Annotated in this window: 54 protein-coding genes, 1 tRNA gene and 1 pseudogene (2 of these 56 running past the window's edge); 36 read left to right on the top strand and 20 right to left on the bottom strand. The window is 71.3% G+C overall.

The genetic code is table 11. The annotated features are described in order from the left end of the window. The 4 genes from ACIBF7_RS36975 to ACIBF7_RS36960 all read right to left on the bottom strand — a co-directional run. On the bottom strand, positions 1 to 239 hold the start of the coding sequence (locus ACIBF7_RS36975) for a sulfite exporter TauE/SafE family protein (protein WP_148029123.1). Its footprint begins 643 nt before the window's first position; only the first 239 of its 882 coding nucleotides appear in the window; it begins with the start codon at positions 237 to 239; its stop codon lies beyond the left edge, outside the window. Beyond that, positions 236 to 1444, bottom strand: coding sequence for an adenylyl-sulfate kinase (gene cysC / locus ACIBF7_RS36970; RefSeq protein ID WP_397199212.1), 1209 nt, complete (start codon positions 1442 to 1444; stop codon positions 236 to 238). Before cysC ends, ACIBF7_RS36975 begins: the two co-directional genes overlap by 4 nt. A 66-nt stretch (positions 1445 to 1510) precedes the next feature. Further along, positions 1511 to 2227 carry a class I SAM-dependent methyltransferase gene (locus ACIBF7_RS36965; protein WP_364234555.1) on the bottom strand — a complete coding sequence of 239 codons (717 nt, stop codon included), beginning with the start codon at positions 2225 to 2227 and terminating at the stop codon, positions 1511 to 1513. Between the two features lie 62 nt (positions 2228 to 2289). Next, positions 2290 to 2832, bottom strand: a complete 543-nt coding sequence (locus ACIBF7_RS36960) for a TIGR03086 family metal-binding protein (RefSeq protein ID WP_364234558.1) — start codon at positions 2830 to 2832, stop codon at positions 2290 to 2292. On the opposite strand from ACIBF7_RS36960, the gene ACIBF7_RS36955 reads away from it, so the two are divergent. The 19 genes from ACIBF7_RS36955 to ACIBF7_RS36865 all read left to right on the top strand — a co-directional run bounded on the left by ACIBF7_RS36955 (position 2831) and on the right by ACIBF7_RS36865 (position 21036). Beyond that, entirely contained in the window at positions 2831 to 3658 is an 828-nt protein-coding gene (locus ACIBF7_RS36955) for a DUF6597 domain-containing transcriptional factor (protein ID WP_397199211.1), read from the top strand. The genes ACIBF7_RS36960 and ACIBF7_RS36955 overlap by 2 nt on opposite strands. Positions 3659 to 4025: 367 nt before the next feature. Beyond that, entirely contained in the window at positions 4026 to 4922 is an 897-nt protein-coding gene (locus ACIBF7_RS36950; protein WP_397199210.1) for an aminoglycoside phosphotransferase family protein, read from the top strand. 76 nt (positions 4923 to 4998) lie between these two features. Next, positions 4999 to 5355, top strand: a complete 357-nt coding sequence (locus ACIBF7_RS36945; RefSeq protein WP_397199209.1) for a signal peptidase I — start codon at positions 4999 to 5001, stop codon at positions 5353 to 5355. 228 nt (positions 5356 to 5583) lie between these two features. Then, complete coding sequence (gene mfd / locus ACIBF7_RS36940) at positions 5584 to 9072, top strand: transcription-repair coupling factor (protein ID WP_148029128.1); 3489 nt, start codon at positions 5584 to 5586, stop codon at positions 9070 to 9072. A 28-nt stretch (positions 9073 to 9100) separates the two neighbouring features. Then, entirely contained in the window at positions 9101 to 9697 is a 597-nt protein-coding gene (locus ACIBF7_RS36935; RefSeq protein ID WP_148029129.1) for a SurA N-terminal domain-containing protein, read from the top strand. Position 9698: 1 nt separating this feature from the next. Beyond that, on the top strand, positions 9699 to 10634 hold the full coding sequence (locus ACIBF7_RS36930; protein WP_397199208.1) for a MazG family protein: 936 nt from the start codon (positions 9699 to 9701) through the stop codon (positions 10632 to 10634). A gap of 57 nt (positions 10635 to 10691) precedes the next feature. Further along, the gene (gene eno, locus ACIBF7_RS36925) at positions 10692 to 11969 is read left to right on the top strand and encodes a phosphopyruvate hydratase (RefSeq protein ID WP_148029131.1); all 1278 of its coding nucleotides are present in this window, start codon (positions 10692 to 10694) and stop codon (positions 11967 to 11969) included. Between the two features lie 69 nt (positions 11970 to 12038). Continuing rightward, positions 12039 to 12560, top strand: a complete 522-nt coding sequence (locus ACIBF7_RS36920; protein ID WP_397199207.1) for a septum formation initiator family protein — start codon at positions 12039 to 12041, stop codon at positions 12558 to 12560. After that, positions 12550 to 13038: a DUF501 domain-containing protein gene (locus tag ACIBF7_RS36915; RefSeq protein ID WP_148029133.1), complete on the top strand. Its 489-nt coding sequence runs from the start codon at positions 12550 to 12552 to the stop codon at positions 13036 to 13038. The genes ACIBF7_RS36920 and ACIBF7_RS36915 overlap by 11 nt, the downstream gene beginning before the upstream one ends. Continuing rightward, on the top strand, positions 13029 to 13976 hold the full coding sequence (locus ACIBF7_RS36910) for an exopolyphosphatase (protein WP_397199206.1): 948 nt from the start codon (positions 13029 to 13031) through the stop codon (positions 13974 to 13976). Before ACIBF7_RS36915 ends, ACIBF7_RS36910 begins: the two co-directional genes overlap by 10 nt. Positions 13977 to 14150: 174 nt before the next feature. Further along, the gene (locus tag ACIBF7_RS36905; protein ID WP_271278595.1) at positions 14151 to 15584 is read left to right on the top strand and encodes a hypothetical protein; all 1434 of its coding nucleotides are present in this window, start codon (positions 14151 to 14153) and stop codon (positions 15582 to 15584) included. Between the two features lie 100 nt (positions 15585 to 15684). Next, positions 15685 to 16479 carry a uracil-DNA glycosylase gene (locus ACIBF7_RS36900; protein WP_148029136.1) on the top strand — a complete coding sequence of 265 codons (795 nt, stop codon included), beginning with the start codon at positions 15685 to 15687 and terminating at the stop codon, positions 16477 to 16479. 94 nt (positions 16480 to 16573) lie between these two features. Next, a complete protein-coding gene (locus ACIBF7_RS36895; protein ID WP_148029137.1) occupies positions 16574 to 17890 on the top strand; it encodes an NAD(P)/FAD-dependent oxidoreductase in 1317 nt (438 codons plus the stop codon). A gap of 75 nt (positions 17891 to 17965) precedes the next feature. After that, positions 17966 to 18478, top strand: coding sequence for a glycine cleavage system protein R (locus ACIBF7_RS36890; RefSeq protein WP_148029138.1), 513 nt, complete (start codon positions 17966 to 17968; stop codon positions 18476 to 18478). Between the two features lie 35 nt (positions 18479 to 18513). Further along, positions 18514 to 19026 (top strand): peptide deformylase, encoded by a 513-nt coding sequence (locus ACIBF7_RS36885; RefSeq protein ID WP_148029139.1) that lies wholly within the window; start codon positions 18514 to 18516, stop codon positions 19024 to 19026. A 49-nt stretch (positions 19027 to 19075) separates the two neighbouring features. Then, a tRNA-Leu gene (locus tag ACIBF7_RS36880) sits at positions 19076 to 19148 on the top strand. Between the two features lie 168 nt (positions 19149 to 19316). Continuing rightward, positions 19317 to 20105 carry a Bax inhibitor-1/YccA family protein gene (locus tag ACIBF7_RS36875; RefSeq protein ID WP_148029140.1) on the top strand — a complete coding sequence of 263 codons (789 nt, stop codon included), beginning with the start codon at positions 19317 to 19319 and terminating at the stop codon, positions 20103 to 20105. Between the two features lie 158 nt (positions 20106 to 20263). Further along, entirely contained in the window at positions 20264 to 20497 is a 234-nt protein-coding gene (locus tag ACIBF7_RS36870; RefSeq protein ID WP_148029141.1) for a DUF4287 domain-containing protein, read from the top strand. A 128-nt stretch (positions 20498 to 20625) separates the two neighbouring features. Then, the gene (locus ACIBF7_RS36865; protein WP_148029142.1) at positions 20626 to 21036 is read left to right on the top strand and encodes a PPOX class F420-dependent oxidoreductase; all 411 of its coding nucleotides are present in this window, start codon (positions 20626 to 20628) and stop codon (positions 21034 to 21036) included. 22 nt (positions 21037 to 21058) lie between these two features. On the opposite strand, the gene ACIBF7_RS36860 is transcribed toward ACIBF7_RS36865, so the two are convergent. From ACIBF7_RS36860 to ACIBF7_RS36850, 3 genes are all read right to left on the bottom strand, one after another. Then, the gene (locus ACIBF7_RS36860; protein WP_219544070.1) at positions 21059 to 22276 is read right to left on the bottom strand and encodes an acetyl-CoA C-acetyltransferase; all 1218 of its coding nucleotides are present in this window, start codon (positions 22274 to 22276) and stop codon (positions 21059 to 21061) included. 107 nt (positions 22277 to 22383) lie between these two features. After that, on the bottom strand, positions 22384 to 23718 hold the full coding sequence (locus ACIBF7_RS36855; protein WP_261808293.1) for a PQQ-like beta-propeller repeat protein: 1335 nt from the start codon (positions 23716 to 23718) through the stop codon (positions 22384 to 22386). Between the two features lie 58 nt (positions 23719 to 23776). Further along, entirely contained in the window at positions 23777 to 24763 is a 987-nt protein-coding gene (locus tag ACIBF7_RS36850; RefSeq protein WP_148029145.1) for an SGNH/GDSL hydrolase family protein, read from the bottom strand. Positions 24764 to 24891: 128 nt separating this feature from the next. Here ACIBF7_RS36850 and ACIBF7_RS36845 point away from each other — a divergent pair, with 128 nt between their 5' ends. Then, entirely contained in the window at positions 24892 to 26262 is a 1371-nt protein-coding gene (locus ACIBF7_RS36845; protein ID WP_271278596.1) for a cystathionine beta-synthase, read from the top strand. Between the two features lie 39 nt (positions 26263 to 26301). Here the strand turns inward: ACIBF7_RS36845 and ACIBF7_RS36840 are convergent, their stop codons facing one another. Beyond that, a complete protein-coding gene (locus ACIBF7_RS36840) occupies positions 26302 to 27162 on the bottom strand; it encodes an NAD(P)-dependent oxidoreductase (RefSeq protein WP_397199205.1) in 861 nt (286 codons plus the stop codon). 65 nt (positions 27163 to 27227) lie between these two features. On the opposite strand from ACIBF7_RS36840, the gene ACIBF7_RS36835 reads away from it, so the two are divergent. Next, entirely contained in the window at positions 27228 to 30272 is a 3045-nt protein-coding gene (locus ACIBF7_RS36835) for an AfsR/SARP family transcriptional regulator (RefSeq protein ID WP_397199204.1), read from the top strand. Here ACIBF7_RS36835 and ACIBF7_RS36830 read toward each other — a convergent pair. Then, complete coding sequence (locus ACIBF7_RS36830; RefSeq protein ID WP_397199203.1) at positions 30261 to 31418, bottom strand: sensor histidine kinase; 1158 nt, start codon at positions 31416 to 31418, stop codon at positions 30261 to 30263. The two genes, ACIBF7_RS36835 and ACIBF7_RS36830, sit on opposite strands and share 12 nt — an antisense overlap. Positions 31419 to 31557: 139 nt before the next feature. Between ACIBF7_RS36830 and ACIBF7_RS36825 the strand changes: the two genes are divergently transcribed. Beyond that, positions 31558 to 31755 (top strand): hypothetical protein, encoded by a 198-nt coding sequence (locus ACIBF7_RS36825; RefSeq protein WP_397199202.1) that lies wholly within the window; start codon positions 31558 to 31560, stop codon positions 31753 to 31755. 123 nt (positions 31756 to 31878) lie between these two features. After that, positions 31879 to 33018, top strand: coding sequence for a cystathionine gamma-synthase (locus ACIBF7_RS36820; RefSeq protein WP_345482904.1), 1140 nt, complete (start codon positions 31879 to 31881; stop codon positions 33016 to 33018). Here ACIBF7_RS36820 and ACIBF7_RS36815 read toward each other — a convergent pair whose 3' ends face one another. Both ACIBF7_RS36815 and ACIBF7_RS36810 read right to left on the bottom strand, forming a co-directional pair. Beyond that, on the bottom strand, positions 33019 to 33450 hold the full coding sequence (locus tag ACIBF7_RS36815; protein ID WP_148029152.1) for a hypothetical protein: 432 nt from the start codon (positions 33448 to 33450) through the stop codon (positions 33019 to 33021). It abuts the gene before it with no gap. Positions 33451 to 33460: 10 nt separating this feature from the next. Further along, a complete protein-coding gene (locus tag ACIBF7_RS36810) occupies positions 33461 to 33586 on the bottom strand; it encodes a hypothetical protein (protein WP_261808294.1) in 126 nt (41 codons plus the stop codon). Positions 33587 to 33726: 140 nt separating this feature from the next. Here ACIBF7_RS36810 and ACIBF7_RS36805 point away from each other — a divergent pair, with 140 nt between their 5' ends. Then, on the top strand, positions 33727 to 34173 hold the full coding sequence (locus ACIBF7_RS36805) for a DUF6292 family protein (RefSeq protein ID WP_261808295.1): 447 nt from the start codon (positions 33727 to 33729) through the stop codon (positions 34171 to 34173). Here the strand turns inward: ACIBF7_RS36805 and ACIBF7_RS36800 are convergent. Both ACIBF7_RS36800 and ACIBF7_RS36795 read right to left on the bottom strand, forming a co-directional pair. Next, positions 34133 to 36100, bottom strand: a complete 1968-nt coding sequence (locus ACIBF7_RS36800; RefSeq protein WP_397199261.1) for a VWA domain-containing protein — start codon at positions 36098 to 36100, stop codon at positions 34133 to 34135. The two genes, ACIBF7_RS36805 and ACIBF7_RS36800, sit on opposite strands and share 41 nt — an antisense overlap. A gap of 34 nt (positions 36101 to 36134) precedes the next feature. Next, complete coding sequence (locus ACIBF7_RS36795; protein WP_219544060.1) at positions 36135 to 37526, bottom strand: sigma 54-interacting transcriptional regulator; 1392 nt, start codon at positions 37524 to 37526, stop codon at positions 36135 to 36137. Positions 37527 to 37698: 172 nt separating this feature from the next. On the opposite strand from ACIBF7_RS36795, the gene ACIBF7_RS36790 reads away from it, so the two are divergent. The 3 genes from ACIBF7_RS36790 to ACIBF7_RS36780 are packed head-to-tail and all read left to right on the top strand — an operon-like array spanning position 37699 to position 40415. Continuing rightward, a complete protein-coding gene (locus ACIBF7_RS36790) occupies positions 37699 to 38871 on the top strand; it encodes an FIST N-terminal domain-containing protein (protein ID WP_148034262.1) in 1173 nt (390 codons plus the stop codon). After that, on the top strand, positions 38868 to 39806 hold the full coding sequence (locus ACIBF7_RS36785) for an ROK family protein (protein ID WP_271275796.1): 939 nt from the start codon (positions 38868 to 38870) through the stop codon (positions 39804 to 39806). Before ACIBF7_RS36790 ends, ACIBF7_RS36785 begins: the two co-directional genes overlap by 4 nt. Positions 39807 to 39860: 54 nt before the next feature. Further along, positions 39861 to 40415 carry a zeta toxin family protein gene (locus ACIBF7_RS36780; protein WP_397199201.1) on the top strand — a complete coding sequence of 185 codons (555 nt, stop codon included), beginning with the start codon at positions 39861 to 39863 and terminating at the stop codon, positions 40413 to 40415. 157 nt (positions 40416 to 40572) lie between these two features. Here ACIBF7_RS36780 and ACIBF7_RS36775 read toward each other — a convergent pair whose 3' ends face one another. Both ACIBF7_RS36775 and hppD read right to left on the bottom strand, forming a co-directional pair. Next, on the bottom strand, positions 40573 to 42003 hold the full coding sequence (locus tag ACIBF7_RS36775; protein ID WP_397199200.1) for a M1 family metallopeptidase: 1431 nt from the start codon (positions 42001 to 42003) through the stop codon (positions 40573 to 40575). 93 nt (positions 42004 to 42096) lie between these two features. Further along, positions 42097 to 43206 (bottom strand): 4-hydroxyphenylpyruvate dioxygenase, encoded by a 1110-nt coding sequence (gene hppD, locus ACIBF7_RS36770; protein WP_397199199.1) that lies wholly within the window; start codon positions 43204 to 43206, stop codon positions 42097 to 42099. A gap of 103 nt (positions 43207 to 43309) precedes the next feature. On the opposite strand from hppD, the gene ACIBF7_RS36765 reads away from it, so the two are divergent. Together ACIBF7_RS36765 and ACIBF7_RS36760 are read left to right on the top strand one after the other, a co-directional pair. Further along, a complete protein-coding gene (locus tag ACIBF7_RS36765; RefSeq protein WP_148029157.1) occupies positions 43310 to 43795 on the top strand; it encodes an Lrp/AsnC family transcriptional regulator in 486 nt (161 codons plus the stop codon). Between the two features lie 101 nt (positions 43796 to 43896). Continuing rightward, on the top strand, positions 43897 to 46014 hold the full coding sequence (locus ACIBF7_RS36760) for a transglycosylase domain-containing protein (protein WP_271275799.1): 2118 nt from the start codon (positions 43897 to 43899) through the stop codon (positions 46012 to 46014). A gap of 9 nt (positions 46015 to 46023) precedes the next feature. On the opposite strand, the gene ACIBF7_RS36755 is transcribed toward ACIBF7_RS36760, so the two are convergent. From ACIBF7_RS36755 to ACIBF7_RS36740, 4 genes are all read right to left on the bottom strand, one after another. Continuing rightward, positions 46024 to 47976, bottom strand: a complete 1953-nt coding sequence (locus tag ACIBF7_RS36755; protein WP_271275800.1) for a thioredoxin domain-containing protein — start codon at positions 47974 to 47976, stop codon at positions 46024 to 46026. A gap of 35 nt (positions 47977 to 48011) precedes the next feature. Next, complete coding sequence (locus tag ACIBF7_RS36750; RefSeq protein ID WP_219544052.1) at positions 48012 to 49271, bottom strand: C40 family peptidase; 1260 nt, start codon at positions 49269 to 49271, stop codon at positions 48012 to 48014. After that, positions 49271 to 49771 carry a transcription elongation factor GreA gene (gene greA / locus ACIBF7_RS36745; protein ID WP_148029161.1) on the bottom strand — a complete coding sequence of 167 codons (501 nt, stop codon included), beginning with the start codon at positions 49769 to 49771 and terminating at the stop codon, positions 49271 to 49273. Before greA ends, ACIBF7_RS36750 begins: the two co-directional genes overlap by 1 nt. A 108-nt stretch (positions 49772 to 49879) precedes the next feature. Beyond that, positions 49880 to 50299, bottom strand: a complete 420-nt coding sequence (locus ACIBF7_RS36740; RefSeq protein WP_148029162.1) for a DUF4307 domain-containing protein — start codon at positions 50297 to 50299, stop codon at positions 49880 to 49882. A 138-nt stretch (positions 50300 to 50437) separates the two neighbouring features. On the opposite strand from ACIBF7_RS36740, the gene mca reads away from it, so the two are divergent. Genes mca through ACIBF7_RS36725 form a run of 3 tightly spaced genes read left to right on the top strand, consistent with a single transcriptional unit; the run spans position 50438 to position 51841 of the window. After that, on the top strand, positions 50438 to 51322 hold the full coding sequence (gene mca / locus ACIBF7_RS36735) for a mycothiol conjugate amidase Mca (protein ID WP_148029163.1): 885 nt from the start codon (positions 50438 to 50440) through the stop codon (positions 51320 to 51322). A gap of 42 nt (positions 51323 to 51364) precedes the next feature. Next, positions 51365 to 51547 (top strand): hypothetical protein, encoded by a 183-nt coding sequence (locus ACIBF7_RS36730; protein WP_261808297.1) that lies wholly within the window; start codon positions 51365 to 51367, stop codon positions 51545 to 51547. After that, entirely contained in the window at positions 51548 to 51841 is a 294-nt protein-coding gene (locus tag ACIBF7_RS36725; protein WP_148029164.1) for a GNAT family N-acetyltransferase, read from the top strand. Here ACIBF7_RS36725 and ACIBF7_RS36720 read toward each other — a convergent pair. Continuing rightward, positions 51827 to 52978 carry a hypothetical protein gene (locus ACIBF7_RS36720; RefSeq protein WP_187280935.1) on the bottom strand — a complete coding sequence of 384 codons (1152 nt, stop codon included), beginning with the start codon at positions 52976 to 52978 and terminating at the stop codon, positions 51827 to 51829. The two genes, ACIBF7_RS36725 and ACIBF7_RS36720, sit on opposite strands and share 15 nt — an antisense overlap. 96 nt (positions 52979 to 53074) lie before the next feature. Here ACIBF7_RS36720 and ACIBF7_RS36715 point away from each other — a divergent pair, with 96 nt between their 5' ends. The 4 genes and pseudogenes from ACIBF7_RS36715 to ACIBF7_RS36700 all read left to right on the top strand — a co-directional run. Then, positions 53075 to 53608: a hypothetical protein gene (locus ACIBF7_RS36715; RefSeq protein WP_397199198.1), complete on the top strand. Its 534-nt coding sequence runs from the start codon at positions 53075 to 53077 to the stop codon at positions 53606 to 53608. Positions 53609 to 53822: 214 nt separating this feature from the next. Beyond that, a complete protein-coding gene (locus ACIBF7_RS36710; protein WP_397199197.1) occupies positions 53823 to 55688 on the top strand; it encodes a phosphoenolpyruvate carboxykinase (GTP) in 1866 nt (621 codons plus the stop codon). Positions 55689 to 55975: 287 nt separating this feature from the next. Next, positions 55976 to 56242 (top strand): annotated as a pseudogene (locus ACIBF7_RS36705) (TIGR04222 domain-containing membrane protein); the annotation flags it as partial. Between the two features lie 112 nt (positions 56243 to 56354). Further along, positions 56355 to 56402: the 5' portion of a hypothetical protein gene (locus ACIBF7_RS36700; RefSeq protein WP_397199263.1), read on the top strand. 330 nt of this gene lie beyond the right edge of the window; the window shows 48 of its 378 coding nt (coding positions 1-48); its start codon is at positions 56355 to 56357; its stop codon lies beyond the right edge, outside the window.

The following is a 56402-nucleotide window of genomic DNA, read 5'->3' as shown; positions in this document are numbered from 1 at the left end:
GACCCCGCGCACAGCCACCAGACCAGCCGCAGGTTGACGGTGCCGTGACGGAGGTGGACGAAGCTGCCCACCGGCTTCATCACGGCCGAGGCCACCAGGTCGCTGGAGACCGCGGCCAGCGGCGGCACGTTGAAGAACAGCATCATCATCGGCGTCATGAGCGCGCCGCCGCCCATGCCGGTGAGCCCCACCACGATCGCCACCAGGAAGGACCCGACGATCAGCGGAAAGTCGATCATCGCACCCACCCTCCGGCGCGCAGCGTGCCCAGCACCCGCTCGACCGCGGCCTCGACCGAGACGTGCGTGGTGTCGACCACCAGCTCGGCGTCGTCGGGTTCCTCGTAGGGATCGGAGATGCCGGTGAACTCGGGGATCAGCCCGGCCCGCGCCTTGGCGTACAGGCCCTTGCGGTCGCGCCGCTCGCACTCCTCCAGCGGCGTGGCCACGTGCACGAGCAGGAAGTCGGCGCCGACCGACTCCACCATCTCCCGCACCTCGGCCCGGGTCGCCGCGTACGGGGCGATCGGGGCGCAGATGGCCAGGCCGCCGTGGCGGGCGGCCTCGGCGGCCACGAACCCGATGCGGCGGATGTTGAGGTCGCGGTCCTCCTTGGAGAACGACAGCCCTTTCGACAGCAGCCGCCGCACCACGTCGCCGTCGAGGTAGGTGACGGTCCGGGTGCCCAGCTCCAGCAGGGCGTCGCGGAGCCCGCGGGCGATCGTCGACTTGCCCGACCCGGACAGGCCTGTGAAGAACACCACCAGCCCGCGCCGGTGCGGCGGGCCGGGGATGCGCACCGGCTCGGGCCCCGCCAGGTGCTCGGCCGCGCCGTAGGCGGACGCGACGTGCTCGCGCAGCTCCAGGTCGATCTCGGGCTCCTCGCGCGGCGCCAGCGGCACCGGGACGACGAGCGTGCCCGCCGGCAGCCGGTCCCTGGCCCGCAGCGCCGCCCTGACCACGCCGGGGCCGTCCTCACCGTACGAGAGAGGCAGCAGCACGATCACCGCGCCGAGCTCCTTGGCGGTGGCCGCCACCTCGTCCAGGTCGTCCAGCGGGCCGCGCATCGTGACGGCCAGTGCGGGGCGCCCGCCCAGCTCGTCGCGTACCTGGGCGGGGGTGCGGTGCAGGCGGGCGAACGGGCCGTGCTCGGGCGCGCCCAGCCCCTTGACCGGCCCCGCGGCCAGCCCGTCGGGCCCGTGCTCGGTCACGGTGAGCGTGGCCAGCGGGACGCCCTCGGGGTCGAGCAGCGTCACCTCGCCGCCCGCGTCCTCGGGCAGGTGGAGCGTCACCGGCGCGGGCCAGGGGGTGCCGTCGGCGAGGGTGCCGCGCTCGTGCACCGCGTGCACGTCGTCATGGCCCAGGAACCCGGTCAGCGGCTGGAACGCCCCCGACAGCAGCAGTTCGAGATCGGCCAGCTCGCGCGGCTCCGGAGTCCACTCCACGGTGATTGATCCCAACTATCCCGACTGCAATGGTAGGCAACCCTACCCGCTGGCGCCGGGGAGATACTAGATGAGACGGGCGAAGTGGTAGTGCGGCTTCCTGATCACCATGGTGATCTCGTCGTGACTGGCGGGATAGCGGCCGCGCGTGAGCTGCGCCGTCACCGCCACCGCCGCCGACCCCACCCGGCCCATCGCCGGCCCGCTCGTCGCCCGCTCCTCGTCGGTGACCATCAGGCCCCGGGCGAGACAGTACGCGTGCATCCCGTCGGCCGAAGCCAGCGTCCCGTACCTGGCCGGCAGCGGCCCCGGGGTGCCCTCCGCGACCAGCCGCCGCCACAGCAGCCGCCGCACCCACGACGGGGTCAGCCGGTCGAGCAGCCCGTAGGCCGACTCGCGGTCACGCATCCGCAGCAGCACCAGCCCGCCCGGCCGCAACGCGTGCAGCAGCCGGTCGAACACCAGCTCCGCGTGCTGGATCCGCTCCAGGAGGAACGACAACTGGATCACGTCGTACGAGCGCGGCGGCAACGGCGCCGACCGCAGATCGCCCAGCGACCACGTCACCAGGTCGGCCCGCTCCTCCACCACCCGCCGGATCTCCGGCAGGTCCTCGTCGATCCCGGACACCCGGGTCTCGATCCGGTCCAGCACCAGCGGCTCGTCGTGCGCGCACCCGGCGACCAGCACGTCCAGCCGCCGGCCGAGCTGCCCCGCCCACTGCTCGCGGATCCGCTGACTGAACAGACCCCCACCCCGGGCCACCGCCCGCACCTCAGACATGTGACCCACAGTAATCACAGGAACGCCAATAGTGGCGCATCTTCAGGAGTCAGAGGCGGGATCTAGGGGGTCCAGGCCGGATCCCTGCCGGTGACGCCGAGCAGGCGGTCGAGCGGCGAGGCGTCGTCCGGCACCGCCACCGCAGGCCCGAAGACGCCGCCCTGCCTGCCCTTCTCCGCCATCTGCTCGGTGAAGCTCAGCGCCCGCGCGACCGTCCCGGGGTCCGGGGCGTACTCCTGGCCGGTGGCCCTGGCCAGGTCCCAGCCGTGCGCCACCATGTCGACGAGATACATGTGGGCCAGCGTGGTCATCGGCATGCCCATGCCCTGGCTGACGCCCTCCCACGCCTCCGGCCGTGACCAGGCGGCGAGCGTGCGCTCCGCCCGCTCAGGGAAGTCGCCCGCGTACGGCCCCTGCTCGGCGGGCGCCTCATGGCGAGCCAGCGACGCGAACATCTCCGCCACCCATTCGAGGTGGTTGACCAGATCCTTCACGTCGTACTTCTCGCACGGGGTCGGGAGCCCGAGCTGCTCCTGCCGCACCGCCCGGACCAGTCTCGCGGTCTGTTCGGTAGCACGCGTCATCAGCGGCATCATGTCTTCCATGGCAGCGATGATGCCGGACCGGCCCGCCGCGGGGCTTGTAAAAACACGACTGCGAGGCTGGGTCGACCCGTACGCCGGGCTCGCCGCCTTCGACTTCGCCCGGCACGCGCCGTCCCCCGCGCTCGCTCCCTACGTCGACCACTTCTGGGTCGTCACCTGGACCGACCTCGCCGAACCGTACGAGCAGCGCATCGTCTCCCACCCGACCGTGAACATGACGATCACCCACGACTTCCACCGGATCGCCGGGGTGATCAGGGGCGGGTTCTCGTACACCATGCGGGGCAGCGGCCGCGTCCTCGGCATCCGCTTCGCCCCCGGCGGCTTCCGGCCGTTCCTCGGCGGTCCCGTGCACCGGCTGACCGGCCGCTTCCACGAGATCGGCGAGATGTACGGCGCCGCGGGCTCGACGATGGTGGAGCGCGTCCTGGCCGAACCTCGTATCCCGGCCGCCATCGCGATCGTCGAGACGTTCCTGCTGGGCCTGCGGCCGGAGCGGGACCCACTCGCCGAAGAGGTCGCGGCGCTGGTCGTGATGGCGGAGAACGACGTCACCGTGACCAGGGTCGACCAGTTGGCCGCCCGATCGGGGCGATCGGTGCGCTCGCTGCAGCGGCTGTTCAGGGACTACGTCGGCATCGGCCCCAAATGGGTGATCCGCCGCTTCCGGCTGCACGAAGCCGCGGAGCGCGTCTACCAGGGCCTCGACCTCGCCACCCTGGCCGTCGAACTCGGCTACACCGACCAGGCCCACCTGACCCGCGACTTCACCGCCGTGGTGGGCATGCCTCCAGCCGCCTACGCCCGACTCGGCCCGGCGCGCTGACGCGGTTCTCGCTCGAAGGCTTTCCGAACGCTTTGCAGGCGCCGGACGCTCACCCAACGGCATGGCCCTCGCAACCCAGGCGCTCCGCGCCGATCGTCTCGGACTGTGCTCAGCGGGGAGCCGAGCTCCCCGCCCCCCTCGCCGGGGGCCTCCCGGCCCCCTGGACCCCCGTGTGTGAGGTGGATTGTGTTTCCAGATGATCGTGAGGCTGTGCCGCCGGGGCGAGACCTGTGGGCCGTCGACCGCCTGCTCCGACCAACGCGGGCCTCGCAGGCGGGCTACGGTCTGTTCGCTCTCAAAGGTCCAGGTATCAATTCCTCGCCCTTGAGGAGATGGATCCGCCCACGGTGCGGACGGGTTGTCGATCATGAGGATGGCGGAGATGCGGCACTCGATCACGGTCCCGGAGTCGTTCCGGGCCTTGGGCCGTTGGCAGCTTGAGGGAGAAGCCGGGCGGCGATGGTTGTCCGCGCTTCCCCGTATCGTCGCCGAACACTGCGCCCGCTGGGGACTGGTGATCGATGGTCGTCCGATGCACGGGTACAACGGCCTGGCGGTGCCCGTTAGGCGCGGTGACGAACCGCTGGTGCTCAAGGTCGGGTGGCTTGACCGCTCGGTCGTGGAACAGGTCGAGGGCCTGCGGCTGTGGGATGGGCGGGGGACCGTACTGCTGGTCGACGCCGACCTGGACAGCGGCGCGCTCCTGCTGGAGCGGCTCGACTTCGGCAGGTCTCTGCGGGATGTGCCGCTGGAGGAGGCCGTTCCTCTCATCGGGCGGCTCCTGCGCCGGCTCGCCGTGCCCGCCTCCGGACGCTTCCGTTCCACCTGGGACGCCGCCGCCGAAGTCCATGACGGGTTGCGCGGCCGGTGGGAGGAGGCCGGGCGGCCCTTCCCCGTACGCGTGCTCGATGTCGCGGTCGGGCTGGCAGGGGAGATGGCGGCGGTGCGGTCTTCGGGCATGGTGAACCGGGACCTGTGCTACATGCATGTGCTGCGGGGACGCCGGGAGCCCTGGCTGACCGTGGACCCGCTGCCTCTGGAAGGCGCGATCGAGTATCAGGCGGGTCAGCTGCTCTGGACCCGCTACGACGAGATGGCCGATGGCCGGCGGCTTGATGCGCTGGTCGAGGCGGGAGGGATGGACCGGCGGGCAGCTTACGCCTGGGCCGTGCTGCGCTCGGTGGACTACTGGCTGTGGGGGCTGGGCGCCGGTCTCACCGAGGACCCGGTCCGCTGCGCACGCATCGTCGAGGAACCGGTGTGATCCCGGGCGTCGCCCGCGGGTGCTAGCGTCCCCGGGCGTGGTGGAAAGGGATGGGTCCCCAGCGGAGGATGACCGGGTGTACGTCGGCAATGCCGGCGTGGACGGGCCGCTGGACGGCGGGTGGCTGCTCGGTCATTTCAAGCCCCCGGGCGACGTGCGGCACAGCGAGGCCGTCGAGATCAAGTGGGGCCTGCACAAGCCCGGCGACGAGCGCGCCCGATGGGTCACCGGCGAGAACCGCACCGCCCTGCTCATCCTGATCAGCGGCCGGTTCCGGGTCGAGCTCCCGGGGCGCAGCGTGCTGCTGGCCGAGCGGGGCGACTACGTGGTGTGGGGCGAGGGCGTCGACCACTCGTGGCGGGCCGAGGAGGAGTCGGTGGTCCTCACCGTCAGATGGCCCAGCGTGCCCGGCCACAAGGTGCCTCAGGGGTAGCCGAGCCCAGCCTGGTGGGCGGGTGTGCCTCGCGTCTTCACCTGCGAAACCCCGTCTCACATACAGAGGCACCACGCAAGAGGAGCTCGGCTCCCCACTGGACACAGGCCCGTGGGGTTGGACGGGGCGCAGGCGCGAGCAGGGGGCGGGTGGGAAGTAGGCTGGATGTCATCACCCCCGCGCTCCGCTTGGCCGGGGGTAGTCGTGTTGCCATCGTGGGGCTAACTGATGAGTCTTTCCGGACTACTTGACCTTGTCGTCGCCGACCCCGAGCTGACCGCCGCCCTCGACAGGGGCGGTGACGTGGCGCTGGTGGCGCCCGCCGCGCTGCGGCCGTTCGGCGTGGCCGCGCTGGCCGGGCACGATCAGCGCACCGTGCTGGCCGTCACCGCGACGGGGCGGGAGGCGGAGGATCTGGCGGCGGCGCTGAGCAGCCTCATCGACCCCGGGTCCGTGGCGGTGTTCCCGGCGTGGGAGACGCTCCCGCACGAGCGGTTGTCGCCGCGGTCCGACACGGTGGGGCAGCGGCTGGCGGTGCTGCGGCGGCTGGCGCACCCGGTGAAGGGCGACAGCGCGGCGGGCCCGCTCAATGTGGTCGTGGCGCCCATCAGGGCGCTGCTGCAGCCGATCGTCAAAGGGCTGGGCGAGCTGGAGCCGATCCGGCTGAGGGCGGGCGACGACGCCGACCTGGACGAGGTGGTGACGCGCCTGGTGGAGAACGGCTACCACCGGGTCGACATGGTGGAGCGGCGCGGCGAGGTCGCGGTGCGCGGCGGGCTGCTGGACGTGTTCCCGCCGACGGAGGAGCACCCGCTGCGGCTGGAGTTCTGGGGCGACACGGTCGAGGAGATCCGCTGGTTCAAGGTGGCCGACCAGCGCTCGCTGGAGGCGGCGGAGGAGGGGCTGTTCGCGCCGCCGTGCCGGGAGCTGCTGCTGACCGCGGAGGTGCGGGAGCGGGCGCGGGAGCTGGCAGAGCGCTATCCGGCGCTGGCCGAGGTGCTCGACCAGCTCGCGGAGGGCACGCCGGTGGAGGGCATGGAGGCGTTCGCGCCCGCGCTCGCCGGTGAGATGGACCTGCTGGTCGACCATCTGCCGGTCAGGTCGGCGGTGTTCGTCTGCGATCCGGAGCGGATCAGGAGCCGGGCCGAGGAACTCGTGCGCACGTCGCAGGAGTTCCTGGAGGCGTCCTGGATCAACGCGGCGGCGGGGGGAGAGGCGCCGATAGACCTGGACGCGGCGGCGTTCCGCACCCTCGATGAGATCCGCGGCCACGCCGAGGCGCTGGGGCAGCCGTGGTGGACGATGGCGCCGTTCGGCGGCGGCGTGGAGCTGGCCGCGCACGACTCGGAGGCCTACCGCGGCGACACGCGCAAGGCGCTCGACGACATCAAGGGCTGGCTGGCCGAGGACAAGGCGGTCGTGCTCATCAGCGAGGGCCACGGGTCCGCCGAGCGCATGGTGGAGCTGCTCAAGGGCGTCGACGTGCCGGCCCGCCTGCAGCGGTTCGTCGACAAGGCGCCGGAGCCGAAGGTGGTGCACGTCACCACCGGGCTGCTGGAGCACGGGTTCGTCACGCCGGGCCTGGCCGTGCTCACCCATCTCGACCTGGTGGGCCAGAAGGCGTCCACGAAGGACATGCGCCGCCTGCCGTCGCGCCGTCGCAACATGGTCGACCCGCTGCAGCTCAAGGTGGGCGACCACGTGGTGCACGAGCAGCACGGCGTGGGCCGCTACATCGAGATGGTGCGCCGCACGGTCCAGGGCGCCACGCGCGAGTACTTGGTGATCGAGTACGCCAAGGGCGACCGGCTGTACGTGCCGACCGACCAGCTCGACGAGGTCACCCGCTACGTCGGCGGCGAGTCGCCGACGCTCAACCGGATGGGCGGCGCCGACTGGGCCAAGGCCAAGTCGCGGGCGAAGAAGGCGGTCAAGGAGATCGCCGGAGAGCTGATCCGGCTCTACTCGGCCCGCATGGCCTCGCCCGGCCACCCGTTCGCGCAGGACTCGCCGTGGCAGCGCGAGATGGAGGACGCGTTCCCGTACGCGGAGACCGCGGACCAGCTGGAGGCCATCGACGAGGTCAAGCGCGACATGGAGCGCGGCGTCCCGATGGACCGGCTGATCTGCGGCGACGTCGGCTACGGCAAGACCGAGATCGCGGTGCGCGCGGTGTTCAAGGCCGTGCAGGACGGCAAGCAGGTGGCGGTGCTGGTGCCGACGACGCTGCTGGTGCAGCAGCACATGTCGACGTTCACCGAGCGGTTCTCCAGCTTCCCCGTCACCATCAAGCCGATCTCCCGCTTCCAGAACGACGCCGAGGTCAAGGGCACGCTCGACGGGCTGCGCTCCGGCGCGGTCGACGTGGTGATCGGCACCCACCGGCTGCTCAGCCCGGAGGTCAGGTTCAAGGACCTCGGGCTGATCATCATCGACGAGGAGCAGCGGTTCGGCGTCGAGCACAAGGAGGCCATGAAGCACCTGCGCACACAGGTGGACGTGCTGGCCATGTCGGCGACGCCGATCCCGCGCACGCTGGAGATGGGCCTGACCGGCATCCGCGAGATGTCGACCATCCTCACCCCGCCGGAGGAACGCCACCCGATCCTCACGTTCGTGGGCCCGTACGAGGAGAAGCAGATCGGGGCGGCGATCCGGCGCGAGCTGATGCGCGACGGCCAGGTGTTCTTCGTGCACAACCGGGTGGCGTCGATCAACCGGGTGGCCGCCCGGCTGCGCGAGCTGGTGCCGGAGGCGCGGATCGCGGTGGCGCACGGGCAGATGAACGAGCACCAGCTTGAGAAGATCATGGTCGGGTTCTGGGAGCGCGAGTACGACCTGCTGGTCTCGACCACGATCGTGGAGTCCGGGCTGGACGTGCCCAACGCCAACACGCTCATCGTGGACCGGGCGGACAACTACGGCCTGTCGCAGCTCCACCAGTTGCGCGGGCGGGTCGGGCGGGGCAGGGAGCGCGGTTACGCCTACTTCCTCTACCCGCCGGAGAAGCCGCTGACCGAGACCGCCCACGAGCGGCTGGCCACGATCGCCCAGCACACCGAGATGGGCGCGGGCATGTACGTGGCGATGAAGGACCTGGAGATCCGCGGCGCCGGCAACGTGCTGGGCGCCGAGCAGTCGGGCTTCATCGCGGGCGTGGGCTTCGACCTGTACGTCCGGTTGATGGCCGAGGCTGTGCAGGAGCAGAAGGCCAAGCTCGAAGGCGTGGCGGCGGCCCCAGAGCAGCACGACGTCAAGGTCGAGCTGCCGATCAACGCGCACATCCCGCACGACTACGTCACCTCGGAGCGGCTGCGGCTGGAGGCCTACAAGCGGATCGCGGCCATCGCCGAGCCCGCGCACATCGACGAGGTGCGCGACGAGCTGACCGACCGCTACGGCAAGCCGCCGGTCGAGGTGGAGAACCTCCTGGAGGTCGCCGCGTTCCGGCTCAGGGCGCGCAAGGCCGGGCTGACGGACGTCACGCTGCAGGGGCAGTACATCAAGTTCGGCCCGGCGCGGCTGCGGGAGTCGCAGCAGATCCGGCTCGACCGGCTGTACAAGAAGTCGGTCTACAAGCAGGCCGCGGAGACGCTGCTGGTGCCGGTGCCCAAGACGAAGCCGCTGGGTGGGCAGCCGTTGCGCGACATGGATCTGCTCAAATGGTGCGGCGACCTGGTCGAGGCGATGTTCCTCGAACTCGCGCCGGTAAGCTGACTGGGGTTTTTGTCGGAAAGGGACACACGTGAAGTCGATACGAGTGGCTGTGGCCGCCGCGGCAGCCGGGGTGAGCTTCCTCGGCCTGGCCGCCTGCTCTACCCCTGTCGAGGCCGGAGCGGCGGCGATCGTCGGTGATCAGCGCATCTCCTCCAGCGACCTGAACGCGAACGTGAAGAGCTACCAGGCCGCGCTGGAGAGGGCGAACATCGGGCCCGACCAGCTCACGGCGCCCGTCGCGCAGTTCGTCCTCTTCAGCATGACCAACCAGCTCCGCTACCAGCAGCTGGCCGACAAGCACGGCGTCACGGTCAGCGAGACGGAGATCGACACCGCGCTCAAGGATCCGGGCGAGTTCCAGGACCCGCAGATGAACCTGCTGTCCAAGGGCGTCTCGCCGGCTGACGCGCGCGACTACGTCAAGGCCGAGGTGGGCATCCGCAAGGTCATGGACAAGTTCGGCGGCGCGGGCAACCAGCAGGCCGCCGCCAAGGTGCAGCAGGAGTTCAACTCGATCAAGACGGTCTTCAGCCCCCGTTACGGCACCCTCCAGCAGGGTCAGGGCTTCGTCGACCCGGGCCGCTTCGGCAAGCCGGCCCAGACCGCGCAGCAGCCGCAGGGCTGACATGCCGCTCGTCGTCGTCACCACCTCGCCGCGCGTCGCGCCTGGGCTGCTCAGCCACCAGGCGTGGCAGGCGTTCCGGTCCGGCCCGGTGCTGACGGGCTCGCCGGACCATCCGCAGCTGCCGTACCTCGCCGAGGCGGGGGTGGAGGTCGCGGTCGTCACCCCCGACCCGGCAGGGCTGGTCGCGCGGGCGGCGGGGGAGACGGTGGTGTGGCTCGCCGCCGATGGCGACGAGGACTTCATGCGCGCCCTCGGCCACGCCGCGATCGCGCTCGACGACCCGCCGCTGATCGAGGTGGTGCCCGGCTCGTACGACCTGCCGGGCGCGCGCGTGCTCGATCTCGTACGGGTGATGGACCGGCTGCGCACCGAGTGCCCGTGGGACCGCAAGCAGACGCACGAGTCGCTGGTGCCCTACCTGCTCGAAGAGGCTTACGAGGTGCTGGAGACGATCGAGGAGGGCGACCACGACGCGCTCCGCGAGGAGCTCGGCGACCTGCTGCTCCAGGTGGTCTTCCACGCCCGCGTGGCGGAGGGCTTCGACGTCGACGACGTGGCCGACGGCATCGTCGGCAAGCTGGTGCGGCGCCACCCCCACGTGTTCGGCTCGGTCAAGGCGGAGAGCGCCGACGAGGTGAACGACAACTGGGAGGCGATCAAGGCCACCGAGCGGGCTTCCCGGGGCGACGAGTCGCTGCTCGACGGGGTGCCGATGGGCCAGCCGGCGCTGTCGCTGGCGGCCCAGCTGCTGCGCCGCGCCGAGCGGTCGGGCGTGCCTGACGGCCTGTCCGCGGCGGTCGGCCAAGGGGTCGCCCGCGAGCTGTTCGACCTGGTGAAGCGGGCGCGCTCGGCGGGCGTCGACCCGGAGGCGGAGCTGCGGGCCGCGGCGCGGACGTATCGCGACCGGGTGCGCGCGTGGGAGTCGCGCCGGTCGTGATGCCCTCTACCGATAGGCTCTGAACGCATATTGCCTATCGATTCAGGAGCGCATCCCGTGGCTACCATCGAGGTCGTTTACGCTCGCGAGATCCTCGACTCCAGGGGCAACCCGACGGTCGAGGTCGACGTGGTCCTCGACGACGGCAGCACCGGCCGGGCGGCGGTGCCCAGCGGCGCGTCCACCGGCCAGTTCGAGGCCGTCGAGCTGCGTGACGGCGACGACCGCTACGGCGGCAAGGGCGTACGCAAGGCCGTGCTGGCCGTGACCGACGAGATCTTCGACGAGATCCACGGCATCGAGGCCGAGGACCAGCGCATCGTCGACCAGATCATGATCGATCTGGACCGTACGCCCAACAAGGCCAAGCTGGGCGCCAACGCGATCCTGGGCGTCTCGCTGGCCGTGGCCAAGGCCGCCGCCGACAGCGCCGAGCTGCCGCTCTTCCGCTACCTCGGCGGCCCCAACGCCCACGTGCTGCCGGTGCCGATGATGAACATCCTCAACGGCGGCGCGCACGCCGACACCAACGTCGACATCCAGGAGTTCATGATCGCGCCGATCGGCGCCGAGTCGTTCGGCGAGGCCGTGCGCATGGGCACCGAGGTCTACCACGCGCTCAAGAAGGTGCTGCAGGAGAAGGGCTACGCCACCGGTCTCGGCGACGAGGGCGGGTTCGCGCCCAACCTGCCGTCCAACCGCGACGCGCTCGACCTGATCCTGGTGGCCATCGAGCGGGCCGGCTTCACCCCCGGCGCCGACGTGGCGCTGGCGCTCGACGTGGCCGCCACCGAGTTCCACAAGGACGGCGTCTACACCATCGACGGCAAGGGCCTGTCCGCCCAGGAGCTGATCGCCTTCTACGCCGACCTGGTCGACAACTACCCGCTGGTGTCCATCGAGGACCCGCTCGACGAGGAGGACTGGGAGGGCTGGAAGGCCATCACCGAGGCACTCGGCGACCGGGTCCAGCTCGTCGGCGACGACCTGTTCGTGACCAACCCCGAGCGGCTGGCGCGCGGCATCGGGTCGGGCACCGCCAACGCCCTGCTGGTCAAGGTCAACCAGATCGGCACGCTGACCGAGACGTTCGACGCGGTCGACCTGGCCCACCGCAGCGGCTACCGGTGCATGATGAGCCACCGCTCCGGCGAGACCGAGGACACCACGATCGCCGACCTGGCGGTGGCGACCAACTGCGGCCAGATCAAGACGGGCGCCCCGGCCCGCTCCGACCGGGTGGCCAAGTACAACCAGCTGCTGCGCATCGAGGAGATCCTCGACGACGCCGCCCGTTACGCGGGTCGCGCGGCCTTTCCGCGTTTCCAGCAGTAATTTCGGGTAGCTGCCCGCGGCGGTCCGATGGCGCCGCGGGCGGTTCGTACGGGGAGGTGGATGCCGGAGGTGGCGAAGAAACCGCAGTTGACGGGGCGGGCCGCGATCCTCGCGGTGGTGGTCTGCGCGATCGCCATGAGCCTGGCGTACCCCGTCCGCACCTACATCGCCCAGCGGCGCGACATCGCCGAGCTCCGCGAGGAGAAGGCCAAGGTGGAGGCCGAGCGGCAGCGGCTGCTGGCCGAGAGCCGCCAGGTCGGCGACCCCAACTGGGTCAGGCGCACGGCCAAGGAGCGCCTCCACTACTGCGGCCAGGGCGAGAGGTGCTTCGTGGTGATGGACCCCGACCCGGGCAAGGGGCAGGCGGCGGCCCAGCGGCCGGCGCAGCAGCCGCCGTGGTACCAGACGCTGTGGGAGTCGGTCCAGGCGGCCGACGACGGCACGGGCCGGCGCGCGACCGAGCAGTCGCCCGGCCAATCGGCAGGGCAACCGACCGGACAGCCGGCAGAGCAGCCCACCGGGCAGCCCACCGAGCCCACCGGGCAGCCGGAGAAGCAGCCGGAGAAGCAGAAGGAGAGCGTTGGACAGTAAGGACGCCGAGGCCGTCGAGAAGCAGCTCGGGCGGCCGCCCCGGTCGCTGCGCCGGGTGGCGCACCGCTGCCCGTGCGGCAACCCCGACGTGGTGGAGACCGCGCCCAGGCTGGCCGACGGCAGCCCGTTCCCCACGCTCTACTACCTGACCTGCCCGAAGGCGGCCTCGGCCATCGGCACGCTGGAGGGCTCGGGGCTGATGCGCGAGATGCAGGACAGGCTGGCCGGCGACCCGGAGCTGGCGTCCGCCTACCAGGCCGCACACGACGCCTACCTGGCCAGGCGCGACGAGGTTGCCGCGGAGGAAGGGCTGGAGCCCCTGGCGCCCGGAATGCAGAGCGCCGGCGGCATGCCGCTGCGGGTCAAGTGCCTGCACGCGCTCGTCGCGCACGAGCTCGCGGCGCCGGGGAGCAACCCGTTCGGCAGGGAGGCGCTGGAGGCCCTCCCCGAGTGGTGGAGTGACGGACCATGCGTGTAGCCGCCATCGACTGCGGCACCAACTCGGTGCGCCTGCTCGTGGCCGACGCCGGCGAGGCCGCGCTGGCCGACGTCGAGCGGCGGATGGAGATCGTACGACTGGGCCAGGGCGTCGACCGGACCGGGCGGCTGGCGCCGGAGGCGCTGGAGCGCACGTTCGGCGCGATGCGCGCCTACCGCAAGCTGATCGACCAGCACGGCGCGGGCGCCACCCGCGTGGTCGCGACCAGCGCGACCCGCGACGCGGCGAACCGTCAGGAGTTCACCGACGGGGTGCGCGAGATCTTCGGCGTGGAGCCGGAGGTGATCTCGGGGTCCGAGGAGGCCGAGCTGTCGTTCACCGGCGCCACCAGGGGGCTGGTGCGGCTGTCGCCGGAGACCGAGGTGCCGCAGGGGCCGCTGCCGCCTTACCTGGTGGTCGACATCGGGGGCGGCTCGACGGAGTTCGTGGTGGGTTCGGAGCACGCCGAGTCGGCGATCTCGGTCGACATCGGCTGCGTGCGGCTGACCGAGCGCCACCTGCGCGACGCCGGTGACCCGCCGTCCGCGGCGGCGCTGGAGGCGGTGGTGGCCGACGTCGAGGCCGCGCTCGCCCGCGTCGAGGACGAGGTTCCGGTACGCGACGCGCGCACGCTCGTGGGGCTGGCCGGTTCGGTGACGACGGTGGCGGGCGTCGCGCTCGACCTGCCCGCCTACCTGCCGGAGCGGATCCACCACGCGCGTCTCTCCAGCGAGCAGGTGCACGACGTCACCCGGCGGCTGCTGGCGATGACCCACGACGAGCGGGCGGCGCTGCCGGTGATGCACCCGGGCCGGGTGGACGTCATCGTGGCGGGGGCGCTCATCCTCGACCGGATCGTCCGGAGGTTCGGATTCGAGCAGGTCGTCGTGAGCGAACACGACATCCTTGACGGAATTGCCTGGTCTCTCGTCCGTTAAGTCGCCAAATCTACACATATAACCGGCGTGTTCGTATTGAATGCGCAATGCCCTTGTGCTTTAGTGATCGTTGCAGTAACGGGGGCTTTGCCATATGGCCGGGCAGAGATGAATGTCGGCGTGGCAACCGTCTCCGTGTGCGTTCTTACTCTCACGGAATGGAGTCACTCTCCTATGAAGTCCTCTGCCTTAGTACGGAAGGTGGCCGCGATCGCGTCCACCGCCGTGCTGGCCGGTCTGGTCGCCGGTCTGGCTGCTTCCCCCGCGCAGGCTGCCGCCAAGCCGCGGGTCAAGCCGAAGGTGTCGGTCTCGACGCCGAAGGCCTCCGATCGCGACTACCAGGGGTCGTGCCCGGCGAACATCACGTTCTCGGCCACGGTCAAGGTCAAGCTCAACGGCAAGACCACGGTCGCCTACCGCTGGCTCCACGGCGACGGCTCCAAGAGCAAGGTCAAGACCGTCAAGGTCTCGGCCAAGGGCACCAAGTCGATCAAGCTCTCGGAGAAGGCCACCTTCAAGGGCGACGTCAAGGGCTGGCAGCGCCTCGAGGTCCTGAGCCCGCGCAAGGTCGTCTCCAAGAAGGGCTACTTCTCGGTCGACTGCGTGCAGGCCAAGGACGTCACGCGCACCCACCTCGACAAGCGGGTGTCGGCGAAGGCATGGGCGAGCCCGTCCACGTACGTGGGCTACTGCAACCCCGGCTCGAAGATCGACTTCGTCGGCCGGATCAGCGTGGAGCGCCCGTCCTGGGTCCGCTACCGCTGGGTGGTCAACGGCAAGACCGTCGACTACGGCAAGGTCAAGGTCCGGGACTCGCGTAAGGTCGGCGTCGGCTTCTCGCCGCGCCACAGCCACAGCGGCTCGGCGGTGCTCGAGGTCCTCAGCCCGGACCGTGCGGTCTCCAACCGTGCCTACTACAAGGTCCACTGCAAGGACTACACCCCGGCGCCCGCTCCGCGGGTGAAGGTCGACGCCTCCAACCTGGTGACGGCGACCAACCACGACGGGTGCAAGGTGAGCGCGCACGCCAGGGTCAGCGCCAGCGGCTCCGACCGCGTCCGCTGGGTGTGGTCGGTGAACGGCAGCACCGTCGACTCGGGCTCCACCACCTTCCACCGGGGCGGCGCGAAGACCGTCACCCTGTCCGACACCGCGCTCTCGGGTGCGGCGAAGAACGGCGGCACCGTCCGCCTGTCGGTGTTCGGCTCCAACGACCGCGACAGCATTTCGCAGTCGTACGCCGCCTGCCAGGCTCCGAAGCCCTCGGTCTCCGTCTCCAGCGTCTCGGTGGCCGGTCAGCGCAACGAGATGTGCGCCGACAACCGGGGCCCCGGGGTCGACTTCAAGGCGACCCTGACCAGCACCGGCCCGGCGACCGTCCAGTACTACTGGGTGGTCGACGGCAAGCGTGACCACAACACGCTCGAGCGCCAGGTCAACGGCAGCCTCGACGTGACGTGGGGCGTCGGCGGCACGCGTGGCGCCTCGGTGACCGCGGGCTCTGTCGAGCTCGTCGTCGTCAGCCCCAACGCGACCTCCTCCGGCACGTCGCAGTTCAGCGCGACCTGCCCGCCCAAGGAGGCCCCGCAGACTGAGAAGCCTGCCTGATCAGTCGAGCTGAACCGGGCGGTGTCCACGTGACGCCGCCCGGTTCTTCGTTGTCCGGCCTGGTTCGTGGCGGTCCCGGACATCCGGCACCATCGATGTCATGAGCTTCGTACCTCCCGGCACCGGGTGGCCGGACGACCCGGCCACCGCCGACACCCCGGTCGCCCGAGACCCCGGCGGCGTGCGCCGCCTCGCGGAGAGCAGCGCCACGCTGGCGGAGCTCACCGCCAGGCAGTCGGTCTGCCGGGCCTGCCCGCGCCTGGTCGCCTGGCGCGAGGAGGTCGCCGAGGTCAAGCGGCGGGCCTTCGCGGACGAGACCTACTGGGGGCGCCCCGTCCCCGGGTGGGGCGACGAACGTCCGCGCGTGCTCATCGTCGGGCTGGCCCCCGCCGCGCACGGCGGCAACAGGACCGGCCGGATCTTCACCGGCGACCGCAGCGGCGACTGGCTGTTCGCTTCGCTCCACCGCACCGGCCTGGCCGCGAAGCCGACCAGCACGCACGCCGGCGACGGGCAGGAGCTGATCGGCGCCAGGGTGGCGGCCTCGGTCCGCTGCGCGCCCCCCGCCAACAAGCCGCTGCCCGAGGAGAAGGCCGCCTGCTTCCCGTGGCTGGCCCGTGAGCTCGCGCTGGTGGCGCCGGACGTCCGGGTCGTGGTCGCGCTCGGCGGCTACGCCTGGCAGGCCATGTGGCCCGCGCTCAAGGAGGCCGGCTACGCCCTGCCGCGCAGCCGCCCGCCGTTCGGCCACGGCGTCGAGCTGGCGGTCTCGTACGGGGACGCGCCCGTCACGCTGCTCGGCTGCTACCACCCGAGCCAGCAGAACACGTTCACCGGCAGGGTCACCGCCGAGATGCTCGACGCGGTCTTCATACGGGCGGGCGAGCTGTCGGTGTGACGCATCCCATCACGCGGAGATTGGCGTCCGGGGAGAGGCGGACGTAGGCTTGTGAATGCTTTCACAAGCACTCCACGAGGGATGGGGCTTCAGGATGAACAAGCACATCTTGATCGTCGGCGGTGGGTACGTCGGCCTCTACACGGCACTGCGCCTGCAGCGCGGCCTGCGCCGGGAGCTGCGCGACGGCTCCGTCAGCATCACGATCATCGATCCCCAGTCCTACATGACCTACCAGCCGTTCCTGCCGGAGGCCGCGGCGGGCAACCTCTCGCCCCGGCACATGGTGGCCCCGCTCCGGCGGGTGCTGCCCAAGGTGCGGATACTCAACGGACGGGTGACCAAGGTCAACCACGCGGCCAGGACCGTCACCTTCCAGCCGCCCGAGGGCGACGCGCGCGACCTCGCCTACGACGTGGTCGTCATGGCGGCGGGCTCGATCTCCCGTACGCTGCCGATCCCCGGGCTCACCGACATCGGCATCGGATTCAAGACCGTCGGCGAGGCCATCGCGCTCCGCAACAGGGTGCTCCACCTGCTCGACGTGGCCGAGTCGACCGACGACCCCGAGGTGCGCCGCAGGGCGCTGACCTTCGTGGTCGTGGGCGCGGGCTTCGCCGGCGTGGAGGCGCTGGCCGAGCTGGAGGACATGGCCAAGGACTCCACCCGCTACTACCGCAACATCAAGCCGTCGGACGTCCGCTGGGTGCTCGTCGAGGCGACGAACCGGGTGCTGCCCGAGGTCGGCCCCGAAATGGGCAAGTGGACGCTGGAGCAGCTGCGCGAGCGCGGCATCGACGTCCGGCTGGAGACCCGGCTGGAGTCCTGCGCGGGCGGCCACGTGGTGCTGTCGGACGGCACCGAGTTCGACGCCGAGACGCTCGTGTGGACGGCCGGCGTCAAGCCCAGCCCGGTCGTCAGCTCCAGCGACCTGCCGCTCGACGAGCGCGGCCGGATCAGGACCCTGGCCACCCTCGCCGTCGAGGACACCCCCGGCGCCTTCGCGGCGGGCGACCTGGCGGCGGTGCCCGACCTGACGAACCCGGGCGAGTTCTGCGCGCCCAACGCCCAGCACGCGGTCCGCCAGGCCAAGGTGCTCGGCGACAACATCGTCCGCTACCTCCGCGGGCAGGAACTGGCCGAATACAGCCACAAGTACGTCGGATCGGTCGCCGGTCTGGGCCTGCATCAGGGCGTGGCCAACGTCTATGGCATCAAGCTTCGCGGATTCCCTGCATGGTTCATGCACCGCACTTACCATCTGTCGCGGGTGCCGACGCTGAACCGCAAGGTCCGCGTCGTCGTCGACTGGACCCTGGCCCTGTTCTTCAAGCGGGAGACCATCTCCCTGGGTGAGATGGAACACCCGCGCGAGGGCTTCAGGGCGGCGGTCGCGACGATGCGCCGCTGAGCCCGGATCGGCGACGCGCCCCGGTGAGCGCCGGGGCGTGCCGGCGCCCACCGGCCGATCGGAGGGGGATCGCGGGTGGGGCTGTCAGCGGTGACCGTGCTGGGCGTGGACCGGCCGGGAGTGATCGCCGCGGTCACCGGGGCGCTGGCCGGGTGCGGGGCCAACATCCAGGACTCCACGATGACGTTGCTGGGCGGGCACGTCGCCATGATGCTGCTGGTCAACGGCGAGCTGAGCGCCGACGAGCTGACCAAGCACCTCACGGCGCCGGACCTGGTGGTGACCGCCGCCGCCGTCGCGGCCCGCCGCGACTTCCGCCGCCGGGAGAACGGCCTCGGCTACGTGCTCACCGTGCACGGTCCCGACCGGCCGGGCATCATCTCCGGGATCAGCACCGTGCTCGCCGCCGACGGCGGCAACATCACCGGGATGAGCACCCGGCTCACCGGCCGCCTGTACGTGCTCATCGCCGACGTCGAGCTGCCGGAGAAGGTGGACGTGGCCGACCTGATGCGGCGGCTGGCCGCCGTCGGAGCCGGGCTCGACTCCGAGATCACCTTCCGCCCCGTCGAACCCGATCTGCTGTGACGGGCTCCGGGGCGCCCGGGGCGCAGACTTCCGGCGTGACGGGGACGGCGCGGCCGGTGCTGCCCGCCCCTCATCCCGTCCTCTCATCGCCGGCCGAGGAGGTCGACCCCACCGCGCCGGCGGTCGTGTCCGCCGCGGCCGATCTCCTCGCCACCCTCCGCCGCGAGCCCGCCACCGGGCTGTCGGCGCCGCAGATCGGCCTGAGCTGGCGCCTGATCGCCTTCGACGCCCGCAGCCACCCCCGGACCCGGTCCTGGGCGGGAGAGCTCGTGGTGGTCAATCCTCGCCTCGCGGAGGCCGCCCGCTGGGACTCCGGGCGCGAGGGCTGCGCCTCCGTCGCGGACCTCACCGCCGATGTCCGGCGGGCCACACATATCACCGTACGTGGGCGTTTGCCAGGAAGCGGAGAGCCCGTCACCATCGAAGCTGACGCATTCGAAGCCAGGTGTATTCAGCACCAACTGGACCATCTGGACGGCATACTCTTCCTGGACAGAGTGTCCGGAGCCCTATCACTTCACCGCAGACTTCACAGATGTGGCGGGTGATGCGAAGTTGTGCCCACCGGAAGCATGGTCCGTTTCGTATGATTGCGGCGCCCCCGTAGCCCAATGGCAGAGGCAAACCCCTTAAAAGGGTTGCGGTGCGGGTTCGAATCCCGCCGGGGGCACCGGCTCTCTACCACGGGAAATGCAGCGAATTTCGGCTTTACCTCGTCGGGAACTTCCGGAGCGTCACGTACGTTGACCTCCCTGCTGAAGTCTCGAAGCTACATAGATCTGAGCGCTAGTTGACCTAGGTGCCGCCCGGTCCCATAGGCTCGGCGCAGGAGGCAGCGATGCAGAGCAAGAACCCCGTATTCAGTAGGTCACAGTCGGCAGGCTGGGGCAGCCAGGCGACCCCGACCCCACAGCAGTTGCAGAACATGTACGACTCTCCGTCGTACGCCCCCCCGGCGCAGCCCGCCTACCGCACGATGACCATCGACGACGTGGTGGTCCGCGGCTTCATGACGCTGGGCACGCTCGTCGTGGCGGCGGCCGCCTCGTGGTATCTCGACGTCCCCCTGGCCGTGGCCATCGGCTCCGCCATCGTGGCCCTGGTCCTCGGCCTGATCGCCTCGTTCACGATGAGCACCAACCCGGCGCTCATCCTGGGCTACGCCGCCTTCCAGGGCGTCTTCCTCGGCGCCGTGAGCAGTGTGTTCGACTCGCAGATCAACGGCATCGTGGTCCAGGCGGTGCTCGCCACCGCCATGGCGTTCGCCGGCACACTCGCCGTCTACACGCTGCGTATCATCCGCGTCACCCCCAAGCTGGTCAAGTACGTCGTCGCGGCGGCGGTCGCGGCGCTCGGCCTGATCCTGGTCAACCTGATCGCCGGCTTCTTCGTCGAGGGCGGCCTGGGCCTGCGTGACGGCGGCCCGCTGGCCATCGTCTTCAGCGTCGCGATGATCCTGCTCGGCTGCTTCTTCCTGCTCCTCGACTTCGACTCGGTCGAGCAGGGCGTCAAGCAGGGCGCCCCGGAGAAGTTCGCCTGGCAGTGCGCCTTCGGCCTCACGCTGAGCCTGGTGTGGATCTACATCGAGATGCTCCGCCTCATCAGCTACTTCACCAGTAGCGACTGACACCGTCAGCACCAGAGGGCCTCGCCGTTCGGCGGGGCCCTCTCTTTGTGCGACCGGAAATCCACCTGCCGTAACAAAAGGATCGCGAACTGGGGTCTTGCCTTTCCGCAAGTGGTGTTGCAGTGTCAAGCAAAGGACCTTAATCCGTGGAGGTGCCCATGTCCTTGAACCACTCACCGGAGACGCAGACGAAGCTGATCGCCAGAGTCCCTGCCATCACGGGACGCGAACTCCCAGAGTGGTTCCAAGCCATCGACAACGGCCCGTCTTTCCTGAGGTGCGCCGAGCGGGCCAACTGGCTCGCCGACGAGCACGGGCTGACCCACGGCTACGCCGCCGCGATCGTTCACGAGCACGAGCGGTTCCGCCGTAACCGCATGGGCTTCATCTAGAGCCCCCACCGCCTACCCTGCGCCCGTGCCGCGGCACGGGCGCAGGCATGCCCCCTCGGGACATCACGACGGGATCACGACGGCACGGCGACCTCCTCCACGACGCCGCGCCGTACGATGATCTGCTCATGGATCTGCAGACAGCGCGAGAGTTCCTCGCCCGCAACCACAGGGCCGTCCTGCTGACCCGGCACGCCGACGGACGGCCGCAGATGTCACCGGTCGTCGTCGGCGTCGACGCCGAGGGCCGCATCGTCGTCAGCTCCAGGGAGACGGCGGTCAAGACCCGCAACGCGCGCAGGGACCCCCACGTGGCCATCTGCGCCTTCACCGACGCCTTCTACGGCCAGTGGATCCAGGTCGAGGGCACCGCGGAGATCATCTCCTTGCCCGAGGCCATGGACCACCTGGTGTCCTACTACCGTGACATCTCCGGCGAGCACCCCGACTGGGACGACTACCGCGCGGCCATGGTGCGCGAACGGCGGGTGGTCCTCCGCATCACGCCGGAGCGGGCCGGGCCCGACTTCCACGGCTGAGCCCGGCCCCCACTCGCGGTCGTCAGCTCAGGCGCTCAAGGAGCAGCGCCATGCCCTGGCCGCCGCCCACGCACATGGTCTCCAGGCCGATCGTCTTGTCGTGGTGCTGGAGGCTGTTGATCAGCGTCGAGGTGATGCGGGCGCCCGTCATGCCGAACGGGTGCCCGACCGCGATCGCGCCGCCGTTCACGTTGAGGCGGTCGACGTCGATGCCGAGCTCGCGGTAGGACGGGATGACCTGGGCGGCGAACGCCTCGTTGATCTCCACCAGGTCGACGTCCTCGATCGCCATGCCGGCCCTGGCGAGGGCCTGCTTGCTGGCCTCCACCGGGCCCAGGCCCATGATCTCCGGCGACAGGCCGGAGACGCCCGTCGAGACGATCCTGGCCAGCGGGGTGATGCCGAGCTCCGCGGCCTTCGTGTCGCTCATCACGACCACCGCGGCCGCGCCGTCGTTGAGCGCGCAGCAGTTGCCCGCCGTGATCGTGCCGTCCGGACGGAAGACCGGCTGCAGGGTCGAGACCTTCTCGTAGGTGGTGCCGGCGCGCGGGCCGTCGTCCTTGCTGACCACGGTGCCGTCGGGCAGCGTCAGCGGCGTGATGTCCTTCTGCCAGAACCCGTCGGCCAGCGCCTTCTCCGCGAGGTTCTGCGACCGCACGCCGAACTCGTCCTGCTCCTGGCGGCTGACGGACTTGAGCTGGGCGACGTTCTCGGCCGTCTGGCCCATCGCGATGTAGACGTCGGGCACCTGGTCGTCCTCGCGCGGGTCATGCCAGGTCTTGCCGCCGGCGGCGTACGACTTGGTCCGCTCACCGGCCTCGCCGAAGATCGGGTTCATGGTGTCGGGCAGGGAGTCGGAGTTGCCCTTGGCGAACCGGGAGACCGCCTCCACCCCGGCGGAGACGAACACGTCGCCCTCACCGGCCTTGATCGCGTGGAAGGCCATCCGGGTGGTCTGGAGCGACGACGAGCAGTAGCGGGTGACGGTGGTGCCGGGCACGTCGTCCAGGCCCAGCATCACCGCGACCACGCGGCCCATGTTGTAGCCCTGCTCCCCGCCGGGCAGGCCGCAGCCCAGCATGATGTCGTCGATGGAGTGCGGGTCGAGCTGGGGCACCTTGGCCAGGGCCGCCTGGATCATCTGAACGGTCATGTCGTCGGGGCGCATATCCTTCAGCGACCCCTTGAAGGCCCGCCCGATGGGCGAGCGGGCGGTGGCTACGATGACGGCCTCGGGCATGGCCCCTCCTTTGTCGGCACAGTATTAGAACTATATTCCAATACCATTTCCCCGACATCAGGGCCCCTGCCTTATCGCGTGATCGGGACGTAAGGCGCCCAGGAAGGTCAGCCGTACATCCCCGGAGTGGGCGCGGTGCCGTCGTGGACGGCGTGCATGGCGCCCTTCTCGTCGCGCCACAGCCGCCAGCCCTGCTGGCTGCCGGTGAACCAGGACGGCGGGGCGGACGCGTCGGCGATCCGCTTGCCCGACGCCAGGTCGAACTCGCACACGGCGGCGATGGAGTAGAAGCCGGGCGCCTGCCCGCGCAGGGGCAGCGGCTTGGGGTCGGTCACGCAGAAGGACCACCCGCGCTGGTCCTCGACGGCCACCGGCTTCCCGCTGACCAGGTCGAACGCGGTGCCCTTGTGGCCGTGCTTGAGGAAGCCGAGCTTGTCCATGTGGTTGGGGAACGCCAGCCACCAGCCCGAGCCCGGCACGTCGGCGGCCGTGATCTGGCCGATGACGCGCCCGTTGCCGGCGTCGAGCCTGGCGAACCCGCCGTAGGCGCCGCGCTGGTCGACCGGCCGCACCACGGGGGCGTAGCCGGGGCTGCCGCTGGGGTAGACGCGCACCACCGAGGGCCGCATCCAGTTGATCGTGCCGTCGCTGATCTTCACCGAGAACAGCCCGAACGCCGAGGTCTTCTTCGTCTGCGGGTTGGTGTAGGGGGCGACGTAGCCGATCAGGTCGTCGCCGCTGGCGCCGAACGCCCAGCCGCCCGACAGGTCGATGCCCGGCCCGAGCGCCTGCTCGATCGGCTGCTGCCACCGCAGCTTGCCGGTCTTGAGCTCGTACGACTCGAGCGTCGGGTTGGCGGCCAGCCGGAGCATCACGACCTGCTGGGAGTCGGACCACTCGACCTCGGCGATGCCGGGCAGCTTCCACAGCTGCTTGCCGGTGGCCGGGTCGAGGACCACCACGCGGGCCGAGGACAGCGCGGTGTGCTCGGACATGCACAGGTAGGGCCCGCAGCGCTGCGGGCCGAACGTGGAGTGGACCGGGCGGGTCCACTTCTGCTCGCCGGTGCGGGCGTCGCGGACGATGAGCGTCGCCTTCCAGCGGCCCTTCTTCGCCGGGTCGAGGGCCGCGACGATCGCCTGGCCGCCCGTCGTCTCGACGATGGCGGGGGCGGAGACGCCCATGCCGGGGAGGCGGCCCGCCATGGTCGCGGGGTGGGCCCAGAGCTTCTTGCCGTCGGACAGGCCGAGGGCGACGGTCTCCAGCGTGCCGTCGGACTTCATGGAGGTGGTGGTCACCACCCCGCCGGCCGTGGCCATCCGGCTGACCGCGTTGACGGCGGGGTTGTGCCAGGTCGGGAAGTCGGCGGTGGCGGCGTCGCTGCCGGAGCAGCCGGCCAGGGCCAGGGTGCCGGCGAGGGCGAGAGCGGAAGGCCGGAGCACGGGCAAATCCCTCCAAAGGGACACCGAGTGACGGCTCCGGCTCGGAGAGTGACCGGATCTAGGCGTCGTTGAGCTGCCCCCCGAGCCGACGGCGGCGGAACAACGTCGCCCACCTGCCGTGGGTGCCGGTCGTCCGCCCGTCGACCTGGGTTGCCGAAACCTCGGTGCCGGGCTCCTCCGCGGCCGTCGCCGCCGCGATGTAGATCGGTTGCAGTCCTTCGCCGGGCTCGGGTCGCGGCTCGGGCCACAACCCCAGCGCGGCGCATACAGAAGGTAGCACCGCGTAAGCAGCCTGTGCATAACCTCGGTCAGATGGATGGAAACGATCCGGTCCGAACATCTCGCCCGGATTTGCGTGGAATTCCTTGCCCAGGAGACCGGCGAACGCCACCGTACGCCCGCCCGCCTCGACCACCGCGACCGTCTGCGCGGCGGCGATCTGGCGGCTCCAGCGGCGCGCCACCCAGCGCAGCGGCTGCGCGATCGGCCGGACCGTGCCCAGGTCGGGACAGGTGCCGACGATCACCTCGGCGCCCGACTCGCGCAACCGCCGCACCGCCTTGATCAGGTGGCGGACGGCGGTGGCCGGCGGCGTCTTGGTGATGACGTCGTTCGCGCCCACGAAGATCACGGCGACGTCGGGCCGCATCGGCAGCACCGCGTCCACCTGCTCGCCCAGCTCGGCGGAGGGAGCCCCGGACTTGCCGACGACCCGCAGCTCCACCGGCCGCTCGGCGACGGCCGCGAGCCCGCAGGCGATCAGGACGCCGGGCGTCTTGCCCGGATCGGTCATGCCCAGCCCGACGGAGGTGGAGTCGCCGAGCATGGCCATCTTGAGCGGCGGGCCCGGATAGTCGCCGTAGACGCCGTCGGACGACGGGCCGTACAGGCCGTGCGGGGTGCCGATCGTGCGGCGGGCCAGCAGGCCCTCGGCGATCAGCAACGCGTACGCGGTCGCGCCGAGAGCCGTGAGCCCGCCGCCCCCGAGCGCCGCCGCGGCCGCGATCCTGCGCGCGGCCCGCGCCGCGCCCGCTGCCCACACCACGTGCGTTTTCCCCTCCACCCCAGCTCGGCGGTAGCGTTTGGTTGAAACTAGCTGAGTGCCCGCCACCCTCACGGGTTCCCGGCCACGAATCGGCTGACCAAGCTTCGGCAAAGAAGGTGAACACCTCAGTGCGCGTACATGATTCCCTGGTCGAGCTCATAGGCAACACGCCGCTCGTCCGCCTGCACAAGGTCTCGTCGGGGCTGCCCGCTCAGGTGCTCGCCAAGGTCGAGTACTTCAACCCGGGCGGCTCGGTGAAGGACCGCATCGCGGTCCGCATGATCGAGGCCGCCGAGGCCTCCGGCGCACTCCGGCCCGGAGGCGTCATCGTCGAGCCGACGTCCGGCAACACCGGCGTGGGCCTGGCCATCGTGGCCCAGCAGAAGGGCTACCGGTGCCTGTTCGTGGTGCCCGACAAGGTGGCCCACGACAAGATCGCGGTACTGCGCGCGTACGGGGCCGAGGTGGTGGTCTGCCCGACCGCGGTCGCGCCCGACCACCCCGAGTCCTACTACTCGGTGTCCGACCGGCTGGCCGCGGAGATCCCGAACGCCTGGAAGCCTGACCAGTACTCCAACGTCGACAACCCGGAGTCCCACTACCACTCCACCGGCCCCGAGATCTGGGAGCAGACCGAGGGCCGGATCACCCACTTCGTGGCCGGCATCGGCACCGGCGGCACGATCAGCGGCACCGGCCGCTACCTCAAGGAGATCTCCGGCGGCCGGGTCAAGATCATCGGAGCCGACCCCGAGGGTTCGGTCTACTCGGGCGGCTCCGGCAGGCCCTATCTGGTGGAGGGCGTGGGCGAGGACATCTGGCCCGACACCTACGACACCGGCATCTGCGACGAGATCATCGCGGTGTCCGACAAGGACTCGTTCAACATGACCCGCAGGCTCGCCCGCGAGGAAGGGCTGCTCGTCGGCGGCTCGTGCGGGATGGCCGTGGTGGCGGCGCTCCAGGTGGCGGCCAAGGCCGCGCCGGACGACGTGATCGTGGTGCTGCTGCCCGACGGCGGCCGCGGCTACCTGTCCAAGATCTTCAACGACGACTGGATGGCCGACTACGGCTTCCTCACCACCTCCTCGGAGGAGGAGCTGGTGGGCGACGTGCTGGCCCGCAAGGGCGAGGGGCTGCCCAAGTTCGTGCACGCCCACCCGCACGAGTCGGTCGGCACCGCGATCTCCATCATGCGCGAATACTCGGTCTCCCAGCTCCCGGTCATGAAGGAGGAGCCGCCGGTCATGGCGGCCGAGGTGGTCGGCTCCATCGTGGAGCGCGACCTGCTGGAGGCGCTCTACCGCGGCAAGCTCTCCTCCGACGACCCGATCGCCGACCACATGTCGTCGCCGCTGCCCATGATCGGCAGTGGCGAGCCGGTGTCGCGGGCGGTCGAGGCGCTGGAGAAGGCCGACGCCGCGGTGGTGCTGGAGGAGGGCAAGCCCGCCGGGCTCCTCACCCGGCAGGACCTGCTCGCCTTCCTGGCCAACCACTAGTCACCGGGGAACCCGCTCACGGAGCTGAGCGGGTTCCCTTCACTCCGGCTTCCTGATCGACTCGACCACGGCGGTGATGCCCTCGTGGCCGTGTCCCTCGGCGTCGGCGCGGGCGAACAGCCTGTGCAGGGCCTCCGGCACCGTGGTCTCCAGCCCGGCGGCGCGCAGCGTCTCCACCACGTGGCCCATGCCGACGGCCTGCATGTGCAGGCTGTTCTCGTCGCCCGGATAGACGCCCGACTCCAGCTCCTCGCTCAGGATCCTGATGTAGCCCATGGGGCCGTCGGCGGCCAGCTCGCCGTGGAGCCCCTGGGCGAGGGGCGCGAACGCCGTCGGCCGCACCCCCGCCGTCCCCACCAGCGCGGCCGCGTACATGAAGCTCGTCAGCGACGACCAGAACATCAGCAGCTGGGCCTGGTAGTACATCATCGCCAGCCCTGGGTCCTCGCCCACGTACGTCACCTCGGACAGCGCCTCCAGGGTGCCCGCGTACCGGTCGAGCGCCTCCTTCGGCCCGCTGTAGAACGTGTACGCGCCAGGTTGGCCGATCCCGGGCGGCGGCACCATGATGCCCGCCGTGACCAGCGTGCCGCCCCGCTCCGCCACCCACCCGGCCGCCTCCCGTAGCTCGTCGGGGGTGCCGGAGCTCAGGTTGACCAGCGTCTTCCCGTCCAGCCTCGCCTCGCCGAGACTCTCGTACATCGCCTGGTAGGCGGTCTGGCTGATGACCAGCAACTCGCCCGTCGCGGGGGTGGCCGCCCGCGTGGCGCCCTTGGCCACCAGCGGGTCCGCCTTGCTCGCGGTACGGTTCCACACGGTCACCTCGTGGCCCGCCGCCAGGAACGTCTCGGCCATGGCCGATCCCATCGGCCCCAGGCCGATCACTGTCACTTCACTCATGGGTCCAGACTGTTGCGGGCCCCTTCGGAAATCCTTACGGCCTGCCACGGGTTGACCATGACGTGGTGCGCATCGGAGTGCTGGGGCCGCTGGAGGCGTGGTCGGACGCCGGCGCGCCGCTGCGGGTGCCCGATCGCAAGGTACGCGTGCTACTGGCGGCCCTGGTGGCGCGCGATGGCGGCCCTGTTCCGGCGGACCGCCTGATCGACGACCTCTGGGGCGACCGGCCGCCGCGCGACCCCGCGGCCACCCTCCAGGCCCGCGTCTCCCAGCTCCGCCGCGCCCTGGGCTCGCCGTCGCTGGTGCGCCACGGCCCTTCCGGGTACCGCCTCGACGGGGTGACGGTGGACGCGGCCCTCTTCCGTACCCTGCTCACCTCTCGCGTCCCCGTCTCTCCTGGGGGAGGGGCGCCGGGGCGCGCCGCGGTTGTCGAGGAGGCCCTCGCGCTGTGGCGCGGGCCCGCGTACGCCGACTTCGCCGACGAGGGCTTCGCCACCGCGGAGATCGCCCGCCTCGGCGAGCAGCGGTTGACGGCGCTGGAGGAGCTGTCGGAGATCCGGCTGACCCTCGGCGAGCCCGTCGACCTGGGCACGCTGGTGGCGGAGCAGCCGCTGCGCGAGCGCCTCACCGCCCTCCACATGCGGGCCCTGTACCGGGACGGCCGCCAGAGCGAGGCCTTGGCGGCCTTCGCCGCCTTGCGCGCCCGGCTCGCCGAGGAACTGGGCGTCGACCCCGCCCCCGAGGTAAGGGACCTGCACCAGGCCATCCTCCGCCAGGACCCGTCCCTCCCGACCCGCCGCACCTCCCCGTCTCATGCCGCCCTGTTCCAACCCGGCTCGTCTCAGGCCGGCGCTTCTCGTACGGTGGACGGTTCTCCGGGCGCGCGCACCAATCTGCCCGCACCCGTCACTGATCTGATCGGCCGGGACGGTGACGTGGCCGAGGTGCGCGCCCTGCTCGGGGAGAGGCGGCTGGTGACGCTCGCCGGGCCCGGCGGGGTGGGCAAGACCCGGCTGGCCGTGGCGGCGGCGGGCGGGCTGACCTCGCCGGAGGTGTACCCCGGCGGCGTGTGGCTGGTCGAGCTGATCGGCGCGGGGGACGTGGCCGAGGCGATCGCGGGAGCGATCGGGGTGCGGGACGACGCGTCAGGGCCGCTGCTGCCCCGGCTGGCGCGCGTGCTGGCGGCCCGGCGCACGCTGCTGGTCGTCGACAACTGCGAGCACCTGGTCGAGCAGGCGGCCGAGGTGGTCTCCGCGCTGCTCAAGGCCGCGCCCGGACTGGACGTGCTGGTCACCGGGCAGGAGCCGCTCGGCGTCACGGGCGAGCACGTCAGGGTGGTGCCGCCCCTTTCCGGGGACGCGGCGGTGCGCCTGTTCACCGATCGCGCGGGGATCGAGCCCGGTCCGGCCGTGGCCGCCATCTGCGAGCGGCTCGACGGCATCCCGCTGGCGCTGGAGCTGGCGGCCACCCGGGTACGGGCGCTCGGCGTCGAAGCACTGGCCGCCCGGCTCGACGACCGGTTCCGGCTGCTGAACTCCGGCATGCGGGACGCGCCCGCCCGGCAGCGGACGCTCCGGGCGATGATCGACTGGAGCTGGGAGCTGCTGTCCGGACCCGAGCGGATCGTGCTGCGGCGGCTGGCCGCGCACGCCGACGGGTGCACGCTGGAGGCGGCCGAGGAGGTCTGCGCGGAGCCCGGCGTGGACGTGGTGGACGTGCTGGTACGACTGGTCCAGCGGTCCCTGGTCACCCCGGGACCGCGTTACCGGCTGCTGGAGTCGGTGTCGGCGTACTGCGTGGAGCGGTTGCGGGAGGCGGGCGAGGACGACCTGATCAGGGAGCGGCACGCGCGCCACTACACCCGGCTCGCCGAGCGGGCCGAGCTGCGGGGGCGGCGGCAACGCGAGTGGCTGACCCGGTTGGACCAGGAGAGCGCCAACTTCCGGCGCGCCCTCGCCGGGCCGGACCCGCTGCGCCTGGTGAACGCCCTCGCCTGGTACTGGTTCCTGCGGGGCAGGCTGGGCGAGGCCCGCCGCTCCCTGGCGGCGGCCCTCGCGTCCACCGGCCCGGAGGCGGCCGTGGGCAGACAGGAGCGGGCGCGGGCGGCCGTGTGGCTGGCCGGGGTGACGATGGCGACCGGGGAGACCGCGACGCCCGTCCCGTACGAGGATCTGGACCTGGGAGGCCGGGCGCTGGCCGGTTGGTTCCTCAGCCACGTGCGGTGGGCGTACGGGGACCTCGCCGCGCACGAGGAGGCGGCGGGGCGGGCGCTGCGGGCGTACGAGGAGCTGGGCGACCGGTGGGGCGTGGCCGCGGTGCTGGCACTCAGGTCCAAGCTGGCCGAGCGGCGCGGTGACCTGCCGGGGATGCGCCGCGACGCCGAGCGCAGCCTGGCGATCTTCCGCGAACTCGGTGACGGGTGGGGGCAGATCGAGGCGATGGACAGCCTCGACCGGCTGGCCGAGAAGCGCGGCGACTACGCCGAGGCCGAGCGGCTGCGGCACGAGGAGCTGAAGCTGGCCGAGGAGCTGGGCTCCGAGGTCTCGTTCAGGCTGTCGGCCGTCGGGCGGATCGCGCTGCTTGCCGGGGACCACGCCCGCGCCGACGACTACCACGAGCGGGCCCGCCGCCTGGCCGTCGAGCAGTCGTACAAGTCGGCGGAGGAGCACGCCGAGCTGGGCCTGGCCATGAGCGCCCGGCGGCAGGGGCGGTACGAGCGTGCCGAGGAGCTGCTGGTGCGATGGCTGGGCTGGCTGCGCGAGGTGGGGGGCACGCCGGGCCTGGCGTTCTTCCTGGCGGAGCTCGGCTTCGCCGCCGAGCAGCGGGGCGACGCGGAGACGGCCCTGGCCCTGCACCGGGAGGGCTACGACGCCGCCCTCGGCGAGCCCAGGGCCGAGGCGCTCGCTCTGGAGGGGCTGGCGGGAGCGTACTCGCTGGCGGGCGACCCCGGCCGCGCCGCGACGCTCCTGGGCCGTGCGGCGGCGCTCCGTGAGGCCGTGGGCACCCCGCTCGCCCACGGCGAGCGCCACGACGTCGACCGGATCACGGCCAGAACCCTCGCGGCCCTGGGCGAGGAGCGGTTCCACCAGGCGTACGGGTCAGGCTCCTGACCAGGAGAGCGGGAACTCGGCGGTGACCTGCCAGGCGCCTTCGGGGGTGGGGCCGGCGTGCAGGCGGCCGCCGAGGGCTTCGACGCGTTCGGCCATGCCCACCAGGCCGAAGCCGCCGCCCAGGCGGGCCAGGCGGGGATTGGCGGCCGAGCCGTGGTTGCGTACGCGCAGCACCACCGCCGTGTCGTGGCGCCTCAGGTCGGCCTCGACCCACGCGGTCTGCTGGGCGTGCTTGCGGATGTTGGTGAGCGCCTCCTGGAGCACCCGGTGCAGGGTGGTGAGGACCTCGGGCGGCAGAGTCCGGTCGTCGATCCCGGAGCCGATCTCGAACGCCACCTTGGGCCCCTCCGCCGAGAACCGCTCGGTGAGCAGCCGCAGGTCCGCCAGTGAGCTGCCGGGCGTGCGGGCCGCCTCCTCGGCGCGGAGCACGGTCACCATCCGGCGCATGGAGGTCAGCGCGTCGCCGCCCGCCGCGGCGATGGCGTCCAGCGCGGGCAGGACCGCCTCCGGCCTGGTCGTGGCGACGGTGCGCGCCGCCTGGGCCTGGACGACGATGCCGGTGATGTGGTGGGCCACCAGGTCGTGCAGTTCCCTGGCCAGCTCCAGCCGTTCGGCGCGCCGTACGGAGTGCACGGCCTCCTTGCGGCGCTCCTGCTGGAAGCGGAGGTAGCCGCCGACGCCCGCGATCGTCGACCAGCCGGCGAACAGCATGAACGAGTAGGCGAGCGATTCCATGGTGGACGCCCGGCCGATGGACTCGGCCATGAGCACGATCAGCCCGGCGACGGCGAGCATCGCCGCGTCCCTGACCGGCTCGACGTGGCGGAGCACGCCCAGCATCAGGATGAGCAGCGCGCCCGTCTCCGCCGCCCCCGGCACGCCGGAGGTCCCGGTCACCCCCATGAGCACCGACACGGCGAACGACAGGCACAGCATGATCCCGTACGTCTCGACGCGGTGGCGACGGCGGAGGATCACGGCGGCGATGCCCGCGTTGCCGGCGACGAACACGAGCCACTGCAGGCCGCCGCCGAGGCCGCCGGCGGCGACCGCGAGGTCGGCCAGGAGCATCAGGCCCAGCCAGCCGAGCATGGCGATCTCACTCAGCCGGCGGACCCAGTACACGACGCGTTTGGAGTCCCCCACGCCCTTGAGAGTAAGTCGCAAGTCGGATAAGTCGTATCAGTCATTCGGCTGACCCCCCACCGCGCGGACCGGCACTTCAGCCGAGGCGCCACAGCCCTCCATTGCCCGATTCTGGATATGTCCGAGAAGGGGGCAAGAAATGGTGACGATCGGATTCGTCCTGCTGGGTGCCGGGCTCCTCGTCGGGGTGCTGCTGGCGCTGACCGACCCCGTGCTGCTCTCCCGCATCAACGGCGAGCCCGCCCAGGGGGCGAGCGGCCGTTACATCGACCAGGACCGCGTGGTGCCGCTGCCGCGCCGCGAGACCCGCCGGGCGGAGGAGCACACGGCGGCCTGAGAGACGGGCTCGCGCCTTCGCAGGGGCCGCGAGCGTCCATGGCGCCGTCGGGGAACGGCGCCGGGGCCCGGCCCGCGATCCGCAGGGGACCGGATCGCGGGCCGGGTCCGTTACCGTGGCGGTATGACCAATGGTTTCGAAACTTTGGCGATCCACGCAGGTCAGGACCCGGACCCCGTGACCGGCGCGGTGGTGCCGCCCATATACGCCACGTCCACCTACAAGCAGGACGGCGTGGGCGGCCTGCGCAACGGCTACGAATACAGCCGCTCGGCCAACCCCACCAGGACCGCGCTGGAGGAGGCGCTGGCCGCGGTGGAGGGCGGGACGCGCGGGCTGGCGTTCGCCTCCGGCCTGGCCGCCGAGGACGCGCTGCTCCGCGCGGTGTGCCGGCCGCAGGACCACGTGATCATCCCGAACGACGCGTACGGCGGCACCTACCGGCTGTTCTCGAAGGTCTACGAGCGCTGGGACCTGCACTTCGACCCGGTGCCGCTCGGCGACCTCGACGCGGTGGCGGCGGCGATGACCCAGAAGACGAAGGTCGTCTGGGTGGAGACGCCGACCAACCCGCTGCTCGGCGTCAACGACATCGCGGCGCTGGCCCAGCTCGCCCACGACAACGGCGCGCTGCTGGTCGTCGACAACACCTTCGCCTCGCCGTACCTCCAGCAGCCGCTCGCGCTCGGCGCCGACGTGGTCGTGCACTCCACGACGAAGTACATCGGCGGCCACTCCGACGTGATCGGCGGCGCGCTGGTGGCCGCCGACCGGGAGCTGGGCGAGGAGCTGGCCTACCACCAGAACGCGATGGGCGCGGTGGCCGGGCCGTTCGACGCGTGGCTGACGCTGCGCGGGCTCAAGACACTCGGCGTGCGCATGGACCGTCACTGCGACAACGCCGAGCGGGTCGTCGACCTGCTGCTGGCGCACCCGAAGGTGACCGAGGTGCTCTACCCGGGGCTCGCCGAGCACCCCGGCCACGAGACCGCGGCCAAGCAGATGCGGCGCTTCGGCGGCATGGTGTCGTTCAGGGTGGCCGGCGGCGCGCAGGAGGCCGTCGACGTGTGCGGCCGCACCGAGCTGTTCACGCTGGGCGAGTCGCTCGGCGGGGTCGAGTCGCTCATCGAGCACCCGGGCAGGATGACGCACGCCTCGGCGGCCGGCTCCCCGCTGGAGGTGCCGGACGACCTGGTGCGCCTGTCGGTGGGCATCGAGACGGTCGACGACCTGCTCGCCGACCTCACCCGGGCCCTCGCCTGATCACTCAGGCACGATCATCAGGACCAGGATCACCAGCCAGATCAGCGCCAGCAGGCCGCCGATCGCGGCGATCCGGCCGTTCTGGACCTGCGCGTCGTCACCGGTGTCCTCGCTGGCGAGGGCCTTCGTGGCGGCGCGCAGGTCACGGTCGATGAGGAACAGCAGCACGATCCCGACGATGAACAGCGTCATCGAGGCGCTCATGTACCACCGGCCGAGCACACCGCCGCCCATGACGATGCCGAGGACCAGGCCGAACACGAACACGCCCAGCGACGCGAAACCGTAGATCCGGGTCGTGCGCTCGATGTTGCGCAGCACGGGCACGTTCTTGCCCCTGATGGCACGCGGCGCGGCCATGAGGGCCGCGGTCAGCGGGCCGAGGGTGAAGATCGCGAACCCGACGTGCAGCAGAAGAAACAGGGTCGACATGCGGGAGAGACTAGTCCCCGACGATCTCGAAGGGAGACTCGACACTCTCTTTGCCCTCGGGGGAGCTGCGCATGATCAACTCCATGGCTGTGACGGCGACGACCATCAGCACGATCAAAACAATCATGGCGAACATAGGTGCTCCCTCCTTCCCCGTAAACGAAGCGAATATCGCCCGTAATGACTAGATGCGCGGGCGACGGCATCCGTTCATCGCGGGTAGGGTTATTGACCGCTGCTTTTTCCTTACTCTTAGGGCACAAGGGGGTGCCGTCCGTGGCCATCAGGCATGTCGAGCCGTACTCGGACGAGTGGCTTCACCAGCCGAGCCGCTACGTGAGCCGGGTCGTCGAGGAGCTCGGGGCCGAGGCCGGCGGATGGTGGGAAGGCCCGTGCGAGCCGCGCGAGGCGACGATCCGCCTCGCCGACGGCGCCGCGCTGGTGTGGGACGAGGAGAGCGGGTGGCGGCTGGGCCGTCTCGTCGCGGGCGAGGCCGGCGGCCGCACCGAGCTGACCGGCGTCCGCTACCTCGGCAACGGGCTGGTGCCCCGGCCGGAGCGGGTGCCGGAGGCGCTCCGCGACGCCCGCGCCGGCCTCGGCTCCAGCACCGCCTGGCGCCCCTGCTACCGCTCCCACCGCAACTGCCGCGACGGCTTCGACGTGGCGCTCGACTACTACACCGCTAGCGCCAGCGCGCCCGGCGCACTCTCAGGAAGTCGCTGACCACATACTCGCCCAGCCGGTCGGCGCTGGGGGAGAAGACGCGCCCGCCGTTGCGGCGGGCCACCTCGTCGACGAAGTCCTTGAGCCGGTCGTCGCCCGCCAGCATGAACACGTTGATCGTGGCCCGGCGGCGGGTCATCTTGTCGACCTCGGCCAGAGTCAGCTCCAGCGTCTCCGGCGACGGCGGCCACTCGAAGGCGGAGTGGCCGTTGCGCAGCAGGTGGGCGGTCGGCTCGCCGTCGGTCACCACGAGCACCACCGGCTCGAAGTCGGGGTGGCGGTCCAGGTGGCGGCCGGCGATCAGCAGCGCGTGGTGCAGGTTCGTGCCCTGGACCATGTCCCAGTCGAGGCCCGCCAGCTCGTCCGGCTGCAGCACCCTCGCGTAGTTGGAGAAGCCGATGATCTGCACGGCGTCCTGCGGGAACTTGGACGACACCAGCGCCTGCAGGGCCAGCGCGGTCTGCTTGGCCGCGGCCCAGGTGCCGCGCAGCGCCATCGAGTACGACAGGTCGACCAGCAGGCAGACGGCCGCGGCGGTGCGCCGCTCGGTCTCGGCCACCTCGAAGTCGTCCACCGACAGCCGCACGGACGGGCCGTCGCCGGTGGTGCGCAGGCCGCCCGCGCGCACGCCGTTGACCAGGGTCCGCACCACGTCGAGCGGCTGCTCGTCGCCGAACCGCCAGGGCCGTGACGAGCCGGTCAGCTCGCCGGCCGAGCCGGCGTCGTGCTGGTCGTGGTCGCCGCGCCGGCCGGCGTCGAGCGAGGAGAACACCCGGCGCAGCGCGGTCTCGCCGAGCCGCCGCACCGCCTTGGGGGTCAGCTCCAGCTTGCCTCGGCGGCGCAGGAGATAGCCCTGCTCCTCCAGCTCGCGTTCGATGCGCTTGAGCGCCTCCAGGTCGTCGACCGCGGAGCGGCCCAGGGCGCGGCGGACCGCGGTCTCGTCGATGTCGTCCAGCCGCGCGCCCGGATAGTCCTGGCGCAGCGCCGACTCCAGCCGGCTCAGGTCGGCCAGCTCCTCCAGGGCGGTGACGGCGTCGCCCATGCCCAGCGGCTCGTCGCCGGTCATCCGCTCGCTGGAGTCCCACGCCAGGTCGGGGCGGCGGGCGTGCAGCGCCTCGCCGAGGCGGCGCATCTGCTCGGACAGGCCGGCCTGGTCGAGGGTCTGGTTGATCAGGTTGCCGAGCTCCTCGCGCTGGCGCGGGGTCATGGAGGCGAGCATGCGCTGGGTGGCCGCGGCGCGGCGGGCCAGGACGTCGACCAGCTCGCCGAGGTTGCGCGGCTTCTCCGGGAACATGTCGCCGTATTTGGCCATGAAGGCGTCGAAGTCCGCCTGGGTGTGCTCGCCCCTGGCGTCCTTGTCCAGCATGTCGTTCAGGTCCGTCATCATCTGCCGGACCCGCTCCATCGCCTCCGGGTCCGGGTTGGCCAGTGCGTCGCGCATGCCCCTGAACTGGCTGTCGAGCACCTCACGCCGCAGCAGGTCGCGCAGCTCCTCGAAGGTCCGCCGGGCCGCCTCCGAGCGCCATTCGTACGAGCTCAGCTGCTGGATGGCGCTGGCCGTGTCTTCCGGCAGCGAGTCGAGCTCGGCCTCGCGCATCCTGGCGTCGTCGGCCGGGTCGGGGAACAGCTCGGCCCGCTCCTGGCCGACGGCCTTGTCGAGCAACGCCCTGGCCCGTTCGAGCGTGCCGTCGAGCCGGCCGCCCTCGCGCAGCTCCCGCCGCCGCCGCCGCACCTCGCGCAGCATGTCGTCCAGGCCGCGGCGGTCGCGGGCCCCGGGCAGGCCGCGCTTGAGCAGGTCGCGCAGCGCGTGCACCGGGGTCGAGCCGGACAGGATGGCGTCGCCCATCTCGTCCAGCGCCGCCCGCACGTCGTAGGGCGGAGCGAGGGGATCCGGGCCGTCGTGGTACTCGCCGTAGCGGTAGGCCATCACGAACCCACGCTAACCCGAGCCGGGATGCCCGTCATGTCCGGTAGACCGTGACCCCGTCGAGGTCGTCCTTCGACAGCCGGCGCATCAGGTAGAGGCCCTCCAGCGTGAACTCCAGGGCGGCGGCCGCGTGACCGGGCGACTCGTCGCCGGCGCCCATGCCCAGCCTGGACATGATCTTGGCCAGCCCCTGGACCGGGCCGATGCGGCGGAGCAGCTCTCCGGCCGGCACCAGCTCGCCCGACTCCACCTGGTTGCCCTCGGCGAACTTGTCGGTCAGCGGCGACAGGTCCATGCCCCCCAGCCGGCTCCTGAACGTCTCGGCGACGGCCCGGCGCAGCAGGTGGGCCAGGATCTCGGTCTCCCTGCCCTCCTCGCTGACCTCGAACTCCACCTTGCCGCGCAGGCTGTGGACCCCGGGCCCGAGGTCGCACACCCGCGCCACCGGCTGCTCCTCGCCGGCCAGCGCGGCCCGGCGCACGGCCGAGGCGGCGGCGGTCTCGGCGGCCGCGATCGAGAACCGGGCCGACACGCCCGACCGGGCGTCGACGGCGGTGGACTCGCGCACCAGGCGGGTGAAGCGGGCGATGGCCTCGACGAGGTGCTCGGGCACGTCCGCCCCGATGTCGGGCACGGACTCCTGGCGGATGAGCGTCAGCTCGTCCTCGACCGACGTCGGGTAGTGGGTGCGGATCTCGGCGCCGAAGCGGTCCTTCAGCGGGGTGATGATCCGGCCCCTGTTGGTGTAGTCCTCGGGGTTGGCGCTGGCGATGAGCAGGATGTCGAGCGGCAGCCGCAGGTTGTAGCCGCGGACCTGGATGTCGCGCTCCTCCAGCACGTTGAGCAGCGACACCTGGATGCGCTCGGCCAGGTCGGGCAGCTCGTTGACGGAGAACACGCCGCGGTTGGTGCGCGGCACCAGGCCGTAGTGGACGGTCTCCGGGTCGCCGAGCCGCCGGCCCTCCGCGATCTTGATGGGGTCGATGTCGCCGATCAGGTCGCCGACCGAGGTGTCGGGCGTGGCGAGCTTCTCGCCGTAGCGCTCGTCGCGGTGCTTCCACGCCACGGGCAGCTCGTCGCCCAGCTCGGCGGCCAGGGCCTGGCAGCGTCCGCAGACCGGAGCGTACGGATGGTCGTTGATCTCGCAGCCCTCGACGACGGGCGTCCACTCGTCGAGGAGGCCGGCGACGGTGCGGATGAGCCGGGTCTTGCCCTGGCCGCGCTCACCGAGCAGGACCAGATCGTGACCGGCGAGCAGCGCCCGTTCGAGATGAGGCAGGACAGTGTCGTCGAAGCCCACGATGCCGGGAAAGCGGGGCTCGCCCGCCCGGAGCTTGGCCAGCAGGTTTTCGCGGACCTCGGCTTTTACGGTGCGATGAACGTGGCCGCTCTCTCGCAACTCGCGCAGAATACGAGGCTGATGCACGGGATCGAGACTACGTCCCCCGGACGCGATGCGGCAGGGAGTTTCGCATCTGGTGGAGATATCAGGATCTCGGCTATTCCGTCACGGTTCGTATGCGTGCTCGGTCCGTTAGTGGGGAGAATCGGGCCTAGGGTACTTGGACCAGCAGAGGGAGGCGAGACGCGTGGCAGTGATGACAAGCCGCTTCGCCGACGGCCTCGCCGTGGACTCCGACCTGGTGGGAGCCGCGGAGAGGGCCGTGAACCAGGCCCTGTCGCGACTCAGCGGCCAGGCTGACCTGGTCTGCTTCTTCGTGTGCGGCGACGACCCCGACGACGTGGCCAGAGCGGGCGAGCGCGCGATGCGGATGGCGCCCGACGCGCATGTGATCGGCTGCAGCGCCACCGGCGTGATCGGCGGCGACACCGGGGTGGAGCTGACGCCCTCCGTGAGCGCCTGGGCGGCCACCCTGGAAGGGGCCGAGCTGACCACGTTCGCGCTGGAGACGCTCACGGCCGAGGACCGGTTCGTGGTGGTCGGGCTGCCCGAGCGCAGCCCCGACGACCACGTGGCGATCCTGCTGGCCGACCCGTACTCGTTCCCGGCCGACGCCTTCGTCGAGCGCTCCATGGACGTGCTCGGCGACCTGCCGCTGGTCGGCGGGCTGGCCAACGGGGTGCAGGGGCGCGGCTCCGTGCGGCTGTTCGCCGACGGCGAGATGTACACCGAGGGCGCCATCGGCGTCCTGATCAGCGGGTCCGTCAACGTGACCACCGTGGTCAGCCAGGGCTGCCGGCCGATCGGGCCCAACATGGTCGTCACCCGCGCCGAGGAGAACCTGCTGCTGGAGCTGGCCGGGCAGCCCGCGCTGTCCCGGCTGGAGGACATCGTCACCGACCTGGACGAGGACGACCGCGAGCTGGTCGCCGCCGGGCTGCAGATCGGGCTCGCCATGGACGAGTACGCCGAGCGCCACGAGCGCGGCGACTTCCTGATCCGCGGCGTGATCGGCATCGACCCGGAGCGCGAGGCGGTGGCCATCGGCGACATCGTGGAGATCGGCCGTACGGTGCGCTTCCAGGTGCGCGACGCGGCCACCGCCGACGAGGACCTGTACGACATGCTCGACGCGCACCGGCAGGAGCTGGGCAGGGTCGACGGGGCGCTGCTGTTCTCGTGCAACGGGCGCGGGTCGGCGATGTTCGGCACCGCCGACCACGACCCGCTGGCGCTGCGCGACACGCTGGGGCCGATCGGCGTGGCGGGCTTCTTCGCGGCCGGCGAGGTCGGGCCGGTGGGCGGGCACAACCACGTGCACGGGTTCACGGCGTCGGTCCTGGTGTTCTCCTCGGCGGGCGGAGAGTGATCCTGGCGGTCGACGTCGGCGGGACCAAGCTGGCGGCCGCCCGGGTGTCCCCCGAGGGGGCGATCGTGGAGACCAGGCGTGCGGCGACCCCGCAGGACGCGGACGCCGAGACGCTCTGGCGGGCCCTGCGCGAGGTGATCGGCCCGCTCTCCGACGGGGTCGCGGGCGTGGGCGTCGGCTGCGGCGGGCCGATGGAGTGGCCGTCCGGCGTGGTCTCACCTCTCAACATCCCCGGCTGGCGGGGCTTCCCGTTGCGTGCCCGGCTCTCCGGGCTGTTCCCCGGGGTTCCGGTACGGGTCCACAACGACGCCATCTGCCTGGCGGTGGCCGAACACTGGCGCGGCGCCGGGCGGGGCGTGGCGGACATGCTGGGCATGGTGGTCTCGACCGGCGTCGGCGGCGGGCTCGTCCTCGGTGGACGGCTGGTCGACGGCGGCACCGGCAACGCTGGGCACATCGGGCACGTGGTGGTGGACCCGGACGGCGGGCCGCCGTGCGGCTGCGGCGGCCACGGCTGCCTGGAAGCGGTCGCGCGCGGCCCCGCCCTGACCGCCTGGGCGCTCGGCCGCGGCTGGACCCCGGGCGATCCCGCGGCTCAGGGTGACTACCAGGAGGAGCGGGCCGTCACCGCGCGGACGCTGGCGGCGGACGCGCGGGCGGGCGACGAGGTGGCCGTGGCCGCCATGAGCAGGGCGGGCCGGGCGCTCGGGATCGCCATCGCCTCCGCCACCCACCTGTGCGACCTGGACCTGGTCACCATCGGCGGCGGCCTGTCACAGGCCGGGGAGCCGCTGTTCGGCCCGCTGGAGGAGGCGCTGCGGGAGCACGCCCGGATGGCGTTCGCCCGCCGCCTGCGGGTGGTGCCCGCGTCGCTCGGCCAGGACGCGGGCCTGATCGGCGCCGCCGCCCTGATCCTCGCGAGCGACACGTACTGAGGGTTCGCCCGGTCACCGCTCGCGCTGCCGCCTTCAGCGACATGTACTGACGGTTTGCCCGGTCAGCGCTCGCGCTGCCACCCTGGTCGGATGCCCGCCGCTCTGCTGATCACCGGGACCGTGGGGGCCGGCAAGACGTCGGTCGCGGACGCGGCCGGTGATCTTCTCGCCGCCGCCGGGATCCCGCACGCGGTCATCGACCTCGACTGGCTCCGCCGGTCCTGGCCCGCCCCGGCGGACGACCCGTTCCTTCTCGAACTCACCCTGCGCAACCTGCGCGACGTCGCGCGCAACCACCTGGAGGCCGGAGCGCGACGGCTCGTGCTGGCCGGCGTCGTCGAGTCGCGGGACGAGCGCCGGCGCCACCAGGAGGCCGTCGGCGTAAACCTCACGGTGTGCCGGTTGCGGGTCCCGATCCCCGTCGTCCACCAGCGGCTCGCGCGACGCCACGAGGGTGACGGGGCGGGGCTGCGCTGGCATCTCGACCGCTCCGGCGCGCTCGATGACATCCTCGTGGCGGCCCGGGTCGAGGACGTGGTGGTGGACGCGGGAGAGCGCTCGGTGACCAGCGCGGCCGCGACCGTCATGAGGGCCGTCGGCTGGTGCTGAGCGCGGCGGCGGCGGTCGCCGTGCCGACGCTGATCGGCACCGCGAGCGCGGCCTGCGCGGTGAGCGAGAACACCGCATAGGCCGGGCTACGCGGTGAGCGAGAACACTGACGGTATCGATCCACGAGCTGCGGGACGCGGGCAAGCCCGGCGAGCGGTCAGGCCGCCGGGCGGCGGGGCTGGAAGAGCCAGGCGTCGAAAAGGGAGTCGAGCTGCTTGCCGGACAGCCGCTCGGCCAGCGCCGTGAACTCCTCCGTCGTCACGCTGCCGTGCTCGTGCTCCGCCGTCCAGGTCTTGAGCAGCCGGAAGAACGTGTCGTCGCCGATCTTCTCGCGCAGGGCGTGCAGCGTCATCGCGCCGCGGAGGTAGACGGACTCGTTGAACAGGTCGTCGGGCCGGGCGTCGCCGGGCGGGTAGGACCAGATCGGGTCGCCCGCCGGCCGGTCGTGGCCGGCCCGGAAGCGCTCGTCGGCCGTGTCGCCGCCGGTGTGCTCGGTCCACAGCCACTCGGCGTAGGTGGCGAACCCCTCGTTGAGCCAGAGGTCCTCCCAGCGCTCGATGCTCAGGCTGTTGCCGAACCACTGGTGGGCCAGCTCGTGCGCGATGATCGACTGGTCGGGCCTGAAGCCGCCGTACATGGGCTTGGTCTGGTTCTCCAGCGCGTAGCCCGCCGAGAAGTCGTCGACCACGCCGCCGGTGGACGAGAACGGGTAGGGGCCGAAGACCGTCACCCAGTGGTCGGTGATCTGGCCCGACCTCGTGTAGAGGTCGCCGAGCTCGCCGGCGAAGCGCGGGTCGACCGCCGCCAGGTTGCGGATGCCGCCCGGGGTTCTGCCCTCGCGGAGCTGGAACTCGCCCATGGTGGCCGTGGCCAGGTAGGTGACCATCGGGTGGGACTCGCGCCAGGTGAACGTGGTGCCGCCGCCGGCGGCCGGCTCGCGGCTGACCAGCTCGCCGTTGGCCAGCACGGTCACCCCGGCGGGCACCGTGATCTCGAAGTCGAAGGTGGCCTTGTCGGCCGGGTGGTCGTTGGCCGGGAACCAGGTCCTGGCGCCGTTGGGCTCGCACGCGACGAACGCGCCGTCCCCGGTCGGGATGAACCCGTAGGAGCCGAGGTTGGACGAGCCGCGCACCGGCTGCGGCACCCCGGAGTAGGTCACCTTCACCGCGAAGGCGGCCCCGCGCGCCAGCGGCCGGGCGGGAGTGACGGACAGCTCGTCGCCCTCGCGGGAGAACGTGGCGGCGGCGCCGTCGACGGACACCCCGCTCACCTCGAACCCGCGCAGGTCGAGGTTGAAGCGCGACAGCGACTGGGTGGCCGTCGCCCGGATCGTCGCCTCGCCGTCGAGGTGTTTGCTCTCCGGCACGTAGCCGATCTTCAGCGCGTAGTGGGCGACGTCGTAGCCGCCGTTGCCGTCGAGCGGGAAGTCGGGGTCGCCGATGCCGGGCGCGCCCCGCGTCGCCCCGGCCGGCGCGGCGGTCCGGGGGGAGCCCGAGTCGGCACCGGTCGCCCCTTCGGACGGCCGGTCCGTCGCGCCGCACGCCAGCAGGCTCAGCGTGGCCAGCAGCGCGGCGGCCCGCTGTGTCATCGACCCCATGAGCGGGAGCGCCCCCTTCCGATCAGTGATCAGAAGAGTACGCTCGGTCAACCTCTGATCGCCACCCGCTCACGGGAACCCGGTTCAGAGGTTGCCCCTGCGCTCCTGCTCACGCTCGATCGCCTCGAACAGGGCCTTGAAGTTGCCCTTGCCGAAACCCAGCGAGCCGTGGCGCTCGATGAGCTCGAAGAACACCGTGGGCCGGTCCTGCACCGGCTTGGTGAAGATCTGCAGCAGATAGCCGTCCTCGTCCCGGTCGACCAGGATCTTGCGCTTCTTCAGCTCCTCGATGGGCGCGCGCACGGTGCCGATGCGGGCGCGCAGCTCGGGGTCGTCGTAGTACGAGTCAGGCGTGTCGAGGAACTCGACCCCGGCCGCCCGCATGTGGTCGACCGTGGTGAGGATGTCGTTGGTCGCCAGCGCCACGTGCTGGACGCCCGGCCCGCCGTAGAACTCCAGATACTCGTCGATCTGCGACTTCTTGCGGCTGACGGCCGGCTCGTTGAGCGGGAACTTGACCTTGCGCGAGCCGTCGGCCACGACCTTCGACATCAGCGCCGAGTACTCGGTGGCGATGTCGTCGCCGACGAACTCGGCCATGTTCGTGAAGCCCATCACCTCGCGGTAGAACGCCACCCACTCGTCCATCTTGCCGAGCTCCACGTTGCCGACGCAGTGGTCGACGGCCTGGAACAGCCGCCCCGACTTGGTGGCGGGCGGGGCCACGAGGGGTCGCGCGGGCGCGTAACCAGGCAGGTAGGGGCCGGTGTAGTTGGACCGGTCGACCAGCGTGTGGCGGGTCTGGCCGTACGTGGCGATGGCGGCGACCACCACCTTGCCGTGCTCGTCCTCCAGCACGTGCGGCTCGGCCAGCCCTCGGGCGCCGTGGGAGACGGCGTGCCGGTAGGCGGCCTCCACGTCGGGCACGTCGAGCGCGAGGTCGATCACCCCGTCGCCGTGCTCGGCCACGTGTCCGGCCAGGTCCGTGCCCGGCCGGAGGGAGGCACGGAACTCGAAGGTGGCGCCGCCGGAGCTGAGCACGTAGGCGGCCTCGTCGCGGCTGCCGTTCTCCGGCCCGCGGTAGGCCACCAGCCTCATGCCGAACGCGGTCGAGTAGTAGTGGGCGGACTGCTTGGCGTTGCCGACAGCGAAGACCACGGCGTGCATGCCGTTCACCGGAAAGACATCACTCATACCGACAACTCTCGATATACCTGGACGAGTTGCGCAAGAGTTGCTTGAATGAGTGGACAATCTGCCTAGTCGCCCGGCCCGTACCGCGGAGAATCTGTACATCATGACGATCGACGAGCTGGACGCCCGGCTCATCGCGCTGCTGAGCGCCGAGCCGAGGCTCGGCGTGCTGGAGTGCTCGCGCCGGCTCGGCGTGGCCAGGGGGACCGTCCAGGCGCGGCTGGACCGGCTCATGTCCAGGGGCGTCATCACGGGGTTCGGGCCGGACGTCTCGGCCGTGGCGCTCGGCTACGACGTGACCGCGTTCGTGCTGCTGGAGATCCGGCAGGTGTCCGGCCACGACCCGGTGGCGCACCGGCTGGCGCACATCCCCGAGGTGCTGGAGGTCCACACGGTCACCGGCGGCAGCGACCTCATGTGCCGGGTGGTGGCGCGGACGAACGCCGATCTCCAGCGCGTCATCGACGAGATCGTCGAGGTCCGGGGCGTGCTCAGGACCTCCTCGATCGTCGCCCTGGACACTCCCGTTCCCTACCGGGTGCTGCCGTTGGTCGCCGATGTCCCACGCCGGGCGATGCGCGAGCCGTAGCATCACCCGAAGGGACGAGGCACCGTTATCGAGCGCTTACCCTTGACGTTCGCCCAGATGACGGGGGGTCGGGGAGGCGTGACCGGGTGGTGAAGACGGCGATGCGAAAACGGCGAGTGCTCCGTTGGCTGCTGATCGTGGTCGCGGCGGGGGTCCTGGTGCTGGCGGCGCTGTTCGGCGTCGCGTGGGCGCTGACGCCCATCCCCGACAGCACGCAGGAGGACGCGACGGCCCAGGGTTCGGTCATCTACTACCGCGACGGCAAGACCGTCATCGCCCGGCAGGGCATCGACCGCAGGAACGTCGAGCTGGCCAAGGTGCCCCGGCACGTGCGCGACGCCGTCATCGCCGCCGAGAACCGCTCCTTCTACGAAGACAGCGGCGTCTCGGTCAAGGGCACCGCGCGAGCCCTGTGGTCCACCGTCACCGGGCAGCAGCTCCAGGGCGGCTCCACCATCACCCAGCAGCTCGTGCGCAACTACTACAGCGGCCTGAGCCAGGAACGCTCGGTGGTCCGCAAGGCCAAAGAGATCATGATCTCGATCAAGGTCGACCAGTCCCAGTCCAAGGACTGGGTGCTGGAGCAGTACCTCAACACGATCTACTTCGGCCGGGGCGCCAACGGCGTGCAGGCAGCCGCCCAGGCGTACTTCGGCAAGGGCGTCGACGATCTCGACGTGGCCCAGGGCGCCTACCTGGCCTCGGTGATCCAGCAGCCGTCCCGGTTCGCCGACCCGGAGGGCGCCGACCTCGACGCGGCGAAGGCCCGCTGGCAGTCGGTGATCAGGGCCATGACCGAGACCGGCGCGCTCGGCGCCGACGAGGCGGCCGCGCAGCGCTTCCCCGAGCTCAAGGAGCCGAAGAAGCCGTTCCAGCTCAAGGGCCAGGCTCAATACATGCTCCAGCAGGTCACCGACGAGCTCAACCGGCGCGGCTACAGCGACGAGGACATCAACGGCGGCGGGCTGAAGATCGTCACCACGTTCGACAAGAAGCTCATGGAGGCGGCCGAGCGGGCGGTGAAGGGCACGCTGCCGCAGGCCACGCCGAAGAAGGTGCGCACCGGGCTGGCGGCCGTCGCCCCCGACACGGGCGAGGTGGTCGCCTTCTACGGCGGCAACCCCGACAAGTCCCAGTACGACAACGCGTTCTCGGCCAAGGTCATGGCCGGGTCCACCTTCAAGCCCTACACGCTGGCGGCGGCGCTGGACAACGGGCTGAGCCTGTCGACCAGGGTCGACGGCAACTCGCCGATGCGCGTGGCGGCCGACCCCGACCATCCCATCCCCAACGACGGCGGCCGCTCCTACGGCCAGATCGACCTGGTGAGCGCCATCCGCAACTCGGTCAACACCGCGTTCGTGGACCTGGCCCAGAAGGTCGGGCCGCGCAAGGTGGCCGCCACCGCCGAGGCCATGGGCATCCCGGCCGAGCAGCTCGAACAGCACGTGGACGCCGCCTCGTTCCCGCTCGGCGTGGCCTCGGTCAGCGCCGTGCAGAACGCCGCCGGCTTCGGCACCCTCGCCAACGCCGGCGTCCACATGGAGACCCACGTGATCAAGTCGGTCACCGACGCCGACGGGGTGAAGGACGTCGTCAAGCCCGCCGCCTCCCAGGCGATCGGCAAGGGGGCCGCCGCCGACGCCGTCTACGCCATGCGGCAGGTCGTCGAGTACGGCACCGGCACCGCCGCCCGCCTCTACGACCGTCCCGTGGCGGGCAAGACGGGCACCACCGACGACTCCAAGGCCGTGTGGTTCAACGGGTTCACGCCGCAGCTCGCGACCGCCGTCAACATGTTCCGCGACGACAACGAGACCGTGGACATCCCCGGCTACGGGGTGCAGTTCGGCGGCCAGCTGCCCGCCCAGGTGTGGCGGGCGTTCATGGCCGAGGCCATGGACGGCGAGCCGGTCGAGCAGTTCCCCGAGCCGCAGGGCGTGGGCCACGCGCCCGGCTACGACCAGCCGCGCGACCAGGATCGCGGCTGGCGCGACGACACGCGGTCCCGCGAGCCGGAGCAGTGGGACGAGGGGCCCACGGCCGAGCCGACCCAGCCGCCGTTCACGGACGAGGAGCCGCCCGCCGACCTGGAACCTGAGGACGACGCCCGCCGGTCCGAGACGTTCGACCAGGACTTCGGGCCGCCGTCCGTCGAGGAGTCCGTCCCCGAGCCGACGGCCGCCACCGACGGCGACGGCGGCCCGCGGTTCGACTGAGACCCGCCCTCACCGGCTCAGCTGGGCGCGCAGCTCCTCCGCGGTCGTCACCGGCAGCTCACAGGTGAACCCCCGGCACACGTACGCCGCCGGCGCCCCGCCGATGAGGTCGCGCCCCAGCAGCAGCGGCACGGCGTCGTCCGGGCCGGGCCCGGGAGCGACCACCAGGCCGGGGGAGCCGGACAGGTAGGCCTCGCGGTGCAGGGCACGGGTGCGCGGATCGCCGGGCGGGCCCACGACCGCCACCTCGACGGGCCCGTCGAGCGCCGCCCTGGCCACCGCCAGCCCCCATCCGGCGAACCTGGCGTGCTTCCCGGCCAGCACCGACACCGTGCCGAGCGCGGCGTGCGCCGCCTCCCGGTGGCGGGCGGACCCGGTCAGCGCCGCGTACGACAGCAGCGCCCCAGCGGCCGCGTACTGGCCGGAGGGCGTGGCGTTGTCCGTGGGGTCCTGCGGGCGCTGGAACAGCCGCTCGGCGTCGTCGGCGGTGTCGTAGAACCCGCCGGTGCCGTCGGCGAACCGGTCGAGCACGGTGTCGAGGAGCGTGCCCGCCAGCCGGAACCAGCGCGTCTCTCCGGTCACCCCGTAGAGCGCGATGAGCCCTTCGGCCAGGTTGGCGTAGTCCTCCAGCACGCCGGCGTTGCGCCCCGCCCGCCCGTCACGCGAGGTGCGCAGCAGCCTGCCGCCGTCGACGTGCACCTCGTCCAGCAGCACCGCCGCGGCCGTGGCCGCCTCCACCAGATCGGGCCGGTCGAACACCACGCCGGTCTCGGCCAGGGCCGCGATGGTCAGCCCGGTCCAGCTCGCCACCACCTTGTCGTCGCGTTCCGGACGTACCCGCAGCTCCCGCGCGGCGAGCAGCCGCTCGCGCACCCGCGCCAGCCGCTCGGGGTCGTCGGGCTCCTCCGGGAGCTGCAGCACCGACGTGCCGTGCTCGAACGTGCCGGTCACCTGGAAGACCCGCACCGCCCAGTCGCCGTCGTCGGGCCCCAGCACCTCGCGCAGCTGCTCGGGAGTCCAGACGTAGAACCTGCCCTCCTCGCCCTCGCTGTCGGCGTCCAGCGCGGAGGCGAAGCCGCCCTCGGGGGTGCGCAGCTCGCGCAGCAGCCAGCCGGCGGTCTCCAGCGCGACCCGGCGGGCCAGCGGCTCGCCCGTCGCGGTCCACCAGTGGGTGTAGACCCGCAGCAGCAGCGCGTTGTCGTAGAGCATCTTCTCGAAGTGCGGCACCACCCAGCCGGCGTCCACGCTGTAGCGGGCGAACCCGCCCGCGAGCTGGTCGTAGATGCCGCCGCGGGCCATCGCCTCCAGGGTCCTGCCGGACATCTCGCGCTCGCCCGAGCGCAGCAGGAACTCCAGCACCATCGACGGCGGGAACTTCGGCGCCCCGCCGAACCCGCCGCGCACCGGGTCGAACGACTCGCGCAGGTTGGCGAGAGCCTGCTCCAGCGTCTCGGCCGTGGGCAGCGGGCCGTTGGGCAGGGCGGTGCCGGAGTTGAGCACCTCCACCACCTTCGCGCCCTGCTTCAGCACGTTGTCGCGGTCGGTGGTCCAGGCGTTGTGCAGCCCCGTCAGCAGCCGCTGGAACTGCGGGCGGGGGAAGTAGGTGCCGCAGTAGAACGGGTGGCCTTCCGGGGTGGCGAACACCGTCATCGGCCAGCCGCCCTGCTGGGTCATCGCCTGGGTGGCGCTCATGTAGACGGCGTCGATGTCGGGCCGCTCCTCGCGGTCGACCTTGACGTTGACGAAGTGCTCGTTCATCAGCCGGGCGGTCGCGGGGTCCTCGAAGCTCTCGTGAGCCATGACGTGACACCAGTGGCAGGACGAGTAGCCCACGCTGACCAGCAGGGGCACGTCGCGCCGCTTGGCCTCCCGCATCGCCTCCTCGCCCCAGGGCCACCAGTGGACCGGATTCCCCGCGTGCTGAAGGAGGTAGGGAGACGTCTCACTACCGAGCCTGTTCATGAGTTCAGGCTCTCACACGGTCCTCCGGGCGCGGGTCAGCGGACCTTCGCCGCGGCCTGCGGGCTGACGCGGACGACCCCGGCCAGGTTGCGGGTGCTGACCGGGACGATCTTCACCACGTCGCCGGTGCGCGGGGCGTGCAGCATCTTGCCGTCGCCCCAGTAGATCGCCACGTGGGAGATGTAGCCGGGATTGGTCGGGTCGTGCCGCCAGAACAGCAGGTCGCCCGGGTGCGCCTGCGAGAGCGGCACCTGCGGGCCGGTGACCCACTGCTGGTGCGTCACCCGCGGCATCCTGATGCCGGCCTGGGCGAAGGCCCACTGCACGAGCCCGGAGCAGTCGAAGCTGTCAGGCCCTTCGGCGCCCCACACGTACGGCCTGCCCAGCTTGGAGGCGGCGGCCCGCAGCGCCACGGTGAGCTGGTCTCCGGTCATGAACGCCCCGGTGGGCCAGTCGCGGGCCTTGACCTGCGGCTGCGGCCGCACGGGGTTGACCAGGGCCGCCTGGGTGCCCTTGGGCAGCAGCTTGAGCACCCGGTCGCGGAGCCTCGCCGAGTCGGCCTTGGGCGCGCTGATGATCAGCGCGTTGTCTCGGGGCAGCCCGAGCTCGCGGCCGGTGTCCTTGGACACGACCGCGTCCACCGCGCCGAAGCCGGTGGTGGCGTAGGCGCCGATGCGCAGCGGCCCGGACGGGCCGTTGATCTTGCGGTGCAGGCTGAGGCCGCCGTCGTTGCCGAGCACGAACGAGACCGCGACGTCACCCGCGGCCACGTTGTTCCACAACGGGTCGGAGGTGGCCGTCACCTTCGGCGTGTAGGCGCGGAAGGTGGACGGCTCGACGGCCAGCGTCTGCACCCGCTTCCCGTCGAGCATGACGCTGGCCGCGTCGGCCAGCTCCATGGCGCGGATCCCGGACAGGCGGGCGATCTTCTGTAACTGCTTCTGGCTGAACGGCTTGCGCGTGACCACGAACACGTGCGGCTTGTGGAGCTTGCCGACCGGCGCCACCGGCCGCACGGTGTGGGCGTCGGCCATCAGGCTCTGCTGGGGCGTCTGGCGGGCACGTACGGGCTCGGCGGCGGCCGGTTCGTCGGCGGCCTCGCGGTTCTCCGTGAGCAGCAGCACGTCGGCCGTGAGGACCGCGACCAGCGTCACCACGATGAACGGGATCAGACGGCGGTGGTCACGGCGTCTGCGGGACCTCAGCAGGAAGCCGAGGTCCTGACGGATGCCGGAGCCACCGCGCGTGAGATCCGCCGGGCCTGGGTGGGCCCGGCGGTGCCGTTCGGGGTGCATCAGTTGCCGATGTAGGGCACGGCCTCGAGGATCTCGACGGTGTTCTGGCGGCCGTTGGGCAGGCTGTAGGTCGCCTTGTCACCGATCCTCTTGCCGTTGATCGCGGCGCCGAGCGGTGACTTGGGGGAGTAGACGTCGATCGGCGCGCCGCTCTCCTCACGCGAGGCGAGCAGGAAGGTGACCTCGTCGTCGTCGCCGACGAACCGGATGGTCACGGTCATGCCCGGCTCGACTATGCCGTCGGCCGCGGGCGGCTTGCCGGCGCGCGCGTTGTCGAGGATCTGGCGCAGATGGAAGATCCGCGCCTCCATCTTGCCCTGCTCGTCCTTGGCGGCGTGGTAGCCGCCGTTCTCGCGCAGGTCGCCCTCTTCCCGGGCGGCCTCGATCTTCTTGGCGATATCGACGCGCCCGGGCCCCGAGAGATATTCGTACTCGGCCTTCAGGCGGTCGTACGCCTCCTGCGTCAGCCATGTGACGTTCTCATCGCGAGAGTCGGCCACGGGTTCTCCTTGCTTGCCTAGGGGGCCCTGAGATCACTGAAGGTTACGTACGGTTGAATTGCGAAAGGCTAACAAGTCAGTCGCACGAACGCTTCCCCAAATGTCTCACTATACGAGATTGCAGTACTGGATGTGGACGGAAGTCGCCTCGGCGCTGGTGCCCAGGCGTTCCTTGACCTGCTTCGTACCCTCACCAGGCCGGATTCTTACTTCTTTGCTGCCCACTTCCACGTGGTGGACGTCCATCGCACGGATGCGGCACACCGCCTCGCGGTCGTCGGGCTTGCTCACCGTGAACGCGATCTCGGCCTCTGACGGCCCCCGCACGTGGAATGAGACTACCTGGGCGATCGCCCCGTTGGCGCTGCCGTTCATCGACCACATGACGTAGCCCCAGCCTCCGGCGATGATGGCCACGAGCACGCCGATGACGACGTGCACGACGATCCGGCCGCCTCGCTCGGGACGGTCCGGGAAGTCGTCGGGTGTGCCGAGAACTGGGCCGTTCCCGGCATCTCTGGTGGCCATGGTGGAATCTCCCTGCACTCCCTCGGCGTTATCCGAGACAATTGTCGCCCGCGGGGGTCATGCCCTCGCGACCGCCCAGCAGAAACTAGCCTCTGTGGGCGACTGATCGGTCCATGTGTCTGAGGAGACGTCGAGCCCGTGAGTGCACCGCTGAGGTTGATGGCCGTCCATGCCCACCCCGACGACGAGTCGAGCAAGGGCGCCGCGACGATGGCGCGCTATGTCCGCGAAGGCGTTGACGTCTTGGTTTGTACCCTCACGGGTGGTGAACGCGGCTCCGTGCTCAACCCCAAGATGGACCGGCCCGAGATCGTGGCCGACATCGCCCGGGTGCGCAAGGCCGAGATGGACCGGGCGCGCGAGATCCTCGGCGTGCGGCAGCGGTTCATGGGCTTCGTGGACTCGGGGCTGCCGGAGAGCGAGGAGGAGGAGCTGCCCGAGGGCTGCTTCGGGCTGCAGAAGCTCGAAGTCGCGGCGGCCCCGCTGGTGGCGGCCGTGCGGGAGTTCAGGCCGCACGTGATCCTCACCTACGACGACGACGGCGGCTACCCGCACCCCGACCACATCATGACCAACAGGGTGTCGGTGGAGGCGTTCGAGGCGGCCGGCGACCCCGACCGCTACCCCGGCACCGGCGACCCGTGGCAGCCGCTCAAGCTCTACTACCACATGGGCTTCCACCGGGCCCGGTTCGAGGCGCTGCACGAGGCCATGCAGGAGCGCGACATGGGTTCCCCGTACGGCGACTGGATCGCCCGCTGGGAGGACCGCCCCGCCAAGTGGGAGGTCACGACCCGGGTGCCCTGCGGCGACTACTTCCAGATCCGCGACGAGGCGCTCATGGCGCACGCCACCCAGGTCGACCCCGACGGCTGGTGGTTCGTCTGCCCGCGCGAGCTGCAGCAGGAGATCTGGCCGACGGAGGACTACCACCTGGCCCGCTCGCTCGTCGACACCGGTCTGCCCGAGGACGACCTGTTCTCCGGCATCCACGCCGAGGAGACGTCCCCGGCCTGCCACTGATCCGGAGGTCCGGGCACGACCCCCGGGTGGCAGACTGGAAGGGTGATGGTTCTAGCAGCAGGTGAAGTCAGCCCGGGCCTGCTCGGCTTCGTCGTGGTAGCCCTTCTCGGGTTCGCTCTCTACTTCCTGGTCAAGTCCATGAACAAGCAGATGGGCAAGATCGAGGTGCCCCACGAGCGCGACCTCGAGGACGAGGAGCGCGAGCTCGAGAAGAAGGCCGAGTAGATGTCTGAAGAGGTCGTCGACAACCCGGGGAAGAGCCGCTTCGAGATCCGCGTGGACGGGAAGGTCGCCGGGTTCGCCGACTACCTGCTGCTGCCCACCAAGGTCGTCTTCACCCACACCGAGGTGCTGCCCGAGTACGGCGGGCAGGGGCTCGCGGGCCGGCTGGTCGCGCACGCGCTCGACCTCACCCGCGACACCGGCCTGAAGGTCGTGCCCCGGTGTGAGTACGTCGCCGGCTACATCGAGCGCAACCCCGCCTACAAGGACCTGCTCGATCCCTCAGTCACCGGCTGACCAGGCGCGCTCCAACGCCTTGGGCAGGCCCCACCAGCCGAGCGGCGTGAGCACGTCGTCCTCGTCGACGATGCCGAGCTGGGCCCACAGCGCGACCACCGGCCTGAAGAGGCTCTCGGTCGAGGCCAGGTCGTCGGAGTCCTGCTCGTCGGCGTCGATGTCCTCCGACTCGGCGATCAGGCGGGCGATGCGTTCCGGCGAGGCGAGCGCGCCGGGCCCCATCCGGGCCAGCGCCGTCACGGCGGCGAGCCAGTCGGCGTGCTGGATGGCGCAGATGTGGGCCATCATCTCGTCCTCCAGGCTGACCTCGCCGTTCAGGTCGGCGAACTCCTCCAGCAGGTCGCCCTCCTCCGGCAGGTCCGAGACCGGCCCGGCGACGCCGGCGGCCACGGTCAGCCACAGCTCCACGTCGTCGTCAGGCATCGGCTCGCCCTCGAAGCCCGCGCAGGCCCGCAGCACGTTGCCCGGATAGCCCGCGACCGCCAGCAGCTCGCGCAGGCGGGTGACGGCGCGGTCGAGCTCGGCGATCGGCAGCTCGGGCTGCTTGACCAGCTCGCCCAGGATGCGCCGCAGCTCCGACAGCGCGAACTCCTCCTCCTCGTCCCAGGCCGCGAACAGCTCCTCGTCCTGCTCGTCGCTCACCGAGAACCCCGGCACCCGCCCGTCGGGCAGCGGCGTGGCCAGCCAGCTCTCCTGCAGTTCCTCGTACGCCCTGCGGGCTTGAAGATCGCCGGACGCGAGCGCGTCCGGGTCGATCTCGCCCGCGCGCACCCGCTCCTCCAGGTGGGCCACGAGCCGGTCGTGCATCTCGTGGGCCACCGGCCCGCGTTCGTTCTCCTCCGGCCAGACGAAGTAGCTCGGCGTCATCAGGATGGGTTCGGTGCCCGTCGACTCGACCCAGCGTTGGACGTCACCCACCGTGGCCGCGCCGGACTCGATGGCGGCGAGCGTGGTCCTGGCCGACTCCCAGAACGGGCGGGACAGCGGGTTGCCCGCGGCCATCATGGCCCTGCGCAGGTCGGGCAGCGCCACCAGCGCCACGCCCGAGGGCACGGCCAGCAGCGCCCTGGCCAGATCTCTGCGGGTCAGCGCGGCGGCCGGGCGGCCCGCGTGGCGGCTGACGAATTCCAGGTCCACGCTCCGTAAACTACGCCCCCACCCCCGGCCCCCGCACCTGCCAGGACCGTGCGGGACGGGGGTGCTTTTTCCTCGCAAATATGTAATGGTGATTACATGGCAAGCGACGATGGCACCGCGCAGGTGCGCGGATGGTTCGCCGGGCGGCTCCCCGAGGGCTGGTTCACCGGCGTGCCCGAGATCATCAGGGACCGCGAGGAGATCGCGGTCCTCGGCACGCTGCCCGACCCGCCCGGCGAGATGGACGAGGGCGAGCGGGCCGCGCTCATCGACGGCCTGATCGGGCGCTTCCGCGAGGAGACCAGGGAGCGGCGCGTCGAGATCGCCAAGGAGGCCGAGCGGAGGTTCCGCCAGAAGGTCTCCTGGGGCGTCACCTGCGGCGGTCAGGCTGTGATGTTCACCACACTGTCCGTGCCCGTCATGACGAGGCTGCGGCAGCCGGAGCGTCAGGTTCTCGACACGCTGGTGGCCGCCGGCGTGGCGCGCAGCCGCAGCGACGCCCTCGCCTGGTGCGTCCGGCTCGTCGGCCAGAACGCCGACACCTGGCTGGCCGAACTGCGCGACGCGCTGCAACATGTCGACCGGGTGCGGTCCGAAGGGCCCGACGTGAATTCCCGGAGAATGGACTAAACCATTTGCGGAATTGGTTTAGACCAGCCGCATTGGTATATACCAGTGGGCTGGCGAGTTCTTTTTAAACCCTGTCGCGATGGGTAGGGTCCCCCAGTCGTCAAGGCCGCTGCCTGCGGCGACGCCCGGGGCCAAGAGGTCTACGCCAATTGGCTTCCGGGTGTCCTCGTCGTTAATGATGAGCGAGCCCTGAGAGAGTGGAGGAGCCGCTGTCGTGTCTGTAACCGTGGAAGTTCCCGCCCCGACCAGCAACGTCGAATTGGTCACCTGGGTCAATCAGATAGCCGCGCTTACCCAACCGGACCGGATCGAATGGTGTGACGGTTCGGAGGAGGAGTGGACGCGCCTGACCAACCTCCTCGTCGACCAGGGCACGTTCACGCGTCTCGCGAAGCGGCCCAACAGCTTCTACGCCGCCTCCGACCCGAGCGACGTCGCCCGGGTGGAGGACCGTACCTTCATCTGCTCGGAGCGCGAGCAGGACGCCGGCCCGACGAACAACTGGATCGCGCCCGCCGAGATGCGCGAGACCTTCGGAGAGCTCTTCAAGGGCTGCATGCGCGGCCGCACCATGTACGTGGTGCCGTTCTGCATGGGGCCGCTCGGCGGAGAGATCTCCCAGGTCGGCGTCGAGATCACCGACTCGCCGTACGTCGCGGTGTCCATGCGGATCATGACCCGCATGGGCGACAGGGCGCTGCGGCTCATCGAGGAGCGCGGAGCGGCGCGAAAGGCCGGAGAGAGCGAGGAACGAGCCAACGGAGGCCGCAGCAAGCGCGACCATGAGCACAGCAGCTTCGTCAAGGCCGTGCACAGCGTCGGCGCGCCGCTGGAGCCGGGCCAGGAGGACGTGCCCTGGCCGTGCAGCACGACCAAGTACATCAGCCACTTCCCGGAGACCCGCGAGATCTGGTCGTACGGGTCCGGCTACGGCGGCAACGCGCTGCTCGGCAAGAAGTGCTACGCGCTGCGGATCGCCAGCGTCATGGCCCGTGACCAGGGCTGGCTGGCCGAGCACATGCTCATTCTCAAGCTGACCCCGCCGTCGGGCGAGGTCCGCTACATCGCCGCCGCCTTCCCGAGCGCCTGCGGCAAGACCAACCTGGCCATGCTGCAGCCCACCATTCCCGGCTGGAAGGTGGAGACCATCGGCGACGACATCGCCTGGATGCGCTTCGGCGACGACGGGCGGCTGTACGCCATCAACCCGGAGGCCGGGTTCTTCGGCGTCGCGCCCGGCACCGGCGAGGTCACCAACGCCAACGCGATCAGGACGCTCTGGGGCAACAGCATCTTCACCAACGTCGCGCTGACCGACGACGGCGACGTGTGGTGGGAGGGGCTGACCGAGGAGCCGCCCGCTCACCTGACCGACTGGAAGGGCCGGTCCTGGACGCCGGACAGCCGCGAGCCCGCGGCCCATCCGAACGCCCGCTTCACCACCCCGGCCTCCCAGTGCCCGACCATCGCACCGGAATGGCAGGACCCCAAGGGCGTGCCGATCTCGGCGATCCTGTTCGGCGGGCGCCGCGCCACCGCGGTGCCGCTGGTCACCGAATCGCTGAGCTGGCAGCACGGCGTCTTCCTCGGAGCCAACGTCGCCTCCGAGAAGACCGCCGCCGCCGAAGGCAAGGTCGGCGAGCTGCGCCACGACCCGTTCGCCATGCTGCCGTTCTGCGGCTACAACATGGGCGACTACTTCGGCCACTGGCTGAAGCTGGGCCGGCGCGAGGACGTCGTGCTGCCGCGCATCTACTACGTCAACTGGTTCCGCAAGGACGCCGACGGCAGGTTCATCTGGCCCGGCTTCGGCGAGAACAGCCGCGTGCTCAAGTGGATCGTCGACCGGCTCAACGGCGAGGCGAAGGCCGTCCCGACGCCGATCGGGCTGGTGCCCGAGACGCTCGACACCGACGGGCTCGACCTGTCCGAGGAGGACCTGCGCACGCTGCTCGGCGTCGACCGCGAGGTCTGGCGCGAGGAGGCCGCGCTGATCCCGGCCCACTTCGAGAAGTTCGGCGCCCAGCTGCCCGAGGAGCTGTGGGAGGAGCACCAGGCGCTGCTCGACCGCCTCGGCTGATCGATCATCGCGGCGCCGGTCGTCCCCGTGACGGCCGGCGCCATCGCGTTTCCGCTTCGGCGGGAACCCTCTCCACACGGGAGGAGTTCTTTGTGACTCCTCCGCTCCCTCAGGGAGCGGCTTCTCGCTCCCCGGACTGAGAGGCGACGGACAAGCCCTGCCCGTTTCGAACGCAGGAATCATGTCAGGAAAGCGATTCTGACGTCGGGTGAACGTGGTAATCCGGGGACATCCGGCTCGACGCCCACCGCACCGGGCCCGGCCCCGCTCCGTCCGCCGGCCTGGACGTGTACGAGCTGGCCTTCCTGGCCGGCGGGCCGTGGCGGGTCGCCGAGACCGCCGCCGCGGTCCTCATCGCGGACGAGGCGCTGCGCCTCGACAGGACAGGCGACCTGCACGCCGTCGCCGGGGCCGCGGAGCCCGCAGCCGACGTCGAGCGCACCCTGCTCGCCGCCGTACGGGCCTGCCGCGGCGGCATGGACGCGGGCCGTGCCCTGCGGACCGTCGCGCGTGGGCCCGAGGTGGCCGGGCTGCGGCGGCGGCTCGTGAGCGCTGGGCTGGTGCACCGGCCGTCCGGCACCGGCCCGGTACGCGCCAAGCTCGCTCTCCCTGCTGGCCGTCCCCGTACTGGCCTGGGGCATGGCGGCGGCGGGGGCCGTCGCGTCCGTGCTCGCGCCCGACGGGTTCATCGGCCTGAGCGCGCTCGCCATGGCC

Source organism: Nonomuraea sp. NPDC050478, assembly GCF_044458265.1.
Lineage (GTDB): Bacteria > Actinomycetota > Actinomycetes > Streptosporangiales > Streptosporangiaceae > Nonomuraea > Nonomuraea ferruginea.
This window is presented reverse-complemented; position numbering and strand designations above follow the sequence as displayed.

Excerpts from the sequence above, each read along its gene's own strand:
- ACIBF7_RS36760 (WP_271275799.1), top strand. The coding sequence starts at position 43,897 with ATGCGAAAACGGCGAGTGCTCCGTTGGCTGCTGATCGTGGTCGCGGCG.
- ACIBF7_RS36955 (WP_397199211.1), top strand. The coding sequence starts at position 2,831 with ATGGCAGCGATGATGCCGGACCGGCCCGCCGCGGGGCTTGTAAAAACA.
- ACIBF7_RS36775 (WP_397199200.1), bottom strand. The coding sequence starts at position 42,003 with ATGACACAGCGGGCCGCCGCGCTGCTGGCCACGCTGAGCCTGCTGGCG.
- ACIBF7_RS36820 (WP_345482904.1), top strand. The coding sequence starts at position 31,879 with ATGACCAATGGTTTCGAAACTTTGGCGATCCACGCAGGTCAGGACCCG.
- ACIBF7_RS36910 (WP_397199206.1), top strand. The coding sequence starts at position 13,029 with ATGCGTGTAGCCGCCATCGACTGCGGCACCAACTCGGTGCGCCTGCTC.
- ACIBF7_RS36905 (WP_271278595.1), top strand. The coding sequence starts at position 14,151 with ATGAAGTCCTCTGCCTTAGTACGGAAGGTGGCCGCGATCGCGTCCACC.
- ACIBF7_RS36800 (WP_397199261.1), bottom strand. The coding sequence starts at position 36,100 with ATGGCCTACCGCTACGGCGAGTACCACGACGGCCCGGATCCCCTCGCT.
- ACIBF7_RS36950 (WP_397199210.1), top strand. The coding sequence starts at position 4,026 with ATGAGGATGGCGGAGATGCGGCACTCGATCACGGTCCCGGAGTCGTTC.
- ACIBF7_RS36930 (WP_397199208.1), top strand. The coding sequence starts at position 9,699 with ATGCCGCTCGTCGTCGTCACCACCTCGCCGCGCGTCGCGCCTGGGCTG.
- ACIBF7_RS36765 (WP_148029157.1), top strand. The coding sequence starts at position 43,310 with ATGACGATCGACGAGCTGGACGCCCGGCTCATCGCGCTGCTGAGCGCC.
- ACIBF7_RS36810 (WP_261808294.1), bottom strand. The coding sequence starts at position 33,586 with ATGTTCGCCATGATTGTTTTGATCGTGCTGATGGTCGTCGCCGTCACA.
- ACIBF7_RS36715 (WP_397199198.1), top strand. The coding sequence starts at position 53,075 with ATGGCAAGCGACGATGGCACCGCGCAGGTGCGCGGATGGTTCGCCGGG.
- ACIBF7_RS36870 (WP_148029141.1), top strand. The coding sequence starts at position 20,264 with ATGTCCTTGAACCACTCACCGGAGACGCAGACGAAGCTGATCGCCAGA.
- ACIBF7_RS36755 (WP_271275800.1), bottom strand. The coding sequence starts at position 47,976 with ATGAACAGGCTCGGTAGTGAGACGTCTCCCTACCTCCTTCAGCACGCG.
- ACIBF7_RS36865 (WP_148029142.1), top strand. The coding sequence starts at position 20,626 with ATGGATCTGCAGACAGCGCGAGAGTTCCTCGCCCGCAACCACAGGGCC.
- ACIBF7_RS36725 (WP_148029164.1), top strand. The coding sequence starts at position 51,548 with ATGTCTGAAGAGGTCGTCGACAACCCGGGGAAGAGCCGCTTCGAGATC.
- ACIBF7_RS36895 (WP_148029137.1), top strand. The coding sequence starts at position 16,574 with ATGAACAAGCACATCTTGATCGTCGGCGGTGGGTACGTCGGCCTCTAC.
- ACIBF7_RS36790 (WP_148034262.1), top strand. The coding sequence starts at position 37,699 with ATGACAAGCCGCTTCGCCGACGGCCTCGCCGTGGACTCCGACCTGGTG.
- ACIBF7_RS36860 (WP_219544070.1), bottom strand. The coding sequence starts at position 22,276 with ATGCCCGAGGCCGTCATCGTAGCCACCGCCCGCTCGCCCATCGGGCGG.
- hppD (WP_397199199.1), bottom strand. The coding sequence starts at position 43,206 with ATGAGTGATGTCTTTCCGGTGAACGGCATGCACGCCGTGGTCTTCGCT.
- ACIBF7_RS36825 (WP_397199202.1), top strand. The coding sequence starts at position 31,558 with ATGGTGACGATCGGATTCGTCCTGCTGGGTGCCGGGCTCCTCGTCGGG.
- ACIBF7_RS36840 (WP_397199205.1), bottom strand. The coding sequence starts at position 27,162 with ATGAGTGAAGTGACAGTGATCGGCCTGGGGCCGATGGGATCGGCCATG.
- ACIBF7_RS36965 (WP_364234555.1), bottom strand. The coding sequence starts at position 2,227 with ATGTCTGAGGTGCGGGCGGTGGCCCGGGGTGGGGGTCTGTTCAGTCAG.
- ACIBF7_RS36875 (WP_148029140.1), top strand. The coding sequence starts at position 19,317 with ATGCAGAGCAAGAACCCCGTATTCAGTAGGTCACAGTCGGCAGGCTGG.
- ACIBF7_RS36900 (WP_148029136.1), top strand. The coding sequence starts at position 15,685 with ATGAGCTTCGTACCTCCCGGCACCGGGTGGCCGGACGACCCGGCCACC.
- mfd (WP_148029128.1), top strand. The coding sequence starts at position 5,584 with ATGAGTCTTTCCGGACTACTTGACCTTGTCGTCGCCGACCCCGAGCTG.
- ACIBF7_RS36815 (WP_148029152.1), bottom strand. The coding sequence starts at position 33,450 with ATGTCGACCCTGTTTCTTCTGCTGCACGTCGGGTTCGCGATCTTCACC.
- ACIBF7_RS36750 (WP_219544052.1), bottom strand. The coding sequence starts at position 49,271 with ATGCACCCCGAACGGCACCGCCGGGCCCACCCAGGCCCGGCGGATCTC.
- ACIBF7_RS36740 (WP_148029162.1), bottom strand. The coding sequence starts at position 50,299 with ATGGCCACCAGAGATGCCGGGAACGGCCCAGTTCTCGGCACACCCGAC.
- ACIBF7_RS36960 (WP_364234558.1), bottom strand. The coding sequence starts at position 2,832 with ATGGAAGACATGATGCCGCTGATGACGCGTGCTACCGAACAGACCGCG.